Raw genomic sequence first — 44,052 nt, 5'->3', positions numbered from 1 at the left:
GCAACTACTATGGCCTTTGCTGACTTCTCGCTCCGTGGTCCCACGTCGCCCTTTCAGGCACAAGGCGAGATCTCCCCGGGTAAGAACGCACTCCTTCTCTGCACAACCGCCAGATCTACGCCGCTTCGTCTTGATCACGAGAGCTTCGCGGTCCTTTGCCCGCTCGCCCTGCTCGGCAGCGCCTTCTATCCGGTTCTTGTCCATCGGCTCGCAGATTACGATCCACGCTTCCTTCCCACGCTCGGTCACCCTCACGCAGTTGCGCTTCACTTCGTTCGCTGTGATCAACTTACGGCGGGACTTGCACCCGCAGGAGTGCGCCCGTGCCGGGCGCACAAAAAGAGAGCCGCGCCGGCAACCGCCGCCGCGGCTTTTTTTACATCAGTGGATCAACCGGGAAGCGGTTTTCCGTTGTGACCTCCGAAGGCCGTGCGGCTGCGCTCAAAGCCGGCGGGTATAGCGGCCGGCCGCAGCCGAGGCAACAGCCACTGTCTTCATCGGCCTGGCAGTAGCCGACGCATTGATAGAGTTCGTCCTGTACTTCGTACGTTCCGTCCATCGCTTCCTCTTCGTTGATGACCCGTCCTGCCGGGTCTGACCGGCCCGCGGAGCACGGGTTCAGTTTTCGCCGTATCTCGTCCTATACTCTGCCTCCTTCGCTACTTTTGGCCCTTTGGGAACGTGCTGGTTCATTGAAGATTCGTCATTCCGGCGAAGGCCGGAATCCATGAACTTCAACGAACTGGACCCCGGCCTTCGCCGGGGTGACGGGTAGTTCAGCGTTTCCTTTGCGATCTTTGCGCCTTTGCGACTTTGCGGTGAGGTTTTTAAGTTCATGCGTTTCCAGAAAGCCATCGATCGCGCCCTGTGGCAGATCGCCGTCGATCTCTCCAACACCATGCCGGGTGAGGTGCAGTTCCAGCGGCTGGTGTCGGCCATCGGCTCGGTGCTGCCGTGCGATGCGGTGTCGCTGCTGCATCTGCGGGACGGCCAGCTGATCCCGATGGCCAGCGTCGGCCTGGCACCCGATCTGATGGGGCGGCGCTTCGATCCGGCGGCACACCCGCGACTGGCGACAATCCTGAATGCCGGCAATCCGGTCCGTTTCCCGGCGAACAGCGACCTGCCCGACCCGTTCGACGGCCTGATGGCCATTGATACCCACGGCGACGGGCGCGTGCATGCCTGCCTCGGCTGCAGCCTCCACGTCGACCGCGAACTGGTCGGCGTGCTTACCCTCGACGCGCTCGACGAACACGCCTTCGACGAGGTGCAGGACGCGACGATCGGCGCCTTCGCCGCGCTGGCCGCCGCCACCCTGCGCAACGTCGCGTTGATCCGCGCGCTCGAGCAGGCCAGCGAGCGGCAGCGGGCGATCGCCCGCGACCTGATGCAGGAGGCCTTCCGCCGCGAGGGCAACCTGATCGGAAACGGTCGGGCGATGCGCCAGTTGCGCCAGGAGATCGCCACCGTCGCGGCGACCGACCTGGCCGTGCTGATCACCGGCGAAACCGGCACCGGCAAGGAACTCGTTGCGCGCACGGTGCATGCCCAGTCGGCGCGCAACGAGCAGGCGCTGGTGCAGATCAACTGTGCCGCGCTGCCGGAATCGGTCGCCGAAAGCGAACTGTTCGGGCATCGCAAGGGCGCGTTCACCGGCGCCATTTCCGATCGCGCCGGGAAATTTGAACTGGCGCACGGCGGCTCGCTGTTCCTCGACGAGATCGGCGAACTGCCGCTCAGCCTGCAGGCCAAGCTGCTGCGCGCGCTGCAGCAGGGAGAGATCCAGCGCGTCGGCGCCGACGAGGTGATCCGCGTCGACGTGCGCATCATTGCCGCGACCAACCGCGACCTGTACCACGAGGTCGAAGCCGGGCGCTTCCGCAGCGATCTTTACCACCGCCTGCATGTCTATCCGATCGCTGTCCCGCCGCTGCGCGAGCACCGCGAGGACCTCGCCGTGCTGGCCGGCTACTTCCTCGACATGGCGCGGCACAAGCTCGGCATCGAGCGCATCGACCTGCACCCGCAGACCTTCCCCGTGCTGGCTGCCTACGACTGGCCGGGCAACGTGCGCGAGCTGGAACACCTGCTGCTACGCGCCAGCCTGAAAGCCGCGCAACGCGACCCGGTCCGTGTGGTCGTGCAGCCGGACGACCTGGGTTTGCCGGCCGTTACCGGAACGTTCGACACCGTTGCCGCCAAGACGCCGGCAGTGCCGGTGGCCATGCCAGCCGGCTTGCGCGAGGCTGTGGATGCCTACCAGCGCCAGTTGATTGTCGGTGCGCTTTCCACATGTTCAGGCAACTGGACGCAGGCGGCGAAGCAACTCGGAGTCGACCGGGCCAACCTGCAGCGGCTTGCACGGCGACTCGGAATAAAGGGTTGAGCGGGCGATAGTTCGTTCGCGCGGCGACCGTCACTTCCTGCAAACCAGCTTGCGCGTATTCTCGCCGATGCCGCTCGGCGCGATACCCTCCCAGGGAGCATCGGGCTTCTGCTCGCTGGCCACCAGCCGCCCTTCTCCCATCTGCTCGGAATACGCTTCGAGGGCGAGCGTCCGCGCGTGCGGTTGGCTGCAGTCGTACTCGACCAGCGAGCGGATCGAGCCGACGACGGTGCGCTCGTCGACCCATTGCGCCGTTGCGAAATCGGTCAACTGATAGACGCGCACGAGGTCGCCGTTGCGTTGCACCGAACTCTGGTCGAGATAGGCGCGGAAGTTCTCGGTTCGGCCAAGTCCGATCCACTCGCCGTTGACTCCGGCCGCAACACCTGGACGGATAACGGCGACGAAGGCGAGCAGCGCGAGGGAAAAATGCAGGCCCGGGCGAGAGAGGAAGGATCGGTCCATCGAATTTCTGTGCTTCTTGCGGGCAACCACCGCGTGTTGAACGGAATTCCGCTGCAACGACATGGCGACTGCCTTCAATGGAGGGCTATTTCTTCAGCTTCTCGATCATTTCTTCGACTTCTTCGCCGCCTTCTTCGTAGAATTTTTCCTCGTCCGGATCCAGTTCCTTCAGCAGACGCAGGAATTCCCCGGCGTGTTCCTTCTCCTCATCGGCCACATCCAGAAGAACGCGTTTCGCCAATTCGTTGTCCGTGCTCTCGGCGGTTTGCTGGTATAACTGGATCGCTTCATATTCCGCGGCGATCATGAATCGGATGGCGCGAACCAGTTCCTTGTTCGTCAGTGTGCGGTCATTTTTCAACACGGAGAATGGGTTACAAAATTCGGGCATGTGACGGATCCTTTCATTGGAGATGGTTATGAATTACGAGGACTCCCCACAGGAAGTACTGCCGCGACGAGGGGGGCGGAAGTGCTTTTCCCCGCGACATCCTGGATGTGCCTCCTCGCTACATCGCTATCTTACTTGCTTGACCCCTATCCCGTCTTGCCGAGGTGCATTGATGTAACCTGGCCGAGCCGTGGTTCATCTCGACGAGCTTTCGGGCGATGGAATATTCGGGGAGAATCCTGTTCTGGATGTGCGTCCCGGCGGCTATGCTGGAATGGCAACCAATCGAGTCATCTCCAAGGAGCGTTCCGATGAAACTGCAAATCCGTGCCCCTTTCCGAGTCTTTTTCGCCACCGCGGCGGCACTGTTGATTCTCGTTGCGCCGGCCGGAGCGGCGGACAAGGTAAATTCGGCCAAGCCGCTGGTCGTCGGCATGGAGCTGGCCTACCCGCCGTTCGAGATGACCGATCCGCAGGGCAAGCCGAGCGGCATCAGCGTCGACCTGGCCAATGATCTGGCGCAGGCACTGGGGCGGCCGGCGGTGATCGAGAACATCGCCTGGGACGGGCTGATTCCCGCACTGAAGACCGGCAAGGTCGATCTGGTCATTTCCTCGATGACCGCTACCGCCGAGCGCGCGAAGTCGATCGATTTCTCCGATCCGTACATCGCCACCGGGCTGTGCCTGTTGCTGAAGAAGGACTCGACCGCGCAGGGAATTAAAGGTATTGCCGACCTGAACCAGCCGGGCGTCAAGGTCGCGGTGAAGAAGGGAACGACCGGCCACCTCTACGCGACGGCCAACCTGAAGAACGCAGAGCTCCTCGTGCTCGACAAGGAATCGGCCGCGGTGCTCGAAGTCTCGCAGGGCAAGGCCGACGCCTTCATCTATGACCAGATGTCGACCTACCAGAACTGGCAGCGCCACAAGGAAACCACGCGGGCGATCCTCGATCCGTTCCAGAAGGAGTCGTGGGCCGTCGGCCTGCGCAAGGGCAACGACGAGTTGCGCGGCAAGGTCAACGCCTTCCTCAAGGACTATCGCGCGAAGGGCGGTTTCGAGCGCCTCGGCGATCGTTACCTGAAGGAAATGAAGGACGAGTTCAAGCGCCTGGGTTCGGCATTCTTCATGTGACTCGGCGCCACGTCCCTTGAGCCTGTTGTTCGCTCCGCCGCCGGGGAAACCGCTTGCCCGAACGGCGCAAGTGGTTTCCTGGTGCCTGGTCGCCATCCTGACCGCCGGGTTGTTCAGCTTTGCCTTCGCCCAGCTGCATTACGGCTGGAACTGGGAGGCGATCTGGGGGTACCGGCAGAAGTTCCTGCAAGGCTGGCTGATGACCGTGGTGATTTCCGCCGTGTCGCTCGGGGCCAGCCTGCTGATCGGGCTGGTTGCCGCGCTGGCCCGGCGGTCGCTCTTCCTGCCGCTGCGTTACAGCGCCGTGCTCTACGTCGAGGCGATTCGCGGTACGCCGCTGCTGGTGCAGATCCTGATCCTGTTCTACGTCGTGGCCAACGCCTTCGGACTGGAGAACCGCTATCTCGTCGGTGTCCTCGCGCTGTCGCTGTTCGCCGGCGCCTACCTGGCCGAGATGATCCGCGCCGGCATCGAGAGCATCCGCGACTCGCAGCTCGAGTCGGCGCGCGCCATCGGCCTGACGCCGGCGCAGACCTACCGCTACGTGGTCTTCCCGCAGGTGGTGCGCCAACTCGTGCCGCCGCTGGCCGGGCAGTTCGCCTCGATCATCAAGGACTCGTCGCTGCTGTCGATCATCGCCGTCAGCGAATTCACGCTGAACGCGCAGGAGGTGAACGCCTTCACCTACAGCACGCTGGAGAGCTACCTGCCGCTGGCCGTCGGCTACCTGCTGCTGACCCTGCCGATCTCGCTGCTCGGCCGCATCCTCGAACGGAGGTTCCGCTTTGCGGCTTGAGTTGAGCCAGGTCAGCAAGCGCTTCGGCGAAAGCCAGGCGCTGCGCGAGGTCACGCTGTCCCTTGCGGACTTTCACTCGCTGGCGATCATCGGCCCGTCGGGCGGCGGCAAGACGACGCTGCTGCGCATCCTCGCCGGGTTGACTGCGCCGGACGGCGGCAGCGTGCGCATCGACGGGCAGACGCTGGATTTCTCCGAACCAGCCTTGCTTGCGCACCGGCGCGGTATCGGCACGGTGTTTCAGGCCTACAACCTGTTTCCGCACCTGACTGCCCGCGAAAACGTCCTGCTGCCGCTGGTTCGGGTGCACGGCGTTCCTGCCGAGGAAGCGGAGGCGATCGTCGCGGCACTGTTCGAACGCTTCCAGCTCTCGCGTCACGCACATCAGAAACCGGCAGAGCTTTCGGGCGGGCAGCAGCAGCGGGTGGCGATCGTCCGCGCCATCGCGATCAAGCCGCGCTTCCTTGTCTTCGACGAGCCGACCTCGGCGCTCGACCCGGAAATGACCGCCGAGGTGCTCGATTTCATCGCCGAGCTGCGCGACGAAGGCCGCGACCTGATCATCGTCACCCACAACATGGGTTTCGCCCGGCACGTCTCCGACCGTTGCGTGTTCATCGCCGACGGGCAGGCGCTCGAAGAAGGGCCGTCGGATACCCTGTTCGACCGGCCGCAACACCCGCTGCTGGCCGCCTTTCTCGCTCGCGTGTTGCGTTACTGAAGGCTGAGTCTATTTGACACGTTGGGGTCATATGGACTCGGTCATGTTGCGGGTCAATCAGACTCCCTGGCCTGCTTCGGGTCGGGCAATAGCGTTGAAAATCAACTGCCTGCAATTCTGGCACGCTCCTCGCAATAGACGATCCCGTCATTCATCCCAACCAACGAGGATCTCTCATGTTTTGCGTGCAATGTGAACACACCATCCGTACCCCCCAAGGCGACGCCGGCTGCAGCTTTGCGCGCGGCATGTGCGGCAAGACCAGCGAGGTCTCCGATCTGCAGGACATGCTGGTGCACCTGCTGCAGGCCGTGTCGACCTACGCCGTCGCCGCGCGCAAGGTCGGCGTCGTCGATGCCGAGATCGACGCCTATGTGCCGCAGGCTTTCTTCTCGACCCTGACCAACGTCAACTTCGACGCCGAGCGCATCATCGATTTTTCCCGCCGCGCCGAAGCCTGCCGCAACGATCTGCGTGTCCGCTACGAAGCCGCCTGCGCCGCTCAGGGCGTCACCCCGGAAAAACTGCCTGCATCCGCCCACTACCGCCTGCCCGATGCCAAGACGGTGATGCTCAGCGATGCGCTGTCCTTCGCCCTGAACCGCGGCAAGAAGGAAGTCGGCGAGGACGTGATCGGCCTGCGCCTGCTCTGCCTGTACGGCCTGAAAGGCGCCGCCGCCTACATGGAACACGCCCGCGTGCTCGGCCAGACCGACGCCCAGGTCGCCGGCCGCTTTCATGAAATCATGGCCTACCTCGGCACCCAGCCGGGCGACGCCGGCGCCTTGTTCCAGTGCGCGATGGACATCGGCACGCTCAACTACCGCGTCATGGAAATGCTCGATACGGGCGAGACCGAAACCTTCGGTCACCCCGAGCCGACGCGCGTCAACACGCAGCCGATCACGGGCAAGGCGATTCTTGTCTCCGGCCATGATTACCACGACCTGAAACTGATCCTCGAGCAAACGGAAGGCAAGGGCATCAACGTGTTTACGCACGGCGAGATGCTGCCGGCGCACGGCTATCCGGCGTTCAAGAAGTACGCGCATCTCGTCGGCAACTACGGCACGGCCTGGCAGAACCAGCAGAAGGAATTCGCTGCCTTCCCGGGCAGCATCGTGATGACCTCCAACTGCATCATCGACCCGAACGTCGGCCAGTACGGCGCGCGCATCTTTACCCGCAGCATCGTCGGCTGGCCGGGCGTGACGCACATCGACGGCGACGATTTCTCCGCCGCGATCGACGCCGCGCTGGCGCAGCCGGGCTTCGCCAGCGATGCCGAGCCGGTCTACACCACCACCGGTTTTGCCCGCAACGCGCTGATGGGCGCCGCGCCGGCGGTCATCGAGCAGGTCAAGGCCGGCAACATCAAGCATTTCTTCCTGGTCGGCGGCTGCGACGGCGACAAGAAGGAGCGCAGCTACTACGCCGATTTCGTCAAGGCCGCGCCGAAGGACACCGTGATCCTGACGCTGGCCTGCGGCAAGTTCCGCTTCAACACCATGGAACTCGGCGAGATCAACGGCATCCCGCGCTTCCTCGACGTCGGCCAATGCAACGACGCCTACTCGGCGATCCAGCTGGCGCTGGCGCTGGCCGACGCCTTCGGCTGCGGGGTCAATGACCTGCCGCTGTCGCTGGTCCTGTCGTGGTTCGAGCAGAAAGCCATCGTCATCCTGCTGACGCTGCTTTCGCTCGGCATCAAGGACATCCGCGTCGGTCCGACCGCGCCCGGCTTCCTCACCCCGAACCTGATCGCCACGCTGAACCAGCAGTTCGGCCTGCGCCTGATCTCGAACGTCGAGGACGACCTCAAGGAAATGCTCGCGGCCTGAGCCTGACGTCGCAACGCCGCCCGTCACCCCGGTGCAATCCGGGGTGACGGATTTGTCTCCCTCTGGTTACACGCCATGAACACCATCACAGAACACCACCTTTTCTGGCAGGGCGATTCGCCGCTCACCTGCATCGAGCGCCTCGAGGAAACGCCCGATGCCGCGACCTTTGTCCTGTATTCGACCACCGGGGCCTTCTTTCATTTCCTGCCCGGCCAGTTCATCTCCGTCGGTGCGACGATCGACGGCAAAACCCACTGGCGCGCCTATTCCATCTCGTCGAGTCCGACGCGGCCGGAAACGTTGTCGATCACCGTCCGGCGGGTGAGCGGCGGGCTGGTTTCCAACTGGCTGCTCGACCATGTCCGCCCCGGGCACGAACTGCCGGCGCTGGCGCCGGCAGGCGACTTCTCCCTGCAGGCGGCCGACGTGCCGGCCAATGTTGCCCTGTTTTCCGCCGGCTGCGGTATCACGCCGATGATGTCGATGACACGCTGGCTGCTCGAAACGCGCGCAGCGACCGATATCTATTTCTTCCACAGCGCGCGCAGCGAGGACGAGTTCATCTTCCGCGACGAGTTGCTGGCGCTGGCCGCCCAGCACGTCAACCTGAAGTTGCACCTCTTCCTGACCCGGCCGCAGGGGCGCACCCCCTGCCATCACGGCCGTCTCGACGCCGCCCGCCTGCAGATCTTGTTGCCCGATCGGCTGGGCACGCGCGCCTATCTCTGCGGCCAGGAGAGCTACATGGACGACGTCAGCGCCTGGCTGCGCGACGCCGGCCTGGATGACGAGGCGATTCGCCGGGAGAACTTCCAGACCGCGTGCGTGGCGGTTACCGAAGACGCCGAGCGCTTCAGCCTCCACGTGCCGGACTTCGGCAGGACGGCGGAAATCGCCGTCGGCGAACTGCTGCTCGACGTGCTCGAGCGCGAAGGGCTGCCGATCATCGGCGCCTGCCGCACCGGCGTCTGCGGCTCGTGCAAGTGCAAGGTCATCGATGGTGAGGTGGAAAGCACGAGCACGGTGCCGCTGACGCCGGAGGAGATCGCCGCCGGCTACGTACTGGCCTGCAGTGGCACGGTGAAGGGAAACGTCGCTCTGGCCATCGGCTAAATCGCACCAGCCGCACCTCAGCATTTTAAGGGATTGCTTATCCTCCCCATCCCGCGTTAAATGGAACTGGTAGTTCTAACATCACGGGGGAGACCATGAGCGGATTCAATTCCTGGCGTGTTTCGACGCGCATGCAGTTACTGATCGGGCTGACGCTGGTCGGCCTGCTCATCCTGTGCATCATCGCCTTGCTGCAACTCAAGGGCGGCATGCTCGAAGACCGCAAGGAAAAGACGAAAAACCTCATCGAAGTCAGCCTCGGCGTCCTTGAGTACCACCAGAAGCTGGCCCAGAGTGGCAAGCTGTCCGATGAAGAGGCGAAGCAGGCCGCCAAGGAGAGTTTGCGTAACGTACGCTTCGGTGCCAACGACTACTACTTCATCCTCGACACCAATCACGTTTACGTCCTGCTGCCGCCGCGCACCGAGTTCGAAGGGCAGAACAAGGGCGACATGAAGGACGCCAACGGCAAGCTGCTGATCCAGGAACTGGTCAAGGTGGCCAATCAGGGCGGCGGTTTCGTCGACTACTGGTTCCCGCGTGCCGGACAACAGAAGGCCGAGCCCAAGCTCGGCTATGCCGCGTTGTTCAAACCCTGGGGCTGGGTCGTCGGAACCGGCATCTACATCGACGACGTCGACACCCAGTTCCGCCGTACAGCGATGGTGCTCGGCGGCATTTCAGCGGTTCTCGTCATCCTGCTCATGCTTCTTGGCTGGCGCATCGTGTCCAGCGTGCTGAAACAACTGGGCGGTGAACCCGCTGCTGCCGTCGCAGTCATGCAGCGCGTCGCCGACGGCGACCTGACCGCCTCGGTCGATTCGCCGCCGCCTGGCAGCCTGCTGCATGCGCTGGCGGCGATGGTCGTCTCGCTGCGCACACTGGTCCAGCAGATCAACAACAATGCCACGCTCCTGGTGGAACACGCCGAACAGATCAACCGCGCGTCGAGCGAAGTGTCGGTCGCGGCCAATCAGCAGGCCGACGCGACCTCGGCGATGGCCGCGGCGATCGAGGAACTGACGGTCAGCTCGACACACATCGCCGACAGCGCGCGCGACACCGAGAACGACTCGCGCGAATCGATGAGTCAGGCCAGCGAAGGTAGCGGGCGGGTGATCCAGGCGACCGAGGCGATCCAGAAGATCGCCAGCACGGTGGTGGATGCTTCGGAGCGCATCCGTGCGCTGGAAGGCCGGGCAGTGCAGATTTCCTCGATTGCGAACGTGATCAAGGACATTGCCGGGCAGACCAATCTGCTGGCGCTGAACGCCGCCATCGAGGCCGCCCGCGCCGGCGAGCAGGGCCGCGGCTTCGCGGTCGTCGCCGACGAGGTGCGCAAGCTGGCCGAACGGACGTCGAACGCGACCACCGAAATCGAGCAGATGATCGCCGGCATCCAGAACGACACCGTCGGTGCTGTCGGCGCGATGAACGAGGCGCTGCCGGAAGTCGAGCAAGGCGTTCAGCTGGCCCGTTCGGCGAGCGATTCGCTGCAGGCCATCGAAGGCGGCGCCGGGCGTACTCTCGAACGCGTGCGCGAAGTCGCCGCGGCGACGCAGGAGCAGGGCGCCGCCAGCACCTCGATCGCCCAGCGCGTCGAGCAGATCGCCCAGATGGTCGAGGAAACCACGGCAACCATCCGCAGCACCGCCGATACGGCCATTGAGCTGGAGCACATTGCGCAAGACCTGCGGACGCAGATGGGGCGGTTCCGGGTATAGCAGAATGGCGCGACTCGACACAATTGTCGGGTCGCGCCTTGAGAACCGCGCTCGCCTAAACGGACTGCTTGAGCCGCTGTAGCTGCGCCAAAAGTGTGGGAACGTCGTCGTGGATGATGCTCCACAACGTATCGTTGTCGATACCGAGCTAGCCGTGAATCAGGCGGTTCCGGGTCGCGATGATCATGCGCCAGGGGATTTGCGGGTGGGAGGAGCGCACCGAATCCGGCAGATGCGTTGCTGCTTCGCCGATCAGTTCGAGATTGCGCACGGTTGCGTCGTAGTTCAGGCCGCTGGCGACGAGCCCCGGTTGATCCAGACCGTCGGTGTAGGCAAGAACTTTTTCTGCAAAGCCGATCATGTCGTCAAGATAGAAACGCCATTCGCGCGTGCTGCCATCAGACATGCACCGCCTCCCGTTCGATGAATGGCCGCAGCTCGGCGCGCAAGGCTTTTTCCGTCACCAGATCGACCGGATTGCCGAATACGTCTTCCAGATAGAACTGGACGCCGAAGTAACGCTCGGACGTCGCAGGCCCATCGAAAGCGACCAGTACGTCGATATCGCTCTCCGCAGTTGCCGTATCTCGTGCTGTCGACCCGAACAGTGCCAGCTGCGTCACGCCGAAGCGCGCCGACAGCACGGTTTGCTCTCTTGCAACAGCTTGATTGCCCGTGATCTATTCATTCCGGCCTCACTCTTAATGCGCTTCGTCCCAGTTGGCGCCGACACCGACTTCGACTGCCAGCGGCACCCGTAGTTTAGCCACCTGCGTCATCAGCGGGGGCAGTTCGACGCGTACGCGCACGAGTTCGTCGTCGGGCACTTCGAGCACCAGTTCGTCGTGCACCTGCATGACCAGCTTGGTCCGCAGTTTTTCCCGATCGATCCATCCCTGCACGGCGATCATCGCCAGCTTGATGAGGTCGGCGGCGGTGCCCTGCATCGGCGCGTTGATCGCCGCGCGTTCGGCGCCCTGACGGCGGCCGACCTGCGCGGCGGTGATGTCCGGCAGCCACAGGCGGCGACCGAAGACGGTCTCGACGTAGCCGTTCATCTTCGCCGTGTTGCGCGTGCTCTCCATGTACTTCGCCACACCTGGATAGCGGGCGAAATAGCGCTCGATGTAGCTCTGCGCGGCGGAGCGTTCGAGGTCGAGCTGGCGGGCGAGACCGAAGGCGCTCATGCCGTAGATCAGGCCGAAGTTGATCACCTTGGCGACGCGCCGCTGGTCGGGGCCGACTTCGAGCGGCGTGACGCCGAAGATTTCCGCCGCCGTGGCGCGGTGCACGTCCTCGCCGTGGGCGAAGGCTTCCGTCAGGCGGGCGTCCTCCGAAAGATGCGCCATGATGCGCAGTTCGATCTGCGAGTAGTCGGCTGAGACGATGCTGGCGCCGGGCGGCGCGATGAACGCCGAGCGGATGCGCCGTCCTTCTGCGGTGCGCACCGGGATGTTCTGCAGGTTGGGGTCGCTGGAGGCCAGCCGGCCGGTGACGGCCACCGCCTGCGCGTAGCTGGTGTGTACGCGCCCGGTCTGCGCGTTGACCATCTTCGGCAGCTTGTCGGTGTAGGTGCCCTTCAGCTTGGCGAGCTGGCGCGATTCGAGCAGCACCTTCGGCAACGGGTAGTCGAGCGCCAGTTCAGAGAGCACTTCCTCGTCGGTGGATGGCGTGCCGGAAGGCGTCTTTTTCTTCACCGGCAGACCCAGTTTGGCGAACAGGATCTCGGCGAGTTGCTTCGGCGACGCGATGTTGAACGGCTGTCCGGCCAGTTCGTGCGCCTGCTGTTCAAGCTCGACGAGGCGTTTGCCGAGTTCGTGGCTCTGCTGCGTGAGCAGGTCGGTGTCGATCAGCACGCCGCAGCGCTCCATGCGGAAGAGGATCTCGCGCACTGGAATTTCTATTTCGCCGTAGACGCGCGAAAGCCCTTCGCTGGCGGCGATCTGCGGAAAGAGCCGGTCATTCAGTTGCAGGCACAGGTCGGAATCCTCGGCGCCGTATTCGGCCGCCTTGGCAACGTCCACCTGGTTGAAACCGATCTGGCTGGCGCCCTTGCCGCACAGGTCTTCGTAGGCGATCGTTTCCAGTCCGAGATGGCGTTGCGCGAGTTGGCCGAGGTCGTGTCCGCGGACGCCGGACTTGCCTGCTTCGAGCACGTAGGACTGCAGCAGGGTGTCGTGCGCGACGCCGGCCAGCGCGATGCCGTGGTTGGCGAAGACGTGCTCGTCGTACTTGAGGTGCTGGCCGATCTTGGCGTGCTTCGCTGATTCGAGCCAGGGTTTTAGCCGTGCCAACACCTCTTCGCGCGGCAACTGTTCCGGCGCGCCGGCATAGTCGTGTGCCAGCGGGATGTAGGCGGCCTTGCCCGGAGCGACGGCGAAGGAAATGCCGACGATGCGCGCCGCGAACGAATCGAGGCTGGTCGTTTCGGTGTCGACGGCGACGAGCGGCGCGGATTCGATCTTCGCCAACCAGGCGTCGAAGGCCGGCCAGTCGACGATCGTCGCGTAGTGCCGCTCGGGTGTCGGCAGCAGCGATGCCGGGGCGGTGTCGGCCGCCTTTGCCGGTGTGGCCTGCTGCGTTTCTCCACCCGCACTGACCTCCTTCAGCCACGACTTCATCTCGTAGCGGCTGAACAGCTCGACCAACTTCTCCCGCTCCAGCGGGCGCGGCGCGAGGTCGGTTGGTTGTACCGGCAATTCCAGGTCGCAGCGGACGGTTACGAGCTTTCTGCCGAGCGGCAGGAAATCGAGCGCCTGACGCAGGTTGTCGCCGACCACGCCGCCGATGTCGCCGGCCGCGGCCATCACGCCGTCGAGCGAGCCGTATTGCGCCAGCCACTTGACCGCCGTCTTCGGGCCGACCTTGGCGACGCCCGGCACGTTGTCGACGGTGTCGCCGATCAGCGCCAGGTAGTCGACGATGTGCGTCGGCGGCACGCCGAACTTGGCCAGCACGCCGGCCTCGTCAAGCGTTTCGTTGCTCATCGTGTTGACCAGCGTGACGTGCGCATCAACGAGCTGCGCCAGATCCTTGTCGCCGGTCGACACCACGACGTGAATGCCCTGTGCCGCAGCCTGCCGGGCCAGCGTGCCGATCACGTCGTCGGCCTCGACGCCGTCGACCATCAGGATCGGCCAGCCGGAGGCCTCGATGCAGGCGTGGATCGGCGCGATCTGCGCCGCGAGATCCTCCGGCATCGGCGGCCGGTGTGCCTTGTACTCCGGGTACCAGTCGTCACGGAAGGTCTTGCCCTTGGCATCGAAGACGCAGGCCTTGTAAGCTACGTCCTGCCCCTTGGTGTCACTGTCCAGGCGGCGCAGCATGTTCAGAACACCGTAGATGGCGCCGGTCGGCTCCCCCTGCGAATTGCGCAGGTCGGGCATGGCGTGAAAGGCGCGATAGAGATAGGACGATCCGTCGACCAGCAGCAGGGTTGGCATATTCAAGAAAGAAGAAAACGATGACCGAAAAAGGAAAGATTCCGCACCTGGCAGACCCGGCTGCCGCGAAATTCGCGGCCTCGCATGAGGCGTGGCGGGTGTTCGGCATTATGTCAGAGTTCGTCGAGGCGGCGCAGCGGCTGGCCGAAATCCGCCCGGCGGTGTCGATCTTCGGCAGCGCGCGCACGGCGCCCGATTCGCCTTACTATCAGCTCACCGAAAAGATCGCCCGGCAGCTCTCCGATGCCGGTTTCTCGGTGATTTCCGGCGGCGGCCCGGGCATCATGGAAGCGGCCAACAAGGGCGCCTTCCACGGCAAGTCGCCCAGCGTCGGCCTGAACATCCAGCTGCCGCACGAGCAGAGTTCGAACGGCTTCCAGGACATCTCGCAGAGCTTCCGCCACTTTTTTGCGCGCAAGTACATGTTCGTGCGCTTCGCCGACGCCTACGTGGTCATGCCCGGCGGCTTCGGCACGCTCGACGAATTGCTCGAAGCCCTGACGCTGATCCAGACCGGCAAGGCGCGGAAGATTCCGATCATTCTGGTGCACAAGCCGTTCTGGAACGGCATGGTCGACTGGTTCCGCGCGACGCTGGTCAGCGAGGGGATGATCGATCCCGAGGATCTCGGTCTGATCCAGGTCATCGACACGCCGGAAGAGATCGTCGAGGCCATCTTCAAACACTACGAAACACGCGGCTTCGCCCCGCTGCCCAGCGAGCGGGAGATGCTGCTCAATCTGTAATACAATCGCGACTCTCTGCCCCCGGATTTTCCCCATGCGCCGCCCCTATTTCCTCCTTTTCGCCCTGGCCGTCACGGCCGGCGCGGCATCGGCCCAGGCTCCCGCTGACAAGCCGGCCGCCGCTGACCACAAGCCGCCTGTCGTCGAACCGCTCGACAACGACATCGAGCCGCAGGTCACCATCCGCCAGCGCGAAGGCGCCACGGTCGAGGAATACCGGGTCAACGGCCGCCTGTACAAGATCCGGGTGACGCCAACACGGGGCGAGCCGTACATCCTGATCGACCCGACTGGCGAGGGCTCCTTCGTGCGCCAGGAAGGCCCGGGAAACCCCGGCCTGAGCGTGCCGCAATGGGTGATCGGCACCTTCTGATCCCCGTGTCGCTGCCATAACGCTTTCGGCATGGAGCCGTTTCCCATTTCCGCACCGGCTTTCGACGGGCGCAGCCGCGATGTCGGCGCCGGCGCGGCGTTCGAATGGCTGCGACTCGGTTGGGGAATCTTCCTGGCCAATCCCGGCGTCTGGATCGCCGCGACGGTCATCCTGATCGTCGGTTTTTTTGCGCTGTCCATCGTCTGGTTCGCCGGGCCGCTGCTGGCCTGCCTGCTCACCCCGGTCGTCGTCGCCGGCCTGCTGGCAATGTGCCGCAATGCCAGCGTTTCCGGCACGATCGAATTGCAACACCTTGCCGCCGGCTTCCGCGCCGGCACTACGCCGCTGATCTTCCTCGGCCTGATCTTCATGGTCGCGATGCTGGCGATCAACCTGGTGGTGTTCGTCCTGTTCAGCGGTTCGCTGGCCGGCGGCATGATGATGGCCGGGCCCTCCGGCCTCGGCGTGCTGCTCGGCGGTTCGTTGCTGGCCATGCTGCTTTCGTCGCTGCTGCTCGTGCCGCTGGCGATGGCCATGTGGTTCGCTCCGGCGCTGGTGTTCTTCAACAACATGCCGCCGGTCGACGCCTGCAAGGCCAGCCTCAATGCCTGCCTGAAGAACATCCTGCCGTTCCTGATTCTCGGCCTGGTCATCTTCGTCCTGACCTTCTTTGCCGCGTTGCCGGTCGGCCTGGGTTTCCTGGTCCTCGTGCCGGTGCTCTCCGGCACGCTCTACGCGTCCTATCAGGACGTTTTCCTTGCTCACTGACACGTTGTAACCCCATGCAAGCATCAACGCTTCCGGCCAGCCGCGGCCTGCGCTGGCTCATCGAAGGTTTCGCGATTTTCCGGCGCAAGCCGGTGCTGCTTACCTTCCTCGTCTTCGGCTACTGGCTGTCGATGGCTGTCATCTCGGCTGTCCCGTATCTTGGCCAGATTATCAGTTTCGTGCTGATTCCGGCCTTTTCCGTCAGCCTGATGAACGCCTGCCGGATCATCGACGACGACGACGCCATGCCGCCGCAGGTGCTTTTCTCCGGCTTCCATCGCAACCTGCAGGCATTGCTCGCGCTCGGCGCGACCTATGTCGTGGCCAGCATGGGCATTCTCGGGCTGTCCGCGCTGTTCGATGGCGGCATCCTGTTCCGCATGCTGGTGATCGGTGAAATGCCCGACCCGGAAGCGCTGGCCGGGACGTCTGTGTTCATCGCCGCCCAACTGGCGATCGTGCTGCTCGTCCCGGTGATGATGGCGTTCTGGTTCGCCCCGGTGCTGGCCGCCTGGCACGACATGTCGGCGGGCAAGTCGCTGTTCTTCAGCCTGGTCGCCTCGGCACGCAACTGGCGCGCCTTTCTCACCTATTCGCTGGCCGTGGGCACTCTCGGCGTATTCGTGCCGCGTCTGCTCGGCGCTCTGGGGGGCGGCGGCCCGCTGGCCGCCATGTTTACCGTGGCGCTCAGCATGGTGCTGCTGCCGACGGTCTATGCCAGCTTCTACGTCAGCTACCGCGACGTTTTCGGCAACCTGGGCGATGCCGACTGAGGTGGTGGTCGGCGTCTTCGGCGGCACCTTCGACCCGGTGCATTTCGGCCATCTGCGCCTCGCCGAGGAGGCGGCGGATACGCTGGGACTGGCGAAGGTGCGCTGGATTCCCGCCGGTCAGCCGGCCTTGCGCGATACGCCCCGCGTCGGCCCCCGGCAGCGCCTCGACATGGTGCGCCTGGCTATTGCCGGCAATCCCCGCTTTGAACTCGATGCCGCGGAAGTCGATGCGGAACAGACCAGCTATACGGTCCCGACCCTCGAGCGCCTCCGTTGCCCCGACGTTTATGGTCCGCAACAACCGCTGGTCTTGCTGGTCGGCGCAGATGCTTTTGCCAACATGGCCGGCTGGCACCGCTGGGAACGACTGTTCGAACTGGCCCATGTCGCGGTGGCCCACCGTCCGGGCTACGCCGTCGAGGCGGAGCAGCTGCCGACGGCGCTCGCGGAAGTCTTCCGGCAACGCGCCTGCACCGACCCGCAACGGCTGACGACAAGCCCGGCGGGGAGCATCGTCAGCTTCGCGATGACCCCGCTCGACATTTCGGCAACCCGGATCCGTACCCTGCTGTCCAATCGTGCGAGCGCCCGCTATCTGGCGCCGGACTGCGTGCTTGAGCACATCCGCACTCATCATTTCTACACGGAGAACTGAATCGCCAATGAAAGCTGCCCAACTCGAAAAAATCGTCGTGGCTGCCCTTGAAGACATCAAGGGCAAGGACATCGAAGTCATCAACACAGCCAAGCTCACGCCGCTGTTCGAACGCCTGGTCATCGCCAGCGGCGACTCCAACCGGCAGGTCCGTTCGCTAGCGCGCAACGTCGAGGACAAGGTGCGCGAAGCGGGCGGTGAAATTCTCTCGACCGAAGGCGAGGACGGCGGCGAATGGGTGCTGGTCGACCTCGGCGACATCGTGGTGCACGTCATGCAGCCGGCGATCCGCAGTTACTACAACCTCGAAGAGCTGTGGGGCGGCAAGGGCCCCGAGCGCGTGCGTCGGGCGGCCACGGCCGGCGCGTAAAACAATGAAACTGGGCATCCTCGCGGTAGGCCACAAGCTGCCTGACTGGGTCGCCGCCGGCTGTGCCGAGTACATCAAGCGCATGCCCCGCGAACTGCCCGTGGCGATGGTCGAGATCAAGCCGGAACCGCGCGGTGGCAAGACGCGCGAACAACTCCTCGCCGCCGAAAAGGTCCGCTTGCGTGGCGCGCTGCAGGGCTACGCCCGCACCGTCGTGCTCGACGAGCGAGGCGCCGACCTGACCACCCTGAAGCTGGCCCAGCGGCTTGAAGACTGGATGCGCGAAGGCGGCGACACTGCCTTCGTCATCGGTGGCGCCGACGGCATCGACGAGGAAGTGAAGGCGGGTGCAGACACGATGATCCGCCTCTCCAGTCTGACCCTGCCGCACGCCATGGCCCGCCTGGTGCTGTGCGAACAGCTCTATCGTGCGCTGAGCGTGGTCAGGAACCACCCGTATCACCGCGAAGGCTGACCCTCATGGCAATCGACACTCGCAACCCCCGCATCTATCTCGCCTCGCGCAGCCCGCGCCGGCGCGAGTTGCTGACACAGATCGGCGTCCAGTTCGACACCCTGTTTTTCCGCGAACCGCCGCGCCAGGACGACGACGTCGACGAATCGACACACGAGGGCGAAACTCCGGAGGTTTATGTCGAACGGGTGGCGCGCGCCAAGGCGGAACACGGCTGGCGCACGGTGCTGCTGCGGCGGCTGATGCCGCAACCGGTACTGGCTGCCGACACCACGCTCGAAGTCGACGGTGAAATCGTTGGCAAACCGCTCGACGCCGCCGACGCGCAGCGTATCCTGCGCCGCCTTGCCGGGCGCAGCCACCGGGTGCTGACCGCGGTGTCCATCGCCTTCGAAGGCCGGGTCGAGACCGTCACGTCGATCAGCGAAGTGACTTTCGGCGTCCTCGACGAGGCCGACATCCGGCGCTATGTCGCCAGTGGCGAACCCATGGACAAGGCCGGCGCCTACGGCATCCAGGGCCGCGCCGGGATGTTCGTCGAACACCTCTCCGGCAGCTACAGCGGCGTGATGGGGTTGCCGCTGCACGAGACCGCCAACCTGCTCCGCTCTTTCGGCTTTACTGTCTGATCAAAGCGATTCCGCTTGGCAGCACCCGGCCGTCATTGATCAAGGCGCCGTTTGGTGCTACTTGTTGAACGTTGTTTTTCCACCGTAAGCGTATGGATCACCCCAAAGAGACCATGCCGATGCGTTTGCTTCTTGCCTGCTGTGCGTTGTTCGCTCTGGCCCCCGCCGCGGCTGCCGAGACTCCCGGTGAACCGATGGAAGGCGTGGGGCATTGGCGCGTCAGCGGTTTCGGCACCCTCGGGCTCACCTATCACGACGAGGACAACTTCCGCTTCCGGCGCAGCATCGAGCAGCCCGATGGCGTACGCAACGGCACGCTGGGCACCGGCGTCGACTCGTCGGCCGGCCTGCAGATCGACGGCCAGCTGAACCGGGACTGGTCGGTCATGGCGCAGGGCGTCAGCCGGCAGCGTGCAGATGGCGACTGGGATCCCTCGCTGACCTGGGGATTTGCCAAGTACGCGCCGAACGACGATTTCGTCCTGCGTCTGGGCCGACTCGGCATGGATCTCTACCTCGACGGCGATTCGCGCCATGTTGGCTACACGTTCACCACGGTCCGGCCGGCGCCGCTGATCTACGGGCTGATTGCCTTCGATACCTACGACGGGGCGGAATTCAGCGTTCGCCATGACCTCGGCCCTGGCCAGAGCTGGCTCAAGGTTTATGGCGGCCGCAGCCGCGGCGATTCAGCCTTGCTCAGCTATTACAAACTGCCCAGGGCTACGACGCTCGGGGCGACCTACGAGTGGAGCACGCACGAACTGATGCTCTCCGCGACGTTGGCGCAGATCCATGCCCGTGACGACGACGCGTTCTCGTCGTTGGCCAGCACTCTGCGCAGCGTTGGCAGCACCTACGGCATTGCGCAGGCTAGTGAGCGCGCCGATGATATTCGCGGCTCGTCGAAAATCCGCTTCGGCGGCATTGCGGCCAGCTGGGAACGCGGGCCGTATTCGCTGAAAGGCGTCGTCGCCTGGCTCGACTATCAGGCATTTCCCAACTACCACGGCTGGATGAGCGACTACACGGCGGCGTACCGCATCGGCAAGTGGAAGCCTTTCGTCTCCTATTCGCGGAGCATCATCAAGGCCGTCGACCGGCCGCTGACGTTGCCGCCCGTCGCGGCACTGGCGCCTCTGTCTACACGCTATCAGCAGGTCGTCGGGCGGTTGCGCGACGACGAATATTCATTCGGCCTGGGCGTTCGCTACGAACTCGCCCGCAATACCGCACTGAAGTTCCAGTTTGATCACATCAAGGCCAAACGGTCGCTGATGCAGCTCGATGACGACGGCCAGTCGTTGCGCAATCGCCATGTCAACGTGTTCACCCTCACGCTGGACTACGTCTTCTGATGGCGCAGCGATCCGGCCCCCCCATCCACGCAGCGGCGTGTGCAATTGCCGGTGCGTGTCTATTCGTTGCGTTTGCGGCCTCGGCTGCGGGGCTGGTGGTCATCGCCCATCCGGAAAGCGGTCTGGACAGCCTGTCCCGCTCGCAGGTCATCCAGTACTACACCGGGCGTTCGAAGAGCACGCCAGGCGGCGAGCCGCTGGCGATGATCGACGTCGAGCCGGCGCGCGCGCGTTTCTACCAGGCGCTGCTTGGCCGGGATGTGGCGGAGATCGACGCCTACTGGGCCCGCCTGAAATTTTCCGGACAAACCCTGCCGCCGATGCTGGTGCTCAGCGACCAGGCCGCGCTCGACCGCGTGGCCCGTCAGCGCAACGCCATCGCCTACATCAACGAAGACAAGGTGGACAAGCGCGTCCGGGTGGTACTCAGACTTGACCAATAAACTCCTGCCTTCCCTCCGGGAACGCTTCAACCGCAGCCTCGTGCTGCGAACCACGCTGATGATCGTCGCCACCGGCGTAACGGTCGGGTTCCTTGCCGTCTGGGCCGTCCTGACGATCACCGGGCAGCGGGAAACGGAGCGTCTTTATCTGCGCCTGGACGCCCTGGTCCGGATCGTCGAACACACGGCGAGCATCGCCGCCTACACCCACGACGCCCGCCTTGCCGCGGAAGTCGCCTCCGGCCTGCTGGCCAACCGAACGATCGCGCACATCACCATCCGTGACGATCAGCGTGAACTGGTGCGGCTGGCGCAGCCGGGCATTCGCGAACAGCTTCCGGCCGAGCCCTTGCGCCACCCCCTCTACTCGCCGTTCGGCGACGGCGAAGTCATCGGGCAGCTCGAACTCGTCCCGGCGGCGGAAATCATTGCGGCCAGCGTTCGCGAATCCTCCTGGTTCGTCGCGCTGGTGCTGGTCGTCGTCATCACGGCCGTCACCCTGACGCTCATCTGGGCGATCACCCGGCTGGTCACGCAACCGATCACGGCACTGTCGGACGAGTTGCAGGTGATCGATGTGGAATTCGGCGACTCGTTGCTTTTCATTGACGAGCGGCGGGGCGACGAAGTATCGCGGCTGGCGTGGAACGTTAACAACCTGATCGCGCGCATGCGCGGGACGCTCCGGGCGGAGCGCGACATTCGCGCGCAACACCAGGCCGCCGGGCAGAAATGGCGGTTGATCTTCGAGAATGCGGAGACCGGAATCTTTACCCTGGATCGCGCGGGCGTGCTGCGTGACTGGAATCCGTGGCTGGCGCTGACGCTCGGCCTGCCGACCGGCGAGGCGCTGGCGATCGGCAAGCCGCCGGCCAACCTGGCGGCATTGCTCGGCGATGATCGCTTGCCCGCACTGGTGGAACGCGTCATCGCCGAGTTCCAGCCGGCCACGGCCGAGATTGCGATCCCGGGCAAGCGAAATCGCTGGCTGCAGATCGTGCTCACGCCGCTGGACGGTGACACTTCCCTGGTCCAGGGCATCGCCAACGATATCTCCGAGAGCAAGCATGCACTGGCTCTGGCGCACCAGATTGCCGAACAGGATGCCTTGACCGGCCTGCTCAATCGGCGCGCCTTCGAGCGCGTCGCTGACGATTACCTGCGGAATTGTCGGCCGCGCCAGGCGATCGCCGTGATGCTGATCGACCTCGACGGCTTCAAGCAGGTCAACGATCGCCTTGGGCACGATGCCGGTGACCAGTTGCTGATCGCTGTCGCCCGCCTTCTCGAAAATCACGTGCGGCAGAGCGACGTCGTCGTTCGCCTGGGCGGCGACGAGTTCCTCGTCCTGTTGCATGATCTGGGGTCGCCCGACGCCGCGGCGAAGGTCGCCGGCAAGATCGTCGACGCCATCGCCCGGCCGTTCGATCTGACCGGCGAGGCGGCTCGGGCCCGGATCGGCGCCAGCATCGGTGTTGCCTACTGCGACGACGCGTCGCTGGTGATGGACGATCTGCTTCGGCGGGCCGACGAGGCGATGTATGAGGCCAAGAGCGCCGGCAAATCGTGTTTCCGTTTCGCCGCCGAGAATGCACCCGGGAGCGCTCCCGGCTAGGCGAGCGCGTCGCTTTCGCGCTACAGTTCGTGACTGGAAAAATACCGGACGCGGAAAGTCGAAAATGCTGAAATCCCTTTTTGGCAAACGCGCCGAGGCGAACCGGAGCGCGCACGCCGCCCACGCTCCGTCAGGCAGGTTCGACCTCGGCAGGATGCGCACGCTGATCGAGTTTTTTCCGATCGGCAAGAAGTTGCGCTACTACCCGGAATTCAACAAGGACATCGTTCTCGATACGCTGGTCGTCGGCTACGGGGTCAATCACCATTTCATCTATTCGATGGAGTCCATCGAAACCGATCCGGACGGCACGCCCGCGAGCTTCCATGCCGAGGATGCCGGTACCCGGATTCCGGTGGCCGGCATCCGGCAGTTCCAGATTCTCGTTCCCGACACCTCGGACCTGGAGAAAAAGCTCGATTACCAGCGCCGCGCCCAACTCAGCCGGCACGGTCAGTTCAGTCCCGGCAACTCGATTTCCCTGATTTCCAACGCCGGCATGAAGGGCATCTCCACCATCGATACCGAGGTGGCCAAGCAGGTCGTCCTGCACGACGGTCCCTACGCGCAGATGAACATGGTGCTGCTGACTCCGGAACTGGGCACCCTGTCGGTCACCGATCAGCGGCGGAAACCGCGCACGCGCACCCGTGTGCCGGCGAGGCTGTTGGTGCCGGGCGAGGAATTTTCCGGGGCGTGTACGATCGTGGATGTATCCGACGCGGAACTGCGCCTCCGGCTGGACAGCGGCAATCCGGCGATGCCGTCGCTGCACAAGGGCGATCCACTGCTCATCGACATCCGCCTCGGCGCAACCGAGCGGCATTACTCGGTCAAGGGCTCGGTCATCCGCAGTTCGGCCGGCACCTGCGTCGTCCGGCTCGACGGTCAGATCCGCGAGCGGCGTCTTGAGCCGTTCGCGCCACTCGATCTGCTTGAACTGAAGGCCGGCCTGCTCAACTACGGGCGGGAAGCCGCGCCGTGATAAGTTCGGCGGCCGCCGCGGCGCCCTCCGGGCGCGGAAATGGCGGTGCCGGCTGCGCCCACAGTGCGTCGAGAAGGGGGCGCATCGTCCCGCCCGCCAGCGTGTGTTCTTCAAGCTCAACGCAGCGGGCGTTCTCGTGCAGCCAGTCGATCAGGCAGTCCTGCTCCGGCCAGTCGTCGCGGCGGACATACAGTACCGCTGTGCCGTTGCACGCCGCCTCCGTGAACGTGCCGTAGCCGGGCTTGGTCAGCACGGCATCGACGTTGCGCAGCAGGTCGGTGAAATTCATGTGCAGCGATTCGAGCGCCGTCATGTCGGTTCGTTCGACAGACCAACTCGCCGGCACCAGCCAGCGAACGCCCGGCGTCACCGGCCAGCGATCGACGCCCAACGCCTTGTCGAAGCCGCCAAAGGCGACCAGCACGACCCGCTCGTCTTCGCGCAGCTTCAGCAGCGAACGCAGCTCGTCGCGCCGATCCTCTCCCAGCGCCGCGACCGGTGGCACGGGGCGGGCATTGGGCAGGTCGGGCATCGGCATTGCCGGTGTCAGGCGCAGGAAAGCAGCGGCGCTGCGATACGCAGCGAGAATCTCCGCGTGGATCGGCGCGGCCCACGGCGCGTCGCCGAAAACGTGGGCGAACAGATCTGCCCAGTTGAGCGAGCACATTGACATGGCCGGAATGCCTGCTTGCGCCGCACCCGCCAAGGGTAGATAGGCCACATCGGTGAGCACCAGATCCGGGTTCAACGCACGCAAACAGCTGGCCTCGGCAGTGACGCGGGAGGGCCAGTCCGCATGCCAGTCGCGATAGAGCGCCGCGGTGGTTTCGTAGTCGATGCGCACGGCGTCGTGCATGGCAAAGCCGAAGTCGCTGCGTTCGGCAACATGGTCGAAGTCCAGTTGCAGACGGGCGCGGAGGCGGGCAAGCGGCAGGGCGGAGCGCAGCGTGAGTTTCAGGTCCGGGAGCCGCGTCGCCAGTTCGTTAACGACCGGGGCCACCTGCGCGAGGTGGCCGAGTCCATGCGAGGAAATGTCGAGAAAGAGATGAGGCATCGGGCGATTCTCGCACACCGGCCCAGCGATGATGAGGCCGGCGTGCGACGCCCGGACTTCAGGCGGTAACTGCAACCGCCGGCTTGCGCAGACGCTTGATGATCAGGCTGACGCCGGGCCAGAAGAGCAGCAGCATGGCCAGCACCATGATCGTGGCGGAAAGGGTCGAGTTGGTCCAGAAAATGCCGAGCGAGCCCTTGGACATGATCATCGACTGCCGCAAGGCATCTTCCGCCTTGTCCCCAAGAACCATGGCCAGCACCATCGGTGCGATCGGATAGCCGAGCTTCTTGAAGGTGTAGCCGAGAATGCCGAAGGGCACGGCCAGCCAGAGGTCGAGACGCGAGCCGCTGATCGAGTAGGCGCCGATGAAGCACACCACGACGATCATCGGCCCGATGATCGAGAACGGAATGCGCAGGATCGCGGCGAACATCGGTACCGTGGCGAGAACCAGTACCACGGCCATCACGTTGCCGAGATACATGCTGGCAATGGTGCCCCAGACGAAGTCCGGACGCTCGATGAACAGCATCGGACCGGGCGTGAGGCCCCAGATCATCAGCCCCCCCATCATCACCGCGGCGGTCGCCGAACCGGGCACGCCGAGCGCAAGCATCGGCAGGATCGCGCAGGTGCCGGCCGAATGGTCGGCGGTTTCGGGCGCGACAACGCCCGCTGGTTCGCCCTTGCCGAAATGCTCCTTGCGCCGCGAGAAGCGCTTGGCCAGCCCGTAGCTCATGAACGACGCAGCAGTCGGGCCGCCCGGGGTGATGCCCATCCAGGCGCCGATCACGGCGCTGCGCAACAGCGTCACCCAGTGACTTGGCATCGATGCGATGGCCTTGAGTACGTCACGGATCCGGATGCGCGCATGGATGCCGTCGAAGCGCAGCCCTTCCTCCATCGTCTGCAGGAGTTCGCCAATCCCGAACAGGCCGATGACCGCCACCAGGAAGCTGATGCCCTTGACGAGATCGGGGAAGCCGAAGGTCAGGCGCATGTTGCCGGAAATGCCGTCCATGCCCACCGTGGCGAAGGCGAAACCGAGCATCATCGACACGACGGCCTTGAACGCGGAGCCGCTGCCCATGCCGATGAAGCTGGAGAAGGTGAGCAGGAAGACGGCAAAGTACTCCGGCGAACTGAACTTAAGGGCGAACTCGGTTACCCAGCCGGACAGCAGGGTGATGACCACGACGCCGAACATCGCACCGGTTCCCGCTGACATGAAGGCCAGGGTCAGCGCGTGCGTGGCGTGCCCCTGCTGCGCCATCGGGTAGCCGTCGAAGGTGGTGGCCACCGACGACGGCTCACCGGGGATGTTGAAGAGAATCGACGTTGTCGACCCGCCGAACAGGGCCCCCCAGTACATGCTGGTGAGCAGGATGATCGCCGAGACCGGATCCATAGTGAATGTGAGCGGCAGCAGCAGCGAGACGCCGTTCGGCGCACCCAGCCCCGGCAGGACGCCGACCAGGATGCCGAGCAGCACGCCGGCCGCCATGAGGGCGAGATGGAACATGGAAAACGCAATGGCGAATCCATCCATCAGATTGCTGAAATTGTCCAAGGTGAAACTCCCCTAGTGTTTTGGTAGCGTGATCGCGAAGGTTTGCTTCAATGAATGCCGATCAATGGCTCCAGCGGCCCCTTGAGCAGCGGCACCTGAAACCACACCTCGAACAGGAAATAGTTGGCGATGGCGGTGATCAACCCGACTGCGGCTGCCTTGGGCAGGCGATAGCCGCCCTGGAAGACCATGGCGCCGATCAGGTACAGGATCATCCCGACGTAGATTCCCAGATAGGACGTTACGAGCACGAAAAGCACCATCGGCCCGAAAAAGGCGACGACGCGGCGGGCCTGTTCTCCGGTGAGGAAGTCTTCGACGCGACCCCGGTAGTGCTTGAAGGCCATGACCAGATTGAACAGGCTGGCAAAAATGGTGATCAATCCGACATAGAACGGGAAATAGCCGGGCTCCGGCCCTGCGTCGCCCCAGCCGATTCCGAATTCCGTCGATCCGTAGCAGACGATCGCCCCCAGCAGTCCGGTGACAAGCGCCGTCACCACTTCCATCGTGAAACGGGACACCAGCGTCCCGGAGGTGGTTCGCATAAACAACTCCTTGAATTCGCCGCAAAAAAAGGGCAGGCTCGCGCCCGCCCCCGACAACACGTAGCTTATTTCGCCAGCCAGCCTTCGCGCTTGAATACGCCGTAGGCCCGGGCCGTGTCCGCGGTGATGTACTTGCGCAGTTCATCGCCGGAGAGGAAGGTGCCGGTCTGCGACGTACGCTCGATGTAGGCCTTCCATTCCGGGGTCGCTTGCACCTTGTGCATCACGTCGGTGTAGAACGAAAGGACCTCGGGCGACACGCCGGACGGCAGCCAGATCGTTCGCGGCATCTGGTAGTTGTCAACCGGGATGCCCGACTCCTTGCAGGTCGGAATGTCCGACCAGGCCATGTCCTTGCTCACCTTCGGGCCGGCGGCCATGCGCTTGGTGCTGAACACGCAGAGCGGCCGCACCATGCTGGCCTTGAACTGGCCGAGGTTCTCGTTCGGGTTGTTCACGTTGGCATCGACGTGCGCCCCCGCCAGCTGGATGGCTGCCTCGCCACCGCTCTTGAACGGGACGTAGGTGAATTTCGCACCCGTTGCCTCGGCGATGATGCTGACCAGGGTCTGGTCCGTATCCTTCGATTGCGAGCCCGCCATGCGCAGGCCATCCCCCTTCTTCGCCGCGTCGATGAAGCTCTTGGCGTCGGCGTAAGGTGCCTTGGCATTCACCCAGATCAGGAACTCGTCGAGCGCCAGGGCGGCCACCGGCGTAAAGCCTTCTGCGGCGTAACCCATCTTGGCGACGAGCGGAAGGAGATATTCGTTGTTGGTGCCGAAGGTGACGCGGTACGGGTTGGTCTGCTCGCTCGCGCCGTGGATGTAGCCTTCGCTCCCGGCGCCGCCGCCCTTGTTGACCACGACGATCGGCACGTTCATCAGCTTGTTCTTGACGATGATCGACTGGATCGTGCGGGTAAAGATGTCGGTACCGCCGCCCGCGCCGCTGGTGACGACGAACTCGACGGGCTTGTCGGGACTCCAGGCGGCGCTTGCCCCCGCTGCGTAGAGTGCACTGGCCAGAACGGTGGCGATCAGTTTGGTCTTGAACATTGAATGACTCCTCTTGTGTGAAGTGAAACGTGATGAAAACAACAACGTACGACTACCACGGGTACTGCTTCTTGTTATTTTGTGTTCTTTGCCGCCAGATTTCGCGTCGCCATGTGCACGGCGAGCAGGAAGGCGGCCTTGCTGGCGCCGAGGTTGGCGATGCCGCGTCCGGCGATGTCGTAGGCGGTGCCGTGCGCCGGGGTACAGATCGGGAACGGGAAGCCGCCCATCATCGTGACACCGCGATCGAAGCCCATCAGCTTCATGGCGATCTGTCCCTGATCATGGTACATGGTCAGCACGCCGTCAAACTCGCCGTTGCGCGCACGCACATAGACGGTATCTGCCGGATACGGCCCGGAGGCGTTGAACCCTTTCTGGATGGCCAGTTTCACGGCTGGCTCGATGATGTCGATTTCTTCCTGGCCGAAGTTGCCGCCGTCGCCGGCGTGGGGGTTGAGGCCGGCCACCGCGATGCGCGGATTGTCCAGCCCGGCCTCGCGCATGCAGCGGTCGGCCAGCGCCAGTTCGGCGAGGATGCCTTCGACGCTAAGCGCGGAAGCGACTTCCGCCAGCGGGATGTGCGAGGTGACGCGGCAGTTCCACAGGTTGTCCAGTACGTTGAACTCGCGTGCCGCGCCGGTGAAGCCGGTTATGTCGGCGGCGTAGCGGATCTCGTCGTCGTATCCCGGATAGACGTAACGCATCGCCTTCTTGTTGAACGGCGTGAAGCACACCGCGTCGGCCTCGCCTTCGTTGGCCATGAGCAGCGCGCGGCGGAAGTTCTCCAGCGCGAAGGCGCCGCCTTCGGGCGTGGCTTCTCCACGTTTGACGCTCTCGGGCGCGAGATGACCGAGGTCGACCAGCACCGGTTTCGACGCGGCGTAGTAGGCCGCATCCGGCGATACCACCGCGATGTCGAGCGACAGCCCGGCGATCGTCGCGCCTTCTTCAAGGATGCGCCGGTCGCCGAAAACGACGATCTTCGCCGCGGCGCGAACATCACTGTCGGCCAGCAGCTTGGCAGTCAGTTCCGGGCTGATGCCGGCGGGGTCGCCCATGGCCAGGGCAATGGTGGGCTGGCAGGGGGTTGCAGCAGAGCAGCTGGGGGGCGTCATGTTTGTCTCCTCGGAAAGTTTTTTTCGGCAATACTGCTACCAATCCGCCGAGACTGTCAAATTATAAATTCGAAGTTCTGAATTCAAAATTCAGGTGCGACAGGGGCTGAGTGTTGACTGGCGCTTTGGCCGGGCCCATAGTCCGGGCATTTCAAAAACGGGACGTGCTTTGATGAATGGCGAAATGACCCCTCTGGCGGACGCCGAAGCCTCGGTCGAGGCTGTGCGGATCGAGCGGCCCACCCTGCACAACGTCGTTGTCTCGCGTATCCGGGACATGATCATCGAGGGCTTGCTGCCCGTCGGAGTACGCATCCACGAGGGGCAACTGTGCCAGCAGCTCGGTATCTCCCGGACCCCGCTGCGCGAGGCGCTGAAGGTGCTGGCATCGGAAGGGCTGGTGGAGTTGATCCCGAGCCGCGGCGCGATGGTGCGCCAGCTCACCCGCAAGGACGCGCACGACATGCTCGACGTACTGAGCCATCTCGAGGCGATGGCCGGGCCGCTGATCTGTCAGAACGCGTCGGACGAGGATATCCGCGAGGTCCGGCGACTGCACGACGAAATGATCGGGTTTTACGAGCGGAGAGAGCGCCTCCCGTATTTCAAGCTCAACCAGCAGATTCACTCGCTCCTGATTTCGCTCGCCGGCAACGAGTCGCTGAGCCTGGTGCACGACATCCTGCAGACGCGCATGAAGCGCATCCGTTTCATTGGCGACAGGACCGAGGTCTCGTGGAAAGGCGCGATGGACGACCATGAGGAGATGATCGCCGCGCTCGAGGCACGCGATGGCGATCGCCTTTCGGCGGCGCTGGTCAACCACCTGAAAGGCAGCTGGGAACGGATCAAGAACGCGATCTGAGCCCGCTTGGCCTCCCGGCGATCACGCCAGCAGCTTCTGCGCGACCGCCTCGTCGGTGACCAGTCCGTTGACATAGCCTTGGGCGAGGATCGCCTTGACGACCGCCGCCTTGTACAGGCCGCCGGAAATCAGCAGGCTGTTCGGGATGGTGCGCAGGTCGGCCGGTGGCATGGCGATGACGGTGTGGTTCAACTCGTGATCGACCGGATTCCCGGCGGCATCCAGGAAGGTTCCGAGGATTTCCCCGATCGCGCCGATCTTCTTCAATTCCGGCAGGCGCTGGCGGACGCTGTTGATCGTCGTCAGCTTGGTGCGCGGCGTCAGGTCGCCGCAGGAAACGATCGCCACGTCGGACTTGCGCGCCCGCTCCATGACCTCGTTGACCCCGCTGTGCGCGAGGAGGAATTCGCGGCTCTCGACACAGGGGCAATACACCGGCGCGGTGACGTAGTAGCAGTCGGCACCGAGCGTCTTCGCCAGCTCGGTGGACACCTCGAAGGTGTTGGTCTCCGAGCCGCGCGTCAGCCCGCCCATCAGCGACACCACCGAGCTGTTCGTCAGCTTGCGCGTGCGCAACTGCTTGATGCTGGCGCTCAGTGTGCGTCCCCAGCCCACGGAAATGCACTGGCCGTCGGAAATCAGGGTGTCGAGGATGGCGGCGGCGGCCTCGCCGATCATCCGCCGCTGCTGCTCGTCGTCGTCCGCTGACGGAACTACGGCGACGCTTTTCAGTCCGTATTTTGCCTTCAGCTTTTCTTCGAGTTCGACGCAGCTGGCCAGCGGCAGACGTACGTCGATGATCACCGAGCCGTCGGCGCGCAGCTGGCCGGCGATCTTGTTGACCCGCGCCCGGGCGATGCCGAGACGGTCGGAGATTTCCTGCTGGGTAAGACCCGCGACGAAGTAATACCAAGCGATGCGCGCGCGCAGCTGCTCGCCAATCAGGTTGCTGGATTCGGTCGTGCTCATGTTTTTCCCCGTTGTTTTGGCTGACGCCTTGTTCGAGTTCCGGTTCGCCAATTCGTTTTCATCGTGCAAAGATGCAAGTATATAGACAATTGTTGTACCGCAAATACAAAAGTATTATACTGCCCCACGGCTTCACCACAAATACCATTGTCATTTGCGAAAGGCACGACTGAGATGAAGATTGCGATTGGCGGCGACAGCGCCGGAGTTTCCCTGGTCGATATCCTGGTTCCCTACCTGAAGAGCCTCAAGGATGTCGAGGTCACTGACCTGAGCAAGTCGCCGACCGGCGGCAGCGAGTACTACGCCAACATGGCGGAACGCGTGGCCCAGGCGGTCCTGTCGGGACAGGCCGACCGCGGCATCCTGTGCTGCGGCACCGGCATCGGCGTCGCCATGTCGGCCAACAAGGTGCCCGGCATCCGCGCCGCGCAAACGCACGACACCTTCTCCGCCGAACGCGCGGCGAAGAGCAACGATGCCCACATCATCACTATGGGTGCCCGGGTGATCGGGCCTGAGCTGGCCAAAACGATCGTCAACGCGTGGCTGGCCTCCATCTCCGGTTTCGATCCGCAAGGGCCGTCGGCAGGTAACGTGGTCGCGATCAACGAACTGGACAAGAAGTACCGCAAGTAACTCGCAAACTGCGTTCAGGCTGGTGGGGTCGCGCTGGTCACGGCCTGCTTTCCCCTGAACGTACATGACATCGAACAGCAGGAAGATCACACACATGCGCAGGCTGGTAGCCGGAACTGGCTGGAAAATGAACAACGGCATCGCGGACTCGATCCGCTATGCCGAGGAACTTCGCGCGCGGATCGCCGCGATCGACACGTCGGCGATCGACGTCTATGTCTTGCCCCCCTTCACCTCGCTTACCACCGCGGCCTATGCCTTCGACGGTTCGCCGGTGGCCATCGGCGGCCAGAACATGCACTGGGAGGATGCGGGCAGCTGGACCGGCGAGATTTCCGCGTCGATGCTGCGCGAAGTGGGCTGTCGCTACGTCGAACTGGCACATTCCGAACGCCTGCAGCATTTCGGCGAAACCTACGAACTGGTGCGGCGCAAGCTCGACAAGGCGATGAACGTCGGCCTGATCCCGATCCTCTGCCTCGGTGAACTGGCCGAGGAAAAGGCGTCTGGCCGCGCCGACGAGGTGCTGGCCAGCCAGATGCTGACCGCCATCGACGGCCAGCCGGACACGCGGGTGCCGGAGATCATCATGGCCTATGAACCGCGCTGGGCCATCGGCATGGCGGAAGCGGCCTCGCCCGAGTACATCGCCGAGCGGCACCGTGCCTTGCGTACCATCTTGCGCAAGCATTGCGGCGACGAGGTCGCGGAGAAGACACGGATCATCTACGGCGGCTCGGTCACGCCGGAAAACGGCAAGGACATCCTGGAGATCGAGGACGTCGACGGCCTGTTCGTCGGGCGCGCCGCGTGGAAGGCCGAAGGCTTTGCACGCATCGTCGAACTGGTCAGCGAAGCGGCACGCAAGAAACAGGCAGCTTGAACGTACAACGCTGAACCTACAACGCATTTGAATCGGAGATAAGGCAATGTCGGAAGAAAAGAAATCTGGATGCTGTGAAACGAAGTGGAACCGCGACAACTGGCCGATCGCGGCGGCGATGAACGGCTTCTCCGGCGTGTTGCCGGACGGCAGCCTGGTGCAGGACCAGCCGGCAGATCATTGGGCCGCGACGCTGGAGCAGGTGGTCGACGCCGGGTTCACCGAATTCGACCCGAGCGACAGCTGGGTGCGCGTGGCTGACCTTTCACCGAGCCGTCTGCGCGACTTCATGTACGTCGTCAAGACGGTCGGTCTGACCATCCCGGCGATCTCGACGACGCGCAAGGCCAGCGTCATCGACCCGGTCAATGCCGACGACTACCTCGCCTACAACCACCGCGTCATCGACGCCGCCGCCGAGATCGGCGCCAAGGCCGTCTCCTTCGGCCTGTTCGGCGAATTCACCGAAGAGCAGAAGAAACACCTCTGGTTCTGGACCGCCGATGGCGTCAAGAACCCGGATGATCCCGCAACGTATCAAAAGGCGGTCAGCCGCATCCGCGAACTCGGCAAGCACGCGCAGGAGCTGGGCATCGAGGTCTCGCTGGAGATGTATGAAGACACCTACATCGGCACCGCCGACGGTGCGGTGAAATTCGTCAACGACGTCGACGTGCCGGCGGTCGGAATCAACGCCGACATCGGCAACCTGGTCCGCCTGCACCGGCCGGTCGAGCACTGGGCGTCGATGATCGACAAGCTCGTGCCCTACGCCAAGTACTGGCACGTCAAGAACTACATGCGCATCGAGGATCCGGCGCAGAACCTGATCTGCTCGTACCCGACCTCGCTCGCGCTGGGCATCATCAATTACCGGGTCGCCATCCAGAAGGCCCTCGCCCACGGCTACAAGAGCGCCTTCCTGTGCGAACACTACGGCGGCGACAGCCTCACCGTCTGCGCCATGAACCGCGACTATCTCCGCACCATCCTGCCACGCTAAGTCAAAGGGGGACCTGACATGACCTGCATTTACGACAATCCGGAAGAATTCGCCAAGACCGCCCTGGCCGGCTTTGCCTCGGTCTATGCCCGCCACGTGCGCCCCGTGATCGGCGGCGTCGTGCGCTCGACTGCCACGCCGGAGGGCAAGGTGTCGATCGTCGTCGGCGGCGGCTCCGGGCACTACCCGGCGTTCGCCGGCTTCGTCGGACCGGGCCTCGCCGATGCGGCGGTGGCCGGGGATGTGTTCGCCTCACCCTCGACGCATCTCGTCGCCAACGTCTGCCGCAAGGCTAACCGCGGCGGTGGCGTCCTGCTCGGCTTCGGCAAGTACGCCGGTGACGTGCTGAACTTCGGCCTCGCCGCCGAACGGCTGCTCTCGGAAGGCGTCGACGTGCGCGTCCTCCCGGTGACCGACGATGTCGCCAGCGCCCCGGCCGAGAAGGCCAACGAGCGCCGCGGCGTGGCCGGCGACCTCGCGGTCTTCAAGATCGCCGGCGCGGCGGCTGAAGCCGGGATGAAGCTCGACGACGTCGAGCGCGTCGCCGTCAAGGCCAACAAGAACACCGTTTCCTTCGGTGTCGCCTTCAGCGGCTGCACGCTGCCGGGCGCCAAGGAACCGCTGTTCACCGTGCCGGCGCAGCGAATCGGCGTCGGCCTTGGCATCCATGGCGAGCCGGGCATCAGCGAGGAAGACATGATGCCGGCCAGCGCGCTGGCGAAGATGCTGGTCGACAAGCTGGTTCTGGAGAAACCCGCTGACTGCAAGGGCCGCGTCGCGGTCATCCTCAACGGCCTTGGCTGCACCAAGTACGAAGAACTGTTCGTCCTGTGGGTCAGCGTCGAAGCCGAACTGAAGAAAGCGGGCCTCACTGCGGTCGAGCCGGAAGTCGGCGAATACGTCACCAGCATGGACATGGCCGGCTGCTCGCTGACCCTGACCTGGCTCGACGACGAACTCGAACAGCTCTGGTGCGCCCCGTGCGACGCGCCGGTACTCCGCCGTGGCGCGATCATCCCGACGCAACCGGCACCGGCGTTCGAGGACAAGGAAGAGGAACTCAAATTCGGCCCGGCCTCCGCCGCGTCGAAGGAAAACGGCAAGTGCATCGCCGGCGTGCTCGCCAAGGTTGCCGCCGCGCTGCGCGAAGCCGAACCCGAACTCGGGCGGATCGATGCCCGCGCCGGTGACGGTGACCACGGCCAGGGCATGACCCGCGGTTCCGCCGCCGCGGCTGAAGCCGCGCAGAAGGCGGCAGCCGCCGGTGCCGGTGCGGCCAGCGTGCTGGCTACCGCCGCCAACGCCTGGGCCGATCGCGCCGGTGGCGCCTCCGGCGCGCTGTGGGGCCTCGCCCTGCGTACCTGGAGTAACCAACTCAGCGATGAAGCGGAAATGAGCGCCGACGCTGTCGCCAAGGGCGCGCAGGCCGGTCTCGAAGCCATCATGCGCCTCGGTGGGGCCAAGGTCGGCGACAAGACGCTGGTCGATTCGTTCGTCCCGTTCGCCGCGACGCTGAACGAGCAAGTCGGCTCGGGCAAGACGCTCGCCGAAGCCTGGGCGATCGCTGCCGACGTGGCAACCAAGGCCGGCGAAGCCACCGCGCAACTCACGCCGAAGCTCGGTCGTGCCAAGTCGCACACCCAGCGCAGCCTCGGCTACCCGGACGCTGGCGCCATCTCGCTGGCACTCTGCGCCCGCGTCGTCGCCGAAGCGATCAAGGGCTGAGGCAGCGGCGGCGGGCGCCCCCACGCCCGCCGCCCCGCCCGGATTCGAAAGATCTCCTGACTGGATGGTCATAGCAAGAAACCCGATACATTCTTGCTACGACCATCCTCTTTTTTTGCTTCAGCTTTGCCGCACTGCGTCGATGGCCAGTACGCCCGCGTCCTCGGCGCCGTAGCCTGCGGCGATCAGCTGATCCATGCGCGCGGCGACCGAACGTAGCGCGGCCAGCGGCAGATCGCCCGCCGTGTCCAGCATCAATTGCACATCCTTGCGCGCCATGGCCAGCTCGAACGTCGGCTTGAAGTTGCAGGTGGCCATGCTTGTGCCACGCGCGGCAACCACGGCATTCAGGTCGAGCATCCCGAGCAGCTCGATGGCGTCCTCGGGAGCCACGCCCTCAGCCTTGGCCAAGGTCAGGATGTCCGCCATTATCGCCCAGAGGCCGATGAGCATGGCGTTGCCGAACAACTTGTCGAGTGCGGCGAGATCGGGGCGTTCACCCAGGTAGTCGAGTCGCCCCGTCATCCGGGCAAGCTCGTCCTTGACGCTATCGAAGATCGCTTCCGGCCCGCTGACCAGCATCGTGCCTTGCGCGTTTCGCGCAGCCGAAGGGCCCATGAATACCGGACAATGCAGATACCGGATGCCCTCGGCGTTAAGCCGCGTAGCGCGTTCCGCCGTCAGTCGTGGCTGCGTGGTGCTGTGGTCGATCACCACCGCATCGGCGGAAAGGCCCACGCGCGCGGCGGCGATGACCTCCTCCACGACTGCATCGTCCTTGAGAATCAGGTGGACTCGCGCGGCATCTCGCACCGCGTCGGCGGGTGTGGTGGCGGCTTTGACGCCGAACGGCGCCAAGGCCAGGACCTTGTCCGGCGAACGGTTCCATGCCGTGACGGTGTCCCCACGCCTGGCGGCGGCTTCCGCGAATGCGCTGCCGAGCAGCCCGGTCCCGAGAAATGCGATGGTGGCCATAGTAATTGTCCTCAATAGTTGGCGCGTTTCGGTACGCGAGGGATCAGATCATCTTACCCGTAACCCGAGGCTGATTTCAGGCCTTGGATCATGAAACAAGCAAGCCGGGGCGAAACAGCCTCGTCGATCTTGTGCATTTGTTTCCCCATCGAGGCTCAGAAACATATTGCAACGAAGCCTCTAGTGAGCGAAATCGTTTGCAACGGGCCATCCGTGAGAATGGACACATCAGCAAGGCAGCTGAAACGGGCAAGCCGGCTGACCCCTCAATTCGCAAAGGAGACCAGCATCATGAAAACACGCTTTTCCCCCCGCCTCGTTATCGCCGCCCTGACCCTCTCGCTCGGTCTGGCCGCCGGCGGTTCGGCATTGGCTCGCGGCAAGGATTTCGGCCCCGAGCAAGGCCGGCCCGGTAACCACTTTGTCATGCACGAACGGGCGATGAACCGCCTGCACGACGAACTCAAGCTCGACGAGAAGCAGGACACGCTCTGGAACGTGGCCGAGAAATACAGTGGCGATCACCGTGCAACGATGCGTGAGCGCTTCCAGAAGGAGCGTGCGGAAATCAAGGGAATGCTCGACCAGCCAGGCACTGATCTGCGCGCTGTCGCCAAACGGATGGACGATCTGAAATCCGAGGCCGCGAAGGAGCGCGACAGTGTCCGCGAGCGCTGGCTGACGGTTTATGACTCGCTCAATGCCGAGCAGAAGGAAAAGGCGCGGGTGTTCTTCAAGACGGGATTCGAGCGGATGGAGCGCGCAGGCGATCACCGGCGTTCGCACGGCAAGGATCGTCCCGGACGCAACCAGCCGCGCGAGATGCCGGCGCCGGCACCGCAAGGCTGATCCACGCTTCCTGACCATGCTGCGCCGTCACCGGATGGCGCAGCATGGATACGCCTTAACCTGCATTTACCGAACCACGATTCCTTTTCTGTCACGATTTTGCGGCAGGCTGGCCGATAATTCCGGCTTGCCCGTTACCACGTTGCCCGAAAACACACCGTGTCCTCCCCTTTACGCACGTTGCCACTCGTCGCCCTGGGCCTTGTCCTTGGCGGTTGCGCCACGCTCGACCAGCGCCTGGAGGCGCTTGCTTCTTCCCTCCGCGTCAGTGTGCCGCCGGCCTGGAGTGTTTCAGCGCGGGCGGTGCGTCCCGTTGATGCTGGTGAACTCGCCCGGTGGTGGCGCCAGCTCGGCGACCCGGTGCTCGAACAATTGATCGACACGGCGTTGACCGACGCCCCCGATCTGCGCAGTGCCCAGGCCAGACTGCGCCAGTCGCGCGCAACGCGGGACCTCGCCGTGGCTGACCTCTACCCGAGCCTGGGCGTTTCGGCCGGCGCGACACGCTCGCGTACCGGCGTCGAGGCCGGGGGCAGCAACCAGTCGCAAACGCTTTACGCAGCCGGCTTCGATGCCAGCTGGGAGCCGTCGATCTTCGGCGGCCTGCGCGACGCCGCGACAGGCGCGGAAGCGGACGCTGCGGCAATGGCCGCGACGCTCGAATCCACGCGGGCCTCCTTGGCTGCCGAGGTCGCGCTCGAATACGTCACCCTGCGCGCCAGTCAGCAGCGGCTGGGCATTGCCCGCGCCAACGTCGCCAGCCAGGCCGACACCTTGCAGATCGCCGAGTGGCGCGAACTGGCCGGCCTCGTCACCGCGCTCGACGTGGCGCAGGCGCGCACCAATCTCGAACAGACCCGGGCGTCGATACCCTCGCTTGAAAACAGTCGCGCCGCGGCCGAGAACCGTCTCGCGCTGCTTACCGGCCGCTCGCCCGGCAGCCTGCGCGAAACGCTGCAGGAAATCCGGCCGTTGCCGGCGGCGCCCGAGTCCATCGCTGTCGGCATTCCGGCCGATACACTGCGCCAGCGCCCGGACGTACTGGCGGCCGAACTGACACTTAAGGCCGAAATCGCCCGGACTGCCGAACGCGAGGCCGACCGTTACCCTAACCTCACGCTCAGCGGCTCGCTTGGCTGGAAAGCGCTCAGCCTGTCGGCGATCGGCGGCGGCGACGGACTCGTGCGTTCGCTGGCCGCCAGTCTGGCCACGACCTTGTTCGACGGCGGTCGCATCCGCAGCCGGATCGCCGTGCAGAACGCGGTGCAGGAACAGGCGCTGATCGCCTGGGAGAAGAGCGTGTTGACCGCCCTTGAAGACGTCGAGAACGCGTTGAGCGCCTACGCCACCGGACGCGAACGCACCGAGGCGCGACGCCGTGGCGCCGCGTCGGCCGCGACGGCCGCCGAACTCGCCCGCGCCCAGTATCAGGCAGGGCTGGCCGACTTCCAGAACGTCCTCGAAACCGAACGTACCCTGCTCACTGCGCAGGACAACCTGGCCAGTGCCAACGCCGACGTGCTGACCGCCGTCATCCAGCTGTACAAGGCCCTGGGCGGCGGCTGGCAGGCCGTTCCCGTCACCACGGAATCCGACAAATCATGACCGCGCCCGAACAACGACCCGACAACGCACTCCCCGAGTTCCTCCAGGCCGGAGGACGATCCACCTCCTTTCTTGGCCGCTCGAAGCGCTTCTGGGCCATTGCCGGCCTTGGTACCGTCGCCGTGTTTCTTGCGCTGGTTTTTCCCGGCGGAGGAGACGGCGCCGCCGGGCAGTTTCTTACCGAGGAAGCCGTCACCGGCAACCTCGTCGTCAGCATTTCCGCGAGCGGCACCCTGGCGCCGACACGCTCGGTCGATGTCGGCAGCGAACTCTCCGGCACGCTGGAAGCGGTGCTGGCCAACGAGAACGACAAGGTGACCAAGGGGCAGGTGGTGGCTCGGCTCGATCCTGCCAAACTGCGTGATGCCGTCGCCAAGTCGCGGGCGGCCGTGCAGGCCGCCGAAGCGGTCGTCGCCCAGATGGAGGCGACCGTCGCCGAAGCACGGGCCAACCTGAACCGCCTCAAGCACGTTGCCGAACTCTCCGGCGGCAAGGTGCCGTCGAAGAGCGAACTGGAAACCGCCGAGGCCACCTCTCTGCGCGCCGTCGCCAATCTCGCCAGCGCGAAGGCCGAGGTTGCCCAGGCGCGGGCGACGCTGAAGACCGACGAGACGAACATCGAGAAGGCCGTCATCCGCTCGCCGATCAACGGTGTCGTGCTGACACGCAAGGTCGAGCCGGGTCAGACCGTCGCAGCGCAGATGACGACGCCGGTGTTGTACGTGATCGCAGAGGACCTGACCAAGATGGAACTGCAGGTCAAGGTCGACGAGGCCGACGTGGCCGCGGTGAAACTCGGCCAACCGGCGACATTTACCGTTTCGGCCTGGCCGGGGCGAAACTTCCCGGCGGCGATCCAGCGCGTCGGCCTCGGCTCGACGACGACGGACAACGTGGTGACCTACAAGACCGTGCTGACCGTTGCCAACGACGATCTGGCACTGCGTCCCGGCATGACCGCGACGGCGCGCATCATCACCGCCCAGCGCGACAACGTGCTGCTCGTGCCGAACGCGGCGCTGCGCTTTTCTCCGCCGGCCGTCGGTACCCAGCCCGAGGGCAACATCATTTCCCGCCTGATCCCGCGCCCGCCCCGGCCGCAGAACCAGAAGCCGAAAGCCGCCACCGGCGAAAGCAAGCAGGTCTGGATCCTGCGCGACGGCCAGCCGGTGTCGATCCCGGTGCAGACCGGCGCCAGCAACGGCCGGCAGACCGAGATCACTAACGGTGAACTGAAAGCGGGCGCGGCGGTGATCGTCGACTTCCAGGAAAAGGCCAAGTGACCGTGGGGCCGCTGATCTCCCTGCGCGCCATTACCAAGACCTACGGTCAGGGCGCGGCGGCTTTCCAGGCGCTGAAAGGCGTCGATCTCGACATCCCGCAGGGGCAGTTCGTCGCGATCATGGGGCCGAGCGGTTCCGGCAAGTCGACGGCGCTGAACATCCTCGGCTGCCTCGACGGGCCGAGTAGCGGCGCGTTCCGCTTCAAGGACATCGCCGTCGAAGAACTGAATCGCAACCAGCGCGCGCTGCTGCGCCGGCACTATCTCGGTTTCGTTTTTCAGGGCTTCAACCTGCTCTCGCGTACCTCGGCGCAGGAAAACGTAGAACTGCCGCTGCTCTACCGCGGTGCCGAGACGGCACCGCGGCATGCCGCCGCCCGCGAGGCGCTGGCGCAGGTCGGCCTGACCGGCTGGGAACACCACACGCCGGCCGAACTCTCCGGCGGCCAGCAGCAGCGCGTCGCCATCGCCCGCGCCATCGTTACCCGTCCGCTGGTGCTGCTTGCCGACGAACCGACCGGCAACCTCGACAGCCAGCGCGGGCACGAGATCATGGACCTGCTTGTCTCGCTCAACCGCGAGCAGGGCATCACCATCATCATGGTCACGCACGAGCCGGAGATGGCGCATTACGCCGATCGCGTGGTGAAGTTCGTCGACGGGCTGGTGGCCAGCGACGAGGTGAAGGAGCGCGCATGACCCAGATGCTGCTCAATGCCCTGCTGCTCGCCCTGCGTGCGATCCGCCGCAACCTGATGCGCTCGTTCCTGACCGTACTCGGCGTGGTCATCGGTGTTGCCGCGGTGATTACCATGGTCACGCTCGGCAACGGCGCGACGCGCATGGTTTCGGACCAGATCTCCAGCCTCGGCAGCAATCTGCTGATCCTGCGACCCGGTCAGCGACTCGGTCCGGGTCGCGACAGTGCGGGGGCGGCGAGCTTCAAGCTGGCCGACGTGGATGCCATTCAGGCGCAAATCCCCGCGCTCAAGGCAGTCGCCCCCGTCGTTGGCAGCTCGGTGACACTCGTTGCCGGTAACCAGAACTGGCAGTCGCAGGTGAACGGCACGAGCAACGACTATTTCGTCGCCGGCAACTGGCAGATCTCCAGCGGTCGCCAGTTCGAGGAGGACGAAGAGGCCGCCGGCAAGGCCGTGTGCATCATCGGCGCGACGGTCAAGAAGCAGCTTTTCCCGAGAGGCTCGCCGATCGGCGACGAAATCCGCGTCAAGAATTTCAGTTGCGAGATCATCGGCGTGCTGCAAGGCAAGGGACAGGGCGCGATGGGTCAGGACCAGGACGACGTCGTGCTGATGCCGATCCGTACCGCGCAGCGGCGACTGACCGGCAAGGTGAACGACGTGTCGACGCTGATGCTCTCGTTGCGCGACGGCGTCGCCTCCGACCCGGTCATGGAGCAGATCCGCAAGCTGATGCGCGAACGGCGCAAGCTCTCGGAAAACGCCGACGACGACTTCAACGTGATGGACACCAAGCAGATCGCCGAAACGCTGTCTGGCACGATCCGCACGATGACCGCGCTGCTCGGCGCGGTGGCGGCGGTCAGCCTGCTCGTCGGCGGCATCGGCATCATGAACATCATGCTCGTCTCGGTCACCGAACGGACACGCGAGATCGGCATCCGCCTCGCCATCGGCGCGCTCGAACACGAAGTCCTGCTGCAATTCCTGATCGAGGCCGTGGTGCTCTCGGCGCTAGGCGGGCTCGTCGGCATCGTGCTCGCGCTGTTCGTCTGCCTCGGCCTCACGGCGTTGATGAGCATGCCTTTCCTGTTCAATCCGGGGATCAACCTGCTGGCGTTCTTCTTCTCCGGCCTGATCGGCATCGTCTTCGGTTACATGCCGGCGCGGCGCGCGGCGAGGCTCGATCCCATCGTCGCGTTACGGTTTGAATAGGACGGATTTGTTTGTACTCAGGGCGCCGGTCGGTATCGGACTGGTCGTATGGTCAGACCAATTTGTTTTGCGCGTTACCGCTCGAACGTCCCCCATGTTTTTCCTCTGAGTGATGGTTGGTCGGCTGACCATGCCAATCGGAAAATGGCGAATTTCCCTGCAGAATCAATCCGTTTCAGAAAACCAACAGGCATCTGAAAAAGCGGCCGGATTTCTCCGATCGGCCGTGCGACCCCCCGTCAGCAGGACTACAATGTGGCCTTCGGCATTGCATCAGGAAAATAATGCCGAGCCAACAACAAAAAAACCAAGCCACTCATATCAGGAGATTTGCATCAATGAATCAACGCTTCACCCAGACCTTCCTTGTCGTTCCAGCACGACAAGGCGTAGGTCTAACCTCTGTCACCCTGGGGATTGTGCGTGCACTGCAGCGTCACGGCGTCGAGGTTCGCTTCGCCAAGCCCGTGGCCCAGGATATTGGCGACACCTCGGTCCATTTCGCCCGCGAGATCTTCCCGGTCATCGTTCCCGAGGCGATTCCGTTGCAGGACGTCGCCGAACAGATGGCCGCCAACCAGTCGAACGATCTGATGGAGGAGATCGTCACTCTCTGCATGAATGCCGGCGAAGGCGCCAGCGTCCTGGTGGTCGAGGGCCTGCACACCGATCCGGCGCATCCGTTTACGTCGCACCTCAACGTCGACATGGCGCGCAGCCTGAAGGCGGAAGTCGTCGTCGTGGCCGACGCCAAGGCGCAGAACGCCACCGGCGATCTGCGCCTGACGATCAGCCAGTATGCCAACGAGGGCTGCAAGGTCGCTGGCGTGATCCTGAACATGGCGCCAGAGGACTATGTCGCCGACGACCTGAAGCGCCGCCTCGGCAACGTGCCGCTGTGGGGCGTTGTCCACGACACGCCGCTCCTGCAGGCGCCTCGCATGGTCGATGTGGCCCGCCACCTGAATGCGGAAGTCATTCTGCCCGGCGAGATCGCTACCCGCCGCGTCACCGATACCATCATCACCACCCGTTCGGCTGCCGCGTTCATCCCGCGCCTGCGTCCCGGTACGCTGGTCATTGCCGCCGGTGATCGCGATGACATCGTGATGGCCGTCGCGCTGGCCGCCAGCCGCGGTATTCCGCTCGCCGGCCTGCTGCTGACGCACAACAGTTCGATTGCGCCAGAGTTGATGGAACTTGCCGGCCCGGCGCTGAATACCGGCCTGCCGATCCTGCGCACCCAGGGCGACAGCTACATCATCGCCCGCGCCGTGAGCAAGATTCCGAACGACGTCCCCAGTGACGATACCGAGCGGATGAACGCCGTGCTGGATACCGTCGCCGAACATCTGGACATCAATGCGATCACCGGCTCGTTCTATATCCCCGAATCGGTCAAGCTCTCGCCGCCGGCTTTCCGCTACCAGCTCATCCAGAAGGCACGTTCGGCGCACAAGCGCATCGTGCTGCCCGAGGGCGACGAGCCGCGGACCGTGCGTGCCGCGGCGATCTGCGCCGAGAAAGGGATCGCCCATTGCGTGCTGCTCGGCAAGCGCGACGCCATCGAGACGGTCGCCGCCTCGCAGGGCATCACGCTGCCGACCAAGAACCTGGAAATCCTCGATCCGGACAGCATTCGCGAGCAGTACATCCCGCCGATGGTCGAGCTGCGCAAGGCCAAGGGGCTGACGCCGCAGATGGCCGCCGCGCAGCTCGAAGATACCGTGGTGCTCGGCACGATGATGCTGGCCGTCGATGAAGTCGACGGTCTCGTCTCCGGCGCCGTGCACACCACGGCCAACACCGTCCGCCCAGCCCTGCAGTTGATCAAGACCGCGCCGGGTTCGTCGATCGTCTCGTCGGTGTTCTTCATGCTGATGCCCGACCAGGTGCTGGCCTACGCCGACTGCGCGATCAACCCCAACCCGACCGCCGAGGAACTGGCGCAGATCGCCAAGCAGAGTGCCGATAGCGCGGCGGCCTTCGGCATCAATCCCAAGGTAGCGATGATCAGCTACAGCACCGGCAGCTCGGGGCAAGGGCTGGATGTGGAAAAGGTGCGTGCCGCAACCGAAATCGCCCACGCGCAATTCCCCGACCTCGTCCTCGACGGCCCGATGCAGTACGACGCCGCGTCGGTCTACGAAGTCGGCAAGCAGAAGGCGCCGAACAGCCCGGTCGCCGGCCAGGCCACGGTGTTCATCTTCCCCGATCTGAACACCGGCAATACGACGTACAAGGCCGTGCAGCGCAGCGCCAACGTCCTGTCCGTCGGCCCGATGCTGCAGGGCCTGCGCAAGCCGGTTAACGACCTGTCGCGTGGTGCGTTGGTAGACGACATCGTGTTCACCATCGCTCTTACGGCGATTCAGGCGGCGTCGGCGCCGCAGGGTTAAGCAGAGCCGAGCGCTCTCCTCCAGAACGGGCTGCGCCTCACCGGGGCGCAGCCCGTTTTTCTTATGTGCGCCCGGCACGGGCGCACTCCTGCGGGTGCAAGTCCCGCCGTGAGTTGATCACCGCGAACGAAGTGAAGCGCAACTGCGTGAGGGCGACCGAGCGTGGGGAGGAAGCGTGGATCGTAATCTGCGAGCCGATGGACAAGAACCGGATAGAAGGCGCTGCCGAGCAGGGCGAGCGGGCATGGAACCGCAAAGTTCTCGTGATCAAGGCGAAGCGGCGTAAATTCGGCGGTTGTGCAGAGAAGGAGTGCGTTCTTACCCGGGGATATCTCGCCTCATGCCTGAAAGGGCGACGGTGCCGAGCCGGAGCGAGAAGTCA

The 44,052-nt window shown here is 64.4% G+C and carries 43 protein-coding genes; 31 read left to right on the top strand and 12 right to left on the bottom strand.

What is annotated here, in order from left to right; all coding sequences use genetic code 11:
- Window positions 1-835 precede the first annotated feature (835 nt).
- Window positions 836-2,389 (top strand): nitric oxide reductase transcriptional regulator NorR, encoded by a 1,554-nt coding sequence (gene norR, locus BO74_RS13395; protein WP_496442875.1) that lies wholly within the window; start codon window positions 836-838, stop codon window positions 2,387-2,389.
- A gap of 30 nt (window positions 2,390-2,419) precedes the next feature.
- Here norR and BO74_RS13390 read toward each other — a convergent pair whose 3' ends face one another.
- Together BO74_RS13390 and encB are read right to left on the bottom strand one after the other, a co-directional pair.
- Window positions 2,420-2,854: a surface-adhesin E family protein gene (locus tag BO74_RS13390; RefSeq protein WP_496442874.1), complete on the bottom strand. Its 435-nt coding sequence runs from the start codon at window positions 2,852-2,854 to the stop codon at window positions 2,420-2,422.
- 85 nt (window positions 2,855-2,939) lie between these two features.
- Window positions 2,940-3,245 carry an encapsulin nanocompartment ferritin-likeEncB family encapsulin nanocompartment ferritin-like cargo protein cargo protein gene (encB, locus tag BO74_RS13385; protein WP_496442873.1) on the bottom strand — a complete coding sequence of 102 codons (306 nt, stop codon included), beginning with the start codon at window positions 3,243-3,245 and terminating at the stop codon, window positions 2,940-2,942.
- 311 nt (window positions 3,246-3,556) lie between these two features.
- On the opposite strand from encB, the gene BO74_RS13380 reads away from it, so the two are divergent.
- From BO74_RS13380 to BO74_RS13355, 6 genes are all read left to right on the top strand, one after another.
- The gene (locus tag BO74_RS13380; RefSeq protein WP_496442872.1) at window positions 3,557-4,381 is read left to right on the top strand and encodes a transporter substrate-binding domain-containing protein; all 825 of its coding nucleotides are present in this window, start codon (window positions 3,557-3,559) and stop codon (window positions 4,379-4,381) included.
- 16 nt (window positions 4,382-4,397) lie between these two features.
- Window positions 4,398-5,177 (top strand): amino acid ABC transporter permease, encoded by a 780-nt coding sequence (locus BO74_RS13375; RefSeq protein ID WP_496442871.1) that lies wholly within the window; start codon window positions 4,398-4,400, stop codon window positions 5,175-5,177.
- Window positions 5,167-5,898: an amino acid ABC transporter ATP-binding protein gene (locus BO74_RS13370; RefSeq protein WP_496442870.1), complete on the top strand. Its 732-nt coding sequence runs from the start codon at window positions 5,167-5,169 to the stop codon at window positions 5,896-5,898. Before BO74_RS13375 ends, BO74_RS13370 begins: the two co-directional genes overlap by 11 nt.
- A gap of 176 nt (window positions 5,899-6,074) precedes the next feature.
- A complete protein-coding gene (gene hcp / locus BO74_RS13365) occupies window positions 6,075-7,739 on the top strand; it encodes a hydroxylamine reductase (protein WP_496442869.1) in 1,665 nt (554 codons plus the stop codon).
- Between the two features lie 75 nt (window positions 7,740-7,814).
- Window positions 7,815-8,855, top strand: coding sequence for an FAD-binding oxidoreductase (locus BO74_RS13360; protein WP_496442868.1), 1,041 nt, complete (start codon window positions 7,815-7,817; stop codon window positions 8,853-8,855).
- Between the two features lie 95 nt (window positions 8,856-8,950).
- Entirely contained in the window at window positions 8,951-10,579 is a 1,629-nt protein-coding gene (locus tag BO74_RS13355; protein ID WP_496442867.1) for a methyl-accepting chemotaxis protein, read from the top strand.
- Between the two features lie 148 nt (window positions 10,580-10,727).
- Here the strand turns inward: BO74_RS13355 and BO74_RS13350 are convergent, their stop codons facing one another.
- Genes BO74_RS13350 through polA form a run of 3 tightly spaced genes read right to left on the bottom strand, consistent with a single transcriptional unit; the run spans window position 10,728 to window position 14,022 of the window.
- Window positions 10,728-10,985, bottom strand: coding sequence for a HepT-like ribonuclease domain-containing protein (locus tag BO74_RS13350; RefSeq protein WP_496442866.1), 258 nt, complete (start codon window positions 10,983-10,985; stop codon window positions 10,728-10,730).
- Window positions 10,978-11,223 (bottom strand): nucleotidyltransferase family protein, encoded by a 246-nt coding sequence (locus tag BO74_RS13345; protein ID WP_496442865.1) that lies wholly within the window; start codon window positions 11,221-11,223, stop codon window positions 10,978-10,980. Before BO74_RS13345 ends, BO74_RS13350 begins: the two co-directional genes overlap by 8 nt.
- 57 nt (window positions 11,224-11,280) lie before the next feature.
- On the bottom strand, window positions 11,281-14,022 hold the full coding sequence (gene polA / locus BO74_RS13340) for a DNA polymerase I (protein ID WP_496442876.1): 2,742 nt from the start codon (window positions 14,020-14,022) through the stop codon (window positions 11,281-11,283).
- Between the two features lie 20 nt (window positions 14,023-14,042).
- Here polA and BO74_RS13335 point away from each other — a divergent pair, with 20 nt between their 5' ends.
- From BO74_RS13335 to BO74_RS13280, 12 genes are all read left to right on the top strand, one after another.
- On the top strand, window positions 14,043-14,768 hold the full coding sequence (locus BO74_RS13335; RefSeq protein WP_496442864.1) for an LOG family protein: 726 nt from the start codon (window positions 14,043-14,045) through the stop codon (window positions 14,766-14,768).
- Between the two features lie 34 nt (window positions 14,769-14,802).
- Entirely contained in the window at window positions 14,803-15,141 is a 339-nt protein-coding gene (locus BO74_RS13330) for a DUF2782 domain-containing protein (protein ID WP_496442863.1), read from the top strand.
- 30 nt (window positions 15,142-15,171) lie between these two features.
- On the top strand, window positions 15,172-15,909 hold the full coding sequence (locus BO74_RS13325) for a BPSS1780 family membrane protein (protein ID WP_496442862.1): 738 nt from the start codon (window positions 15,172-15,174) through the stop codon (window positions 15,907-15,909).
- A 14-nt stretch (window positions 15,910-15,923) separates the two neighbouring features.
- Window positions 15,924-16,682 carry a BPSS1780 family membrane protein gene (locus tag BO74_RS13320; RefSeq protein ID WP_496442861.1) on the top strand — a complete coding sequence of 253 codons (759 nt, stop codon included), beginning with the start codon at window positions 15,924-15,926 and terminating at the stop codon, window positions 16,680-16,682.
- Window positions 16,672-17,337, top strand: coding sequence for a nicotinate-nucleotide adenylyltransferase (gene nadD / locus BO74_RS13315; RefSeq protein ID WP_496442860.1), 666 nt, complete (start codon window positions 16,672-16,674; stop codon window positions 17,335-17,337). The genes BO74_RS13320 and nadD overlap by 11 nt, the downstream gene beginning before the upstream one ends.
- 7 nt (window positions 17,338-17,344) lie before the next feature.
- Complete coding sequence (rsfS, locus tag BO74_RS13310) at window positions 17,345-17,707, top strand: ribosome silencing factor (protein ID WP_496442859.1); 363 nt, start codon at window positions 17,345-17,347, stop codon at window positions 17,705-17,707.
- 4 nt (window positions 17,708-17,711) lie between these two features.
- A complete protein-coding gene (rlmH, locus tag BO74_RS13305; RefSeq protein WP_496442858.1) occupies window positions 17,712-18,182 on the top strand; it encodes a 23S rRNA (pseudouridine(1915)-N(3))-methyltransferase RlmH in 471 nt (156 codons plus the stop codon).
- Between the two features lie 5 nt (window positions 18,183-18,187).
- Window positions 18,188-18,811, top strand: coding sequence for a Maf family protein (locus tag BO74_RS13300; RefSeq protein ID WP_496442857.1), 624 nt, complete (start codon window positions 18,188-18,190; stop codon window positions 18,809-18,811).
- Between the two features lie 92 nt (window positions 18,812-18,903).
- On the top strand, window positions 18,904-20,169 hold the full coding sequence (locus BO74_RS13295; protein WP_496442856.1) for a signal protein: 1,266 nt from the start codon (window positions 18,904-18,906) through the stop codon (window positions 20,167-20,169).
- Window positions 20,169-20,612 (top strand): type 2 periplasmic-binding domain-containing protein, encoded by a 444-nt coding sequence (locus BO74_RS13290; protein WP_496442855.1) that lies wholly within the window; start codon window positions 20,169-20,171, stop codon window positions 20,610-20,612. The genes BO74_RS13295 and BO74_RS13290 overlap by 1 nt, the downstream gene beginning before the upstream one ends.
- Window positions 20,602-22,227 (top strand): diguanylate cyclase domain-containing protein, encoded by a 1,626-nt coding sequence (locus BO74_RS13285; RefSeq protein WP_496442854.1) that lies wholly within the window; start codon window positions 20,602-20,604, stop codon window positions 22,225-22,227. The genes BO74_RS13290 and BO74_RS13285 overlap by 11 nt, the downstream gene beginning before the upstream one ends.
- A gap of 64 nt (window positions 22,228-22,291) precedes the next feature.
- A complete protein-coding gene (locus tag BO74_RS13280; RefSeq protein WP_496442853.1) occupies window positions 22,292-23,212 on the top strand; it encodes a PilZ domain-containing protein in 921 nt (306 codons plus the stop codon).
- On the opposite strand, the gene BO74_RS13275 is transcribed toward BO74_RS13280, so the two are convergent.
- The 5 genes from BO74_RS13275 to BO74_RS13255 all read right to left on the bottom strand — a co-directional run bounded on the left by BO74_RS13275 (window position 23,184) and on the right by BO74_RS13255 (window position 28,560).
- A complete protein-coding gene (locus BO74_RS13275) occupies window positions 23,184-24,266 on the bottom strand; it encodes a glycosyltransferase family protein (protein ID WP_496442852.1) in 1,083 nt (360 codons plus the stop codon). The genes BO74_RS13280 and BO74_RS13275 overlap by 29 nt on opposite strands.
- Before the next feature lie 58 nt (window positions 24,267-24,324).
- Complete coding sequence (locus BO74_RS13270; protein ID WP_496442851.1) at window positions 24,325-25,839, bottom strand: tripartite tricarboxylate transporter permease; 1,515 nt, start codon at window positions 25,837-25,839, stop codon at window positions 24,325-24,327.
- Between the two features lie 47 nt (window positions 25,840-25,886).
- A complete protein-coding gene (locus BO74_RS13265) occupies window positions 25,887-26,387 on the bottom strand; it encodes a tripartite tricarboxylate transporter TctB family protein (protein ID WP_496442850.1) in 501 nt (166 codons plus the stop codon).
- 65 nt (window positions 26,388-26,452) lie between these two features.
- Entirely contained in the window at window positions 26,453-27,442 is a 990-nt protein-coding gene (locus tag BO74_RS13260; RefSeq protein WP_496442849.1) for a tripartite tricarboxylate transporter substrate binding protein, read from the bottom strand.
- A gap of 74 nt (window positions 27,443-27,516) precedes the next feature.
- Window positions 27,517-28,560, bottom strand: a complete 1,044-nt coding sequence (locus BO74_RS13255; RefSeq protein WP_496442848.1) for a 4-hydroxythreonine-4-phosphate dehydrogenase PdxA — start codon at window positions 28,558-28,560, stop codon at window positions 27,517-27,519.
- A 184-nt stretch (window positions 28,561-28,744) separates the two neighbouring features.
- On the opposite strand from BO74_RS13255, the gene BO74_RS13250 reads away from it, so the two are divergent.
- The gene (locus tag BO74_RS13250) at window positions 28,745-29,425 is read left to right on the top strand and encodes a GntR family transcriptional regulator (RefSeq protein WP_496442847.1); all 681 of its coding nucleotides are present in this window, start codon (window positions 28,745-28,747) and stop codon (window positions 29,423-29,425) included.
- 21 nt (window positions 29,426-29,446) lie between these two features.
- On the opposite strand, the gene BO74_RS13245 is transcribed toward BO74_RS13250, so the two are convergent.
- Window positions 29,447-30,394: a sugar-binding transcriptional regulator gene (locus BO74_RS13245; protein ID WP_496442846.1), complete on the bottom strand. Its 948-nt coding sequence runs from the start codon at window positions 30,392-30,394 to the stop codon at window positions 29,447-29,449.
- A 174-nt stretch (window positions 30,395-30,568) separates the two neighbouring features.
- Here BO74_RS13245 and derI point away from each other — a divergent pair, with 174 nt between their 5' ends.
- The 4 genes from derI to BO74_RS13225 all read left to right on the top strand — a co-directional run bounded on the left by derI (window position 30,569) and on the right by BO74_RS13225 (window position 34,644).
- Window positions 30,569-31,033, top strand: coding sequence for a D-erythrulose-4-phosphate isomerase (gene derI, locus BO74_RS13240; RefSeq protein ID WP_496442845.1), 465 nt, complete (start codon window positions 30,569-30,571; stop codon window positions 31,031-31,033).
- 94 nt (window positions 31,034-31,127) lie between these two features.
- Entirely contained in the window at window positions 31,128-31,916 is a 789-nt protein-coding gene (tpiA, locus tag BO74_RS13235; protein WP_496442844.1) for a triose-phosphate isomerase, read from the top strand.
- Between the two features lie 46 nt (window positions 31,917-31,962).
- Complete coding sequence (locus BO74_RS13230; protein WP_496442843.1) at window positions 31,963-32,919, top strand: sugar phosphate isomerase/epimerase family protein; 957 nt, start codon at window positions 31,963-31,965, stop codon at window positions 32,917-32,919.
- Window positions 32,920-32,937: 18 nt separating this feature from the next.
- The gene (locus BO74_RS13225; RefSeq protein WP_496442842.1) at window positions 32,938-34,644 is read left to right on the top strand and encodes a dihydroxyacetone kinase family protein; all 1,707 of its coding nucleotides are present in this window, start codon (window positions 32,938-32,940) and stop codon (window positions 34,642-34,644) included.
- Window positions 34,645-34,764: 120 nt separating this feature from the next.
- Here BO74_RS13225 and BO74_RS13220 read toward each other — a convergent pair whose 3' ends face one another.
- A complete protein-coding gene (locus BO74_RS13220; protein ID WP_496442841.1) occupies window positions 34,765-35,634 on the bottom strand; it encodes an NAD(P)-dependent oxidoreductase in 870 nt (289 codons plus the stop codon).
- Between the two features lie 276 nt (window positions 35,635-35,910).
- On the opposite strand from BO74_RS13220, the gene BO74_RS13215 reads away from it, so the two are divergent.
- From BO74_RS13215 to BO74_RS13185, 7 genes are all read left to right on the top strand, one after another.
- The gene (locus BO74_RS13215) at window positions 35,911-36,468 is read left to right on the top strand and encodes a Spy/CpxP family protein refolding chaperone (protein ID WP_496442840.1); all 558 of its coding nucleotides are present in this window, start codon (window positions 35,911-35,913) and stop codon (window positions 36,466-36,468) included.
- Window positions 36,469-36,627: 159 nt separating this feature from the next.
- On the top strand, window positions 36,628-38,073 hold the full coding sequence (locus BO74_RS13210) for an efflux transporter outer membrane subunit (RefSeq protein WP_496442839.1): 1,446 nt from the start codon (window positions 36,628-36,630) through the stop codon (window positions 38,071-38,073).
- A complete protein-coding gene (locus tag BO74_RS13205; RefSeq protein WP_496442838.1) occupies window positions 38,070-39,356 on the top strand; it encodes an efflux RND transporter periplasmic adaptor subunit in 1,287 nt (428 codons plus the stop codon). The genes BO74_RS13210 and BO74_RS13205 overlap by 4 nt, the downstream gene beginning before the upstream one ends.
- A complete protein-coding gene (locus BO74_RS13200; protein WP_496442837.1) occupies window positions 39,353-40,054 on the top strand; it encodes an ABC transporter ATP-binding protein in 702 nt (233 codons plus the stop codon). Before BO74_RS13205 ends, BO74_RS13200 begins: the two co-directional genes overlap by 4 nt.
- On the top strand, window positions 40,051-41,271 hold the full coding sequence (locus BO74_RS13195) for an ABC transporter permease (protein ID WP_496442836.1): 1,221 nt from the start codon (window positions 40,051-40,053) through the stop codon (window positions 41,269-41,271). The genes BO74_RS13200 and BO74_RS13195 overlap by 4 nt, the downstream gene beginning before the upstream one ends.
- A gap of 338 nt (window positions 41,272-41,609) precedes the next feature.
- A complete protein-coding gene (gene pta, locus BO74_RS13190) occupies window positions 41,610-43,670 on the top strand; it encodes a phosphate acetyltransferase (RefSeq protein WP_496442835.1) in 2,061 nt (686 codons plus the stop codon).
- A 131-nt stretch (window positions 43,671-43,801) separates the two neighbouring features.
- The coding region (locus BO74_RS13185) for a hypothetical protein (protein WP_496442834.1) at window positions 43,802-44,052 on the top strand (251 nt) is incomplete at its 3' end.

It is taken from the genome of Propionivibrio pelophilus DSM 12018, assembly GCF_059569095.1.
The sequence above is the reverse complement of the archived record's forward strand: the minus strand, read 5'-3'. Positions and strand labels throughout refer to the sequence as shown.

Bases quoted from the DNA above. Each gene is read 5' to 3' on its own strand.
- tpiA (WP_496442844.1), top strand. From the start codon at position 31,128: ATGCGCAGGCTGGTAGCCGGAACTGGCTGGAAAATGAACAACGGCATC.
- BO74_RS13230 (WP_496442843.1), top strand. From the start codon at position 31,963: ATGTCGGAAGAAAAGAAATCTGGATGCTGTGAAACGAAGTGGAACCGC.
- BO74_RS13290 (WP_496442855.1), top strand. From the start codon at position 20,169: ATGGCGCAGCGATCCGGCCCCCCCATCCACGCAGCGGCGTGTGCAATT.
- BO74_RS13320 (WP_496442861.1), top strand. From the start codon at position 15,924: ATGCAAGCATCAACGCTTCCGGCCAGCCGCGGCCTGCGCTGGCTCATC.
- BO74_RS13355 (WP_496442867.1), top strand. From the start codon at position 8,951: ATGAGCGGATTCAATTCCTGGCGTGTTTCGACGCGCATGCAGTTACTG.
- BO74_RS13300 (WP_496442857.1), top strand. From the start codon at position 18,188: ATGGCAATCGACACTCGCAACCCCCGCATCTATCTCGCCTCGCGCAGC.
- BO74_RS13325 (WP_496442862.1), top strand. From the start codon at position 15,172: ATGGAGCCGTTTCCCATTTCCGCACCGGCTTTCGACGGGCGCAGCCGC.
- BO74_RS13225 (WP_496442842.1), top strand. From the start codon at position 32,938: ATGACCTGCATTTACGACAATCCGGAAGAATTCGCCAAGACCGCCCTG.
- BO74_RS13215 (WP_496442840.1), top strand. From the start codon at position 35,911: ATGAAAACACGCTTTTCCCCCCGCCTCGTTATCGCCGCCCTGACCCTC.
- BO74_RS13295 (WP_496442856.1), top strand. From the start codon at position 18,904: ATGGATCACCCCAAAGAGACCATGCCGATGCGTTTGCTTCTTGCCTGC.
- BO74_RS13255 (WP_496442848.1), bottom strand. From the start codon at position 28,560: ATGACGCCCCCCAGCTGCTCTGCTGCAACCCCCTGCCAGCCCACCATT.
- BO74_RS13335 (WP_496442864.1), top strand. From the start codon at position 14,043: ATGACCGAAAAAGGAAAGATTCCGCACCTGGCAGACCCGGCTGCCGCG.
- BO74_RS13195 (WP_496442836.1), top strand. From the start codon at position 40,051: ATGACCCAGATGCTGCTCAATGCCCTGCTGCTCGCCCTGCGTGCGATC.
- norR (WP_496442875.1), top strand. From the start codon at position 836: ATGCGTTTCCAGAAAGCCATCGATCGCGCCCTGTGGCAGATCGCCGTC.
- derI (WP_496442845.1), top strand. From the start codon at position 30,569: ATGAAGATTGCGATTGGCGGCGACAGCGCCGGAGTTTCCCTGGTCGAT.
- pta (WP_496442835.1), top strand. From the start codon at position 41,610: ATGAATCAACGCTTCACCCAGACCTTCCTTGTCGTTCCAGCACGACAA.
- BO74_RS13265 (WP_496442850.1), bottom strand. From the start codon at position 26,387: ATGCGAACCACCTCCGGGACGCTGGTGTCCCGTTTCACGATGGAAGTG.
- BO74_RS13280 (WP_496442853.1), top strand. From the start codon at position 22,292: ATGCTGAAATCCCTTTTTGGCAAACGCGCCGAGGCGAACCGGAGCGCG.
- BO74_RS13275 (WP_496442852.1), bottom strand. From the start codon at position 24,266: ATGCCTCATCTCTTTCTCGACATTTCCTCGCATGGACTCGGCCACCTC.
- polA (WP_496442876.1), bottom strand. From the start codon at position 14,022: ATGCCAACCCTGCTGCTGGTCGACGGATCGTCCTATCTCTATCGCGCC.
- rsfS (WP_496442859.1), top strand. From the start codon at position 17,345: ATGAAAGCTGCCCAACTCGAAAAAATCGTCGTGGCTGCCCTTGAAGAC.
- BO74_RS13390 (WP_496442874.1), bottom strand. From the start codon at position 2,854: ATGGACCGATCCTTCCTCTCTCGCCCGGGCCTGCATTTTTCCCTCGCG.
- BO74_RS13360 (WP_496442868.1), top strand. From the start codon at position 7,815: ATGAACACCATCACAGAACACCACCTTTTCTGGCAGGGCGATTCGCCG.
- encB (WP_496442873.1), bottom strand. From the start codon at position 3,245: ATGCCCGAATTTTGTAACCCATTCTCCGTGTTGAAAAATGACCGCACA.
- hcp (WP_496442869.1), top strand. From the start codon at position 6,075: ATGTTTTGCGTGCAATGTGAACACACCATCCGTACCCCCCAAGGCGAC.
- BO74_RS13260 (WP_496442849.1), bottom strand. From the start codon at position 27,442: ATGTTCAAGACCAAACTGATCGCCACCGTTCTGGCCAGTGCACTCTAC.
- BO74_RS13250 (WP_496442847.1), top strand. From the start codon at position 28,745: ATGACCCCTCTGGCGGACGCCGAAGCCTCGGTCGAGGCTGTGCGGATC.
- nadD (WP_496442860.1), top strand. From the start codon at position 16,672: ATGCCGACTGAGGTGGTGGTCGGCGTCTTCGGCGGCACCTTCGACCCG.
- rlmH (WP_496442858.1), top strand. From the start codon at position 17,712: ATGAAACTGGGCATCCTCGCGGTAGGCCACAAGCTGCCTGACTGGGTC.
- BO74_RS13350 (WP_496442866.1), bottom strand. From the start codon at position 10,985: ATGTCTGATGGCAGCACGCGCGAATGGCGTTTCTATCTTGACGACATG.
- BO74_RS13380 (WP_496442872.1), top strand. From the start codon at position 3,557: ATGAAACTGCAAATCCGTGCCCCTTTCCGAGTCTTTTTCGCCACCGCG.
- BO74_RS13245 (WP_496442846.1), bottom strand. From the start codon at position 30,394: ATGAGCACGACCGAATCCAGCAACCTGATTGGCGAGCAGCTGCGCGCG.
- BO74_RS13330 (WP_496442863.1), top strand. From the start codon at position 14,803: ATGCGCCGCCCCTATTTCCTCCTTTTCGCCCTGGCCGTCACGGCCGGC.
- BO74_RS13205 (WP_496442838.1), top strand. From the start codon at position 38,070: ATGACCGCGCCCGAACAACGACCCGACAACGCACTCCCCGAGTTCCTC.